We start from the raw sequence: 51,943 nt of genomic DNA on the forward strand, positions 1-51,943 counted from the left end.
CCGTCGGCGCTGATGACCACACCGGGAATCGGTTCTGCCAACTGCGCCCGCAGCCAGCCCATCAGCTCGGTGCCGGTTTCGCCGTGGTCCAAGTGGTAATCCACCAACGCCAGTTGCGGGCGTATGCCCTCGGCCAGGAGCGCCGCGCATTGCGCCTGGTCGGTGGCGGTCCAGACCTCACAGCCCCAGCGGGTCAGCAGGCTGCGCATACCGATCAGGATGCTTTCTTCGTTATCCACGCACAGGACTTGCGCGCCGCTCAATGGCAGGCCACTTTCCTGCGGCACCTTGACCTGCGGGCTGGTCTGGATGCGCGCCAGTGGCACGCGCACACTGAACACGCTGCCCTTGCCCGGCCATGAGCGCACGCTGAGGCGATGGCCCAGCACGCGGCACAGTCCGTCAGCGATCGCCAGGCCCAGGCCCAGGCCTTTTTCCGCGCGGGTCTGGTGGCTGTCCAGGCGCTTGAATTCTTCGAAGATCACCTGCTGTTTATCCAGCGGGATGCCAGGGCCGCGGTCCCAGACTTCCAGGCACAGTTCGCCCTGGCGTCGACGTACGCCCAGCAGCACCGGGCCGTCGGCATAACGGAAGGCATTGGTGAGGAAATTCTGCAGGATCCTGCGCAGCAACTTGATATCACTGTCGACCCGCAAGCGACTGCCGCGCAGGCGGAAGCGCAAGCCTTGTTCCTGCGCCAACGCCTTGAATTCGGCGCCCAGTGTGTCGAACAGCTCGTTGAGTACAAAGGGTTGGCGCTGCGGATTGATCTTGCCGTTTTCCAAGCGCGAAATATCCAACAGGTCGCTGATCAGGTCTTCGGCCGAACGCAGCGAACTGTCCAGGTGCTGCACCAGTTGCCGGGCTTCGTTCGACAGGCCGTCGTTCTGGTGGGAAAGGGCGGCTGAGAACAGGCGTGCGGCATTCAACGGTTGCATCAGGTCATGGCTGACAGCCGCCAGGAAGCGGGTCTTCGACTGGCTGGCGGACTCGGCCGCGCCCTTGGCATCGGTCAGTGCCACATTGAGTTGCGACAGCTCATGGGTGCGCTCGGTGACCCGCCGCTCCAGGCCCTCATTGGCCTCGGTCAATGCCTGCTCGGCTTCGCGGAACGCGGTGATGTCGGTGAAGCTCATGACAAAGCCGCCGCCCGGCATCGGGTTGCCGATCAACTCGATCACTCGCCCATTCGGGAACAGGCGCTCTGAGGTGTGCGCGCGGCCCTGGCGCATCCAGTGCAGGCGGCGGGCCACGTGGACCTCGGCTTCACCTGGCCCGCACAGGCCGCGTTCGGCGTTGTAGCGAATGATGTCGGCAATCGGTCGGCCGACGCTGATCAAGCCTTCGGGGTAGTTGAACAGTTCCAGGTAACGGCGGTTCCAGGCCACCAGCTTGAGTGACTGGTCTACCACGCTGATGCCTTGGGTGATGTTTTCGATCGCGCCTTGCAGCAAGGCCCGGTTGAACTGCAACACCTCGGAGGCTTCGTCGGCGATCCGCACGACGTCTTCCAGCTGCATTTCCCGGCCTTCAATCGCCGCTTTCACCACCGCACGTGTCGAAGACGCACCGAGTACACCGGCCAACAGACGCTCGGTGTGCGCGATCCAATCGTTGTCGGCATTCTGGTTGGGGTTGAAGCCCTTGCCTTGGCGATAGGCAAAGCGGATAAAACTCTGCTGGGCGCGTTCCTCGCCGACAAAGCGTGCCGCGAGGCTGAGCAGGTCGCTGATCTGTACCGACAGCATCGAGCGGGCGCTGGCGCGCTGGCTGGTTTCCTGGCCGATGAAGCGCCCGGCCTGCCAGTGCTCGGAGACGCGTGTACGCGACAGCATCGAAACCCAGACGAACAAGGTGAAATTACCCGCCAGGGAGAACACGGTGCCCAGGGTCAGCGACGTGACCGAGAAGCCCAGTGGGTGCGAATGCAGCCAGGTCAAGCCAGGGAATAGGCTGAAGGACCAGCCGAGACTTTTCGCTGTAACCGGTAGGACCAAGGTGTAGAACCACAGGAACGTACCGGCCGCCAAGCCGGCAAACACCCCCCGCCGGTTGGCCTGCTTCCAATACAGTGCGCCAAGCATGGCGGGTGCCAGTTGGGTCACGGCGGCGAAGGCGATCTGGCCGATGGTCGCCAGGCTCGCCGTGGAGCCGAGCAGGCGATAGCTGACGTAGGCCAGCAACAGGATGATCACAATGCTGACCCGACGTACCGACAGCATCCAGTGGCGGAACACTTCGAAAGGGCGCTCGGCACTGGAGCGGCGCAATAACCAGGGCAGCAGCATGTCGTTGGAGACCATGGTCGACAACGCGATGCTGGCGACAATCACCATGCCGGTGGCGGCCGATGCACCGCCGATAAAGGCGAGTACGGCAAGGGCCGGATGGGCTTCGGCCAAGGGCAGGCTGATCACATAAGAGTCGGGCAGCACCGAACCGGGCAGGAGCATTTTGCCGCCCAGGGCAATCGGCACGACAAACAGCGCGGCAAGGATCAGGTAGGCGGGGAATACCCATTTGGCCAGGCGTAGATCCTGAGGGTCGATGTTTTCCACCACGGTGACGTGAAACTGCCGGGGCAGGCAGATGATTGCCATCATGGCCACGCCGGTCTGCACCACCATCGAAGGCCAGTTGACGGTTTCTTTCCAGTATTCCTCCAGGCGGGGCGCGAGCATCGCCTGGCTGAACAGGTCGCCGAAACCGTCGTACAGGCCGTAAGTGACAAACGCGCCGACGGCGAGAAACGCGAACAGCTTGACCAACGACTCAAAGGCAATCGCCAGCACCATGCCGCGGTGGTGTTCGGTGGCGTCGAGGTTGCGGGTACCGAATACGATAGTGAACAGCGCGAGCACCAGTGACACGATCAACGCGGTGTCCTGGGCGCGGGTGCCGGTGGTGTCGGCGCCCGAGCCGATCAGCAGGTTCACGCCCAGCACAATGCCTTTGAGCTGCAGGGCGATATAGGGCAGTACGCCCACCAGGCAGATCAGCGCGACCACCACGGCCAGCGATTGGGATTTGCCATAGCGAGCGGCGATAAAGTCGGCGATGGAGGTGATGTTTTCCTGCTTGCTGATCAGCACCATCTTTTGCAGGACCCACGGTGCAAACACAAGCAATAGCACCGGCCCCAGGTAGATCGGTAAAAATGCCCACAGTTGTTCGGCGGCCTGGCCTACGGCGCCGAAGAACGTCCAACTGGTGCAATACACGGCCAGCGACAGGCTATAGACCCACGCGCGCATACGCGGTGGCAGCGGCGCGTGGCGGCGGTCACCGTAAAAAGCGATGGCAAACATAATGGCCATATAGGCCAGGGCAACGGCGGCGATCAGCCCGCTGGACAGCGTCATGGTAACTCCGGACAGAAGAACACCCAGGCATTCCGGGCCCGGTTGGACAGTCTCGCATGATGCATGGGGTTAGTCAGTGTCGACCAAGGTCGTGTGGGATCTTATGTCGCATGCCCGCTGATATTGACTGCTGGCACGAGACACGCACTTACCTCGGTGGCAGGGTTTTCTGGCGCAGGATGTAGATCGTCACCAGCACGGCGCTGGTCAGCATGAAGCCGCGAGCCCAGGGCAAGGGTACCAGGTAGCAGGAGAAACCGATGCTCAACCACATCAGGCCAATGGCGTAGACCTTGCCCTTGAGCGGGATGCCATTGCCGTCGAGATAGTCGCGAATCCAAGGGCCCAGGCGCGGGTGCTCCACCAGCCAGCGGTAGAAACGCGGGGAGCTGCGTGCGAAGCAGGCGGCGGCGAGCAGGAGAAAGGGCGTGGTCGGCAAGACCGGCAGGAAAATACCGATGACCCCCAGCGCCACGCTCAACCAGCCGATGGCCAGCAGCACGTAGCGCAGGAGCAACGAGCGGTTGCCCATGGGTGTCACGGGCAAACGACTCAGTGGTGGCGTGGCTTGAGGATCGCCGGTTTTTCGTCAGGGGCGTTGCACAGCAGGTACAGGGCGGTGAGCGCTTCCGGAATCTGTACGATCATGTCGTCCATCAGGTTGGCGTCGGCGGCGATGTCGGAGAACTCCGGCTGGTCGTCGAACAGGCCCGAACCGACCATGATGGGCAGCAGCATTTCGCTGACTTCTTCCTCGGCGGTTTCGAACCAGGCGGCTTCACGCAGGAATACGCCTTCCATGAAGCCGATGCACCAGCCGCGCAGGTCGGAGTCGTCTGGCTCTTCACCCAGGTCGAGGTCACACGGCAGTTCGAACTCTTCATCGGAGGCCAGTTGGCGACCGATGTGGGCCTTCAGGGCCACCAGGGTGGCTTCGATTTCTTCACGCTGGGCGGCGTCGGCGTAGTGCGGCTCTTCGGCGAACAAGGCGTCGATCCACTCACGGTCCGGCACGATGTCGGAGGAGATCGACAAGGCGGTCAGGTAGCCGTGGGCGGCCACATAGTCCAGCGCCTCGTCATGCAGCTCATCGGCGTCGAGGAAGGCTTGCAGGCGGGTTAGTTGCTCAGCGAAGGACATTGAAGGACTACCTTGGGAATAAACGATGCTGAATTCTAGGCTTTCTTGAGCGCCCAGGCCAGCCGCACTGCATATTTGCCAGGTTTTAGAGACGGACGTCTATTCGTCAGTCGCGCCCTTTGCCGGATGACCCTCGGGTATACTGCCGCGTTTTGTGATGCCCCGCAGGCCAGGCACCAGGCCGAGAAAACTTCGTTTACGGATTATTTTCCGTGAAGCCGCGTTTTCTCGGCCAGCCTGTACTGAGGGTTTCGGCACTTTTTTGGAGTTTTACATGCTCGAGCAGGCTCAACGCGTCCTCAAGGACATCTTCGGCTACGACAGTTTTCGTGGCCGCCAGGGTGCGATCATTGAGCGCGTGGCCAGTGGCGGTGATGCCCTGGTCCTGATGCCTACCGGCGGCGGCAAGTCGTTGTGTTTCCAGGTGCCCGCCTTGCTGCGTAACGGCCTGGCCGTGGTGGTGTCGCCGTTGATTGCGTTGATGGACGACCAGGTGGCGACCCTGGAGGAACTCGGTGTGGCGGCCGCGTCATTGAACTCCACCCTCAGCGCCGAACAGCAGCGCGACCTGGCCGCGCGCATCAAGCGCGGCGAAGTGAAAATGCTCTACCTCGCCCCAGAGCGCCTGGTGCAGCCACGCATGCTGGCCTTCCTGCAAAGCCTGGAAATCGCCCTGTTCGCCATCGACGAAGCCCACTGCGTTTCGCAATGGGGGCACGATTTCCGTCGCGAATACCTGCAATTGGGCCAGTTGGCAGAGTTGTTCCCCGACGTCCCGCGCATCGCGCTGACCGCCACCGCCGACAAGCGCACCCGCGAAGAGATTGTCGAGCGCCTGCATTTACAGAATGCCGAGCGCTTCCTGTCGAGCTTCGACCGACCGAATATTTTCTACCGCATCGTGCCCAAGGAGCAGCCACGCAAGCAGTTGCTGGCGTTCCTGTCCGAGCGGCGCAGCGATGCGGGCATTGTCTATTGCCTGTCGCGCAAGAAAGTCGATGAAGTGGCCGCCTTCCTGTGCGAGCAGGGTTACCCGGCGCTGCCGTACCACGCCGGCCTGCCCAATGAAACGCGCTCCGCCCACCAGAAACGCTTCCTCAACGAGGAAGGCCTGATCATGGTGGCAACCATCGCCTTCGGCATGGGGATCGACAAGTCCAACGTGCGCTTCGTGGCGCATATGGACCTGCCCAAGTCCCTCGAGGCTTACTACCAGGAAACCGGGCGTGCCGGCCGTGACGGGCTGCCAGCGGATGCCTGGATGGTCTATGGCCTGCAAGACGTGGTGATGCTCAAGCAGATGCTGCAGAACTCCGAGGGTGACGAACGCCACAAGCGCCTGGAACAGCACAAGCTCGACGCCATGTTGTCGCTGTGCGAAGAGACGCGCTGCCGCCGCCAGACCCTGTTGGCGTACTTCGACGAAGACATGCCCGAGCCGTGCGGTCACTGTGACAATTGCGTCGACGGCGTACAGACCTGGGACGCCACCGAACCGGCACGCCAGGGGTTGTCAGCGATCTACCGTACTGGCCAGCGTTATGGCGTGGGCCATCTGGTGGACGTATTGCTGGGCAAAGACAACGAAAAAGTGCGCAGCTTCGGTCACGAAAAACTCTCGGTCTATGGCGTCGGCAAGGCACGGGCCGAAGGCGAGTGGCGTTCACTGTTCCGACAGATGGTCGCGCGCGGCCTGGTTGATATCGACATCGAGGGCTACGGCGGCCTGCGCCTGAACGACAGTTGCCGGCCGCTGCTCAAGGGCGAAGTGAGCCTGGAACTGCGTCGCGACCTCAAGCCGCAAACCACCGCCAAGAGCAGCACCAGCCAGGCCAGCCAACTGGTGCGTGGCGAAGAACGCGAGCAGTGGGAAGCCTTGCGCACCCTGCGGCGCAAACTGGCACAGGAACACAGCGTGCCGCCTTACGTCATCTTCCCCGACTCGACCCTGTTGGAGATGCTGCGCGAGCAACCCACCACCCTGGCCGAGATGGCCCGGGTCAGCGGCGTGGGTGCGCGCAAGCTGGAGCGTTATGGCCAAGCCTTCCTCGAAGTGCTCGGCGGCCAGGCCGAGGCGCCGAAGGAAGTCGCCGATATTCGCCATGAATTGATCAGCCTGGCACGCGCCGGCATGACCCCGATTCAGATCGCCGGCCAACTGCAATGTTCGGAGAAAAACGTCTACACCCTGTTGGCTGAATCCATCGGCAAGCAACAGCTGTCCCTGGAGCAGGCCCTTGATTTGCCGGAAGATTTGCTCGGCGAAATCCAAGACGCCTTCCTCGATGGAGAAGGCGAATTGCCAGCCGTTTCGGAGATTGCGCCGCTGTTTACCGGGCGTGTGCCTGAGGGTGTTTTGTACTGTGTTCGGGCGGCATTGCAGTCGGAATTCGAAATTTAGTGTGCCAATTACGACAATGTAACGAATCAGTACATAGCAGACCTTGCCTACTGACATGGCTCATGCTTAGCTGACTAATAATTAGCCATACTTTATTTTCAGTCTAACCCATGAGTTTTTTATGCCGTTAACCGATCAACACCGTTTTGGCATGCAGTTGGCGCAAATGTCCCGAGGTTGGCGCGCCGAGCTGGACCGCCGTCTGGCCGGGCTGGGCTTGTCCCAGGCGCGCTGGCTGGTGCTGTTGCACCTGGCTCGTTTCGAAGAAGCACCGACGCAACGCGAGTTGGCGCAAAGCGTCGGCGTGGAAGGCCCGACCCTGGCACGTTTGCTCGATAGCCTGGAAGGCCAGGGCCTGGTGCAGCGCCAGGCCGTGGTGGAAGACCGCCGTGCCAAGCGTATTCTGCTATGCGATAGCGCCCGCCCCTTGATCGAGCAGATCGAGACCATTGCCACTGCCTTGCGCCATGAACTGTTCGTGGGCGTGGATGAAGAAGATATGCGCGTGTGCATGCGGGTGCATGGGCATATCCTGGCGAATCTGGAAAAGTCCTGACACGGCTGGATCCAGGGCGTGTTGTGGCGAGTGAGTGTGTACCCTCGCCACAACACGCCGGCTCCTGCGGTTGATGCGTCAGAACGTCTGCCCCAGGTTCAAGTAAACCGCCTGCTGACTATCATCATTGAACCCATAGCTGAAGTTCAGTGGCCCCAATGGCGTATCAAACCCGAGGAAAATACTCGCGGCATTGATATAGCCGCTGTCGAATTCATTGTCGTTGTTCCACGCCCGGCCCCGTTCCAGGGAGGCGCCCAGGTACAGCGGGAAATCCAGTGGCAGGTATGAGCGCGGCGTCAGGCGGCGGTAGTACACCGCCCGCATCAAGCTGATGTTCTGCCCCGAAATCGCATCCTGGCGAAAGCCCGACAATTGCCGCGCCCCGCCGAGCAGAAAGCTGGAAATCACCACATCCGAGTTATCCAGGGTCCGCCCGTAGCGCCCGCCCAGCACCAGGGTGTCGGGGCCGCTGCTCATGGCCTTGTCCAGCTTGAATTCCCATTGCCGGTACCGCTGGTCCGAGCCCAGCCCCGGCTCGAATTCCCGGAATGCCAGGCCGATGTCTTCACCGCTGTGCGGGAAGTACACGTTGTCGAGGGAGTCGAAGGAGTACTTCAACTCATAGAAGCCTTCGCTGAAGCTCACGCTCGGCAGGTCTCGGTCGCCGATGCGCACATCGGCCTTGCCCCAGGCCTCGCCGACACCGAAGCGGATCTCACCGCTGTTGCCGATCTGCCGCCCGACATTCAACCCGAAACCATAGCGTTCCAGGCGGTATTCGGAGATGGGGTCGTTGTCCAGGATCAGCTCGACGTTCTGCGCCTGGGCACTCAGATAGGGGGCGACGAAGTAACGTGAGCCGGTGTCCATCGGCTGGTAGAACTCGCTGTACAGTTCCTGCCGGTCGCCGATCTGCACTCGCGTCAGCCATTCTGCGCCGAGGCGGTTGATGCCGTTCATACGGTAGCTGGCGCCGAGGTTGAAAGCGCTGTCGCCGCGCATATCGTCCGACAGGTTCAAGCCCAGGCGCAGGTAATCGGTGCCGCTGCGTTTGCCGCGCGCGCTGATCACCAGGGTATTGTCGTGGCCTTTCTTGACCACGCGGTATTGCACCTGCTCGAAGTAGTCCAGGCCGTACAAGGTGCCCATGTCCGTTTGCAGGCGGCCCAGGTTCAGCGGCTCACCCAGGGGTTGGCGGATGTAGTAGCGGATCACGTCATCGCTGACTTTCGAGTCGTTCTCCACCGTGATGGCGGTGATCACCGGCGTGCGTTCGCCCGGAGTGCGCGCAGCGACCAGTTCCGGGTCGATCGGTTCGGCAGGGCGCAGGTGGGCCAGGCGTACGTCGAGGGCGCGGGTGGCGCGGTAGCCGGCGTCGATCATGTCCTTGGCGCGGCCGAAGTCCGTCACGCCGTAGGCGGCCAGTGGTGGTTGGATCAGCACATCCTTGGGGTGCAGGGCCTTGAGTTGTTCTTCGGAGTTACGTCGGGTCATCAGGGTGATGGACTGGTTGAGCACATCCACCACCGTGGCCAGTTGCTTGCGCGAGCGCAGCGGCGTGCCGATGTCGACCACGATGGCGATGTCGACACCCATCTCCCGCGCCACGTCCAGGGGGATGTTGTCGGTCATGCCGCCGTCCACCAGCAGCCGGCCATCCAACTCGACCGGGGCGAACACGGCCGGGATCGACATGCTGGCGCGGATCACCTGGGGCAGGAGGCCCTTGCGGAACACCACTTTTTCGCCAGTGGTGATGTCCGTGGCTACGGCGCGGAACGGGATGGGGAGCTTGTCGAAATTGCGGATGTTACTGGTGTGGGCAAACATGCTTTCTAGCAGCAGCGCCAGGTTCTGTCCCTGGATCACCCCGAGGGGCAGGCCCAGGCTGCCGTCATCGCGGAAACTGAGCTTCTGTTTGACCAGGAAATCCCGGTCATCCTGCTTGCGCCGGAACGGCACGTCCTCGCGAGGCGGCGCGTCGGAGAGGGCTTGCTGCCAGTCGATGCCCAGTGCCAGTTTTTCCAGTTCGTCGATCTTGTAACCCGACGCATACAGCCCACCGATCACCGCCCCCATGCTGGTACCCGCAATCGCATCGATATGAATCCCCTGTTCCTCCAGGGCCTTGAGCACGCCGATATGGGCCAGGCCGCGCGCGGCGCCACCGGACAGTACCAGGCCGATTTTCGGGCGCGGCGCGTCGGCGGCGTGGGCGAGGAGGGGGAGAAGGCACAGGAACAGGCAGGACAGCAGGCGGCGCATCATGAATCTCGAGGCTGGGCGATAAAGGCCGGTATTATAGCCACTCGACCCTCCGAGCCCGTTACGCCAGGAACCTGTCAAGTTATGTCCGTCAGCAAACCCGAAATCGTCATCACCTACTGCACCCAGTGCCAATGGCTGCTTCGCGCCGCATGGCTGGCCCAGGAGCTGCTGAGCACCTTTGCCGATGACCTGGGCAAAGTGTCGCTGGCGCCCGCCACGGGAGGGGCGTTTCGCATCACCTGCGACGGCGTGCAGATCTGGGAGCGCAAGGCCGATGGCGGCTTCCCGGAGGCCAAGGTACTCAAGCAGCGTGTGCGCGACCAGATCGACCCGCAGCGTGACCTGGGGCACAACGATCGTACGCAGTAAAGGTCACCGTCCTGGCAGGATAGTGACCCACTGCCGCGTGCCTACTTGGCAGCCATCTGGTTCTTGATGAAGCCCACGATCCACGTCAGCACCAGGCCACCGATGCCGCCGCCGACAATATTGCTGCCGACCGCCGCCACATCCAGTGCTTCGCCACCGGAGGTGCCCGTCAGTGCGGAGACCACCTGGCCCAGCACCAGGCCGCCGACCCCGCCAAGAAAGGTATTGAGCCCGGTGCCCAGGCTCTGTTTGGTCATGCCGGCCAGATTACCGCCGACGGCACCGCTGATGATCTGAATCAGCAAGCTGATGAGTGTTTCCATGATGCAGCTCCTGCATAGCGTTAATGGCGTGACCACTCGCTTGCAGCAACTTCAAAGGGCATGGCTGTCGTCGAGGAGTCTTTATCCGTTGAACGACGACAGACTGTTGCGGATGGGCCAAGTATAGATCAGGCCGTCGCTGCCGGCTGTTTGGCCTGGCTGGCACTGCCCATCAGGCCGGAGAGGACGATGGCGACAATGATCAGCGCGCCGCCCAGCAGCATGCGCAAGGTCGGGGTTTCGGCGAACAGCAGCCACGCCACCGTGATGCCATAGACCGGTTCCATGGCGAACACCACCGAGGCGGTGCGCGCCTTGATCACCGCGAGGCTGGCGACAAACAGGCTGTGGGCCAACCCGGTACAGAACACTCCAAGCAGCCCGATCCACAGCCAGTCCATGGCCCGCACATCCGCCAGCCCTGGTGCCGCCACGGGCAACAGGCACACGGCGACCACCACGTTCTGGCACAGCGCCGCCTGTACCGCCGGAATCCGTCCGGAGCTGGCGCGGTTGTTCAGCGACAGCAAGGAAAACAGCAGCCCCGAGACAATCCCCCACAGCAGGCCGCCCGTGGCTTCGCTGGCGAGGTTGAAGTCTGGCGTGACCAGCACCAGGCCGACGGTCACCAGCGCGACCAGCAGCACTTCATTGGCGCGGATCCGCTCGCGGAAGATCAAGCCCTCGAGGATCACAGTGAACGCCGGGAATGCGGTAAACCCCAGGGTTGCCACCGCGACGCCAGCAACCTTGACCGCCATGAAGAACGTCACCCAATGTGCGGCCAGCAACACGCCACTGACCAGCAGCCGGCGCCAGTCGCGCATTTGCAACGTCTTCCAGGGGGCGTTGCTGGCGAAGCGCGCGAAGACCGCCAGGGCCAACACCGCAAACGCGGCGCGGCCGAACACGATGATGGCCGGCGAGGCGGCCGCCAGCTTGCCGAATACGCCGGTGAGGCCAAACATCAGTGCGCCGATATGCAGGGCGCCGAGGGCTGAACGGGGAGTCATTGCGATCCTTGAACCAACGGGGTGACAGGATCGCAGTCTAGAGGGTGGACGGTGTGGGTGTCTGTCGTGCGGCTCGCGATTTTTAGCGCAGGACTCGCGTGTGCACCGAACGCCGCAAGGCGCCGGGGGAGGCGCCGAACTCACGCAACATTGCCGCGGCAAACGCACTCTGCGAGGCATAGCCGACGCGTGCGGCGATCTCGCCGATGGGCAGCGGGGTGTCGCGCAGCAGGCCCAGTGCCCTGTGCAGGCGACGGCTGCGGATATAGTCCATGGGCGTCTGCCCGCACTCGGCCATGAATCGCGCATGCAGGCGCGCCACCGAAAGGTCGGCGATGCGCGCCAGGTCAGCGACCTGCAGGGGATGGGCGGCGTGCCGCTCGATATGGGCATTGAACGCGGCGTAGGGCAGGCGCCGGCCCGGCGTGAGGGGCGCCTGCGGATGATTGAGGCTGGCGAGTAACAACACCGCGCCTTGCTGGGCGATCAGCGGGTCACTCACCGGGCTGTGCGCCAGCCATTGCACCAACTGGTGTTGCCGGGTATCCAGGGTCAGGCGGGCCGGTTGATCGAGCAGGCGGCGGCTGGCATCGGCATGCTCGCCCAACGATTGCAGCACCCAGTGTTCGGTGGGCACGTCGAGCACCAGGCAGCGGCTGCCATCGCGGCTACCGCAGGCGTGATGCGCAGAGAAGGGCAGCACCATCACACTGCTCTCATGCACCTGGCTGCCACGGCCATCGACTTCCAGGTCCAAATGGCCGGACAGGCCGAACACCAGCTGCGCGTGGTCATGGCTGTGGGCAATGGGCGCTTCGAGGTAGTGGCGGAGCGTGAGGGACGGTTGCATCGCGGTCTCCTGGGCAGCAGGGCGCCAGTCTACAACGCTTCGCCCTCGGTGGGCGCTGTCATCAGACTGACGCACAGCTGTCATGGGCTATTCACCGCCTGGGCGCAAGCTCGCAAAAACAGCGTCGAGGGATGCCCATGACCAGTGCCGAGTTCACCCCGCCCAGCCGTAAGCAGCGCGTGCGTACCCTGTGGATTTCCGATGTGCACCTGGGCACCCGGGATTGCCAGGCCGAACACCTGTCGCAGTTTCTCAAGGGGTACCACGCCGACAAGGTCTACCTGGTCGGCGATATCATCGACGGCTGGAAGCTGCGTGGCGGCATGTATTGGCCCCAGGCCCACACCAATGTGATCCGCCGCTTGCTGACCATGGCCAAGCGCGGCACCGAGGTGATCTACGTCACCGGCAACCACGATGAGTTCCTGCGTCGCTATTCCACGCTGATCCTGGGCAACATCCAACTGGTGGACGAGGCCGTGCATGTCACCGCCGATGGCCGGCACTTGCTGGTGATCCATGGCGACCAGTTCGATGTGATCACCCGCTATCACCGTTGGCTGGCGTTCCTCGGCGACTCGGCCTACGAGTTCACGCTGACGTTGAACCGTTGGCTCAATCATTGGCGCGCGCGGTATGGCTACGGCTACTGGTCGCTGTCAGCGTACCTGAAGCACAAGGTGAAAACCGCCGTGAGCTTTATCAGCGACTTTGAAGAAGCCATCGCCCATGAAGTGACCAAGCGTGAACTGCACGGCGTGGTGTGCGGGCATATCCATCACGCGGAAATTCGCAAGGTGGGTGAGGTCGATTACCTCAACTGCGGGGATTGGGTGGAGTCGTGCACGGCGTTGATCGAACACTGGGATGGGCATATCGAGTTGTATCGGTTGGCCGATGCGCAGGCCAAAGAGGCACAGCTCAAGGCCGAGATGATCACCAACTGAAGGCCAACCACAGTCCAGATGTGGGAGGGGGCTTGATCCAACTGTAGGAGCGAGCTTGCTCGCGAAAAACGTCAACGATAACGCGTGCAGCCTGAATAGGCGCGGTGCTTATGAGTTCTTCGCGAGCAAGCTCGCTCCTACAATTGGTTTTGTGTTTCTTCAGTTGGACACGTCGGCAATGGCTTCGGCCAGGAGTGTCAGGCGTGTCGCGTCAATACCCGCCACGTTAGCCCGCCCCGAACTGACCATATACACGCTGTGCTTCTCGCGCAGTTGCTTCACCTGCTCGGCACTCAAACCGGTGTAGGAAAACATCCCGCGTTGTGCGCCGATGTGCGCGAACCGCTCCGACAAACCGTGAGGCGCCAACGCCTCCACCAGTCCGCAACGCAACTGCGCGATGCGTGAACGCATGGCTTCGACTTCGCCGCTCCACAGCGTCTTCAGCTCGGCATCGCCGAGGATGGTCGCGACCACCGCCGCCCCATGATCCGGTGGGGTCGACCACAGGTTACGGGCGATGTTCGCTAACTGGCTGCGCACGTCGGTCAGCTTCTCGGCATCCGCCGCACACACAATCAACGCGCCGACACGGTCACTGTACAGGCCGAAGTTCTTCGAACAGGAACTGGTGACCAGCACTTCCGGCAACTCGGCCGCCATTAGCCGTACCGCCCAGGCGTCCTGTTCCAGGCCGTCGCCGAAGCCCTGGTAGGCAAAGTCGATCAACGGCAGCAACCGCCGCTCGCGCACGATCTCCAGCACCTGGCGCCAGTCCGCCTGGGACAGGTCGAAGCCGGTCGGGTTATGGCAGCAGGCGTGCAGCAACACCACATCGCCCTCGGGCACGGTGGACAGGGTGGCGAGCATTGCCGCCACATCCAGCCGGTTGTCCGCCCCCACGTAAGGGTAATGGCTGACCTTGAGCCCGGCCTTGGCGAAGATGGTTTCGTGGATCGGCCAGGTCGGGTTGCTCAGCCATACGCCACGGCCGGGCAGGCTGTGGGCGATAAAGTCGGCGCTCAGGCGCAGGGCGCCGGTGCCGCCTGGGGTCTGGGTGGCGCCGGCACGGCCTTCGCGCAGCAGCGCCGAGTCGGTGCCCAGTACCAGCTCACTGATCAATGTGCCAAAGGCCGCATTGCCGTGGCCGCCGATATAGGTCTTGGTGGTCTGGGTGTCGACCAGGCGCTGTTCCGCGCGTTTCACCGAATGGGGAATCGGCGTCAGGCCCTGGTCGTCCTTGTACACGCCCACGCCGAGGTCGAACTTGTTCGGGTTGGAGTCTTGGGCGTACAGGTCCATCAGCCCGAGAATCGGGTCGCCGGGCACGCGACCAATGGCATCGAAATGCATTACTTGCGGCCCTCGGCGTTCTTGGCCACTTCGTCGGTACGCGCGGCCATGATGAAGTCGTTGCGGTGCAGGCCCTTGATGGAGTGGCTCCACCAGGTCACGGTGACTTTGCCCCATTCGGTGAGCAGGCCTGGGTGATGGCCTTCGGCTTCGGAGATTTCACCCATGGCGTTGGTAAAGGCCAGGGCGAACTTGAAGTTCTTGAACAGGAAGACCTTTTCCAGTTGCATCACGCCATCGCGTACTTCGATATTCCAGTCGGGAATCTGCTTGAGCAGCACCGGCAGTTCTTCATCGCTGACCTGTGGGGCATCGGCGCGGCAGGCTTCGCAGTGGGCTTGGTTCAAGGTAGTCATGGGGGTGTCCTGAATTCGAGTGTCTGGAAACGGTCGTCAGTGGCGTTACCCTAAAGCAACGCGGGGCCAGGGAACAGACTCACCTGGCCGCAAAACCTGAGGTTCACGCTGCTTTGGGTTTTGGCGGAAATTTCGGGGCGTGCAAGCCTAACTGCATACCGCGCTCAACCATGCCCATGATGTCTTCCTGCGCGACTTCGAACAGGCGCTTGAGGTTGGGCAGGACAAAGTACAGCGGTTGCAGGATATCGATACGATACGGCGTGCGCATTGCCTCCAGTGGGTCGAAGGCTTGGTGCTCAGGCTCGGACGACAGGCTGTACACCGTCTCTTTGGGCGACGACAGAATGCCACCACCGTAGATGCGCCGACCTTCAGGGGTGTCCACCAGGCCGAACTCGATGGTCATCCAGTAGAGGCGCGCGAGGTACACCCGTTGCTCCTTGGTGGCTGCCAGGCCGAGCTTGCCGTAGGTGTGGGTGAATTCGGCGAACCAGGGGTTGGTCAGCAGCGGGCAGTGACCAAAGATCTCATGGAAAATATCCGGCTCTTGCAGGTAGTCCAGTTCTTCGCGGGTGCGAATAAAGGTCGCCACGGGAAACTGCTTGTTGGCGAGCAATTCGAAAAAGGTCTGGAAGGGGATCAGCGCCGGCACCCGGGCAACTTGCCAGCCCGTGGTGTCGGCCAGCACCTGGTTGATTTCGCTCAACTGTGGAATGCGGTCCAGGGGCAGGCCGAGCTTGTCGATGCCGTCCAGGTATTCCTGGCAGGCGCGACCCTCGATCACTTTCAATTGACGGGTGATCAGAGTGTTCCACACCGCGTGTTCTTCCGGCGGGTAGTGGATAAAACCTTGCGCATCGGGCTCGCGGGCCACGTAGTGCGTCTGCTTCATACGGCTCTCCTGCTAGGCATTCGTTCTTGTTATGTCCTGCGATGACCCTATTGATACCCCGACTGGGGCGCGATTCCACCTGCCGCTCAGGTGTGTTCGTAGGAAAAATTACCGTTTTTCGTAAAGTTTTCGTTACGACCCTGGGTATTCTGGCGTCACCACGCTGTGAAAAGCGCGGCGACTGTCACATAATCTTGACGACTATCTGCGCCCAGCGACAAAAAGACGCAGCGCCTACCGACCTTTCGAGCCTTTCCATGCGTATCAAAGTGCATTGCCAGAACCGCATCGGCATCCTGCGGGACATCCTCAACCTGCTGGTGGAGTACGGCGTCAACGTCGCCAAGGGCGAGGTCGGTGGCGAGCACGGCAATGCCATCTACCTGTACTGCCCGAACCTGGTGAACATGCAGTTCCAGGCATTGCGTCCGCAGTTCGAGGCGATTGCCGGGGTGTTTGGCGTAAAGAGGGTAGGGCTGATGCCCAGCGAGCGCCGGCATATGGAGCTCAATGCGCTGCTTGGTGCCCTGGAGTTTCCGGTGTTGTCCATCGACATGGGCGGCTCCATCGTTGCCGCCAACCGTGCCGCGGCGCAGTTGCTTGGCGTGCGGGTGGACGAGGTGCCGGGGATTCCGCTGTCGCGCTATGCCGAGGATTTCGATTTGCCGGAACTGGTGCGCGCCAGCAAGTCGCGGATCAATGGCCTGCGGGTCAAGGTCAAGGGTGACGTGTTCCTGGCGGATATCGCGCCGCTGCAATCCTCCGAGCACGATGACAGCGAAGCGATGGCGGGCGCCGTGTTGACCCTGCATCGCGCCGATCGCGTCGGTGAGCGCATCTACAACGTGCGCAAGCAAGAGTTGCGTGGCTTCGACAGTATCTTCCAAAGCTCCAAGGTCATGGCTGCCGTGGTCCGCGAAGCGCGGCGCATGGCACCGCTGGATGCGCCGCTATTAATAGAAGGCGAAACCGGCACGGGTAAAGAGTTGCTGGCGCGTGCCTGTCACTTGGCCAGCCCGCGTGGGCAGTCGCCGTTGATGGCGCTCAACTGCGCCGGCCTGCCTGAATCGATGGCCGAGACCGAGCTGTTTGGCTATGGCCCAGGCGCTTTTGAAGGCGCGCGGGCCGAAGGCAAGCTCGGGCTGCTGGAACTGACAGCGGGCGGTACGCTGTTTCTCGATGGTGTCGGGGAAATGAGCGCGCGCTTGCAGGTGAAATTGCTGCGCTTTTTGCAGGACGGCTGCTTTCGGCGTGTCGGCAGCGATGAAGAGGTGTACCTGGATGTGCGGGTGATCTGCGCCACCCAGGTGGATTTGTCCGAGCTGTGCGCCCGTGGTGAATTCCGCCAGGATCTCTACCATCGCCTCAACGTGCTGTCCCTGCATATCCCGCCGTTGCGTGAATGCCTTGATGGCCTGGCGCCGTTGGTGGAGCACTTTCTCGACCAGGCCAGCCGCCAGATCGGCTGCCCGCTGCCCAAGCTGGCGCCCGCCGCGATGGAGCGCCTGAGCCACTACCACTGGCCAGGTAACGTGCGGCAGTTGGAAAACGTGTTGTTCCAGGCGGTGTCGTTGTGCGACGGCGGCACGGTCAAGGCCGAGCATATCCGGCTGCCGGACTATGGCGTGCGTCAGCCGCTTGGCGATTTCTCGCTGGAGGGTGGTTTGGAGGCGATCGTCGGACGCTTCGAGAAGGCAGTGCTGGAAAGCCTGTACGCCGAGCACCCTAGCAGTCGACTGCTGGGTAAGCGCTTGGGCGTGTCTCACACCACCATCGCCAATAAATTGCGCGATTACGAAATCCTCAAGGTCGACAAATAACCCGTGTGGGAGGGGGCAACCCCTCCCACATTTAATCCGTGGCGTTGCCGTAAGCGGCATAAGTCCGCCGTTTTTTCGACTCCCATCGGGACGTCATTTATTCACGCCCGCCGCCAAACCCCCGCCCCGCCTGCACTTCTCCCGCTTTTCAAAAGTTGGTTCGCAAATTGCTTAAGCCTCATCAGTACAGCGGTGGGCGGCAAGCGTCCGTCAGAAAGAGGATAGAGCGTGGACAAGTACCTTTATGTGGCAATGACCGGCGCCAGCCAGAATGCTCTGGCGCAGAAGGCCCATGCCAACAATCTGGCGAACATTTCCACCAACGGCTTCCAGCGTGACCTGGAGCAGGCCCGTTCGATGCCGGTGTTCGGTGACAGCTTTCCGGCGCGGGCCTTTGCCATGACCGAGCGGCCAGCCACCGACTTCTCGCCGGGCGCCATGATCGAAACCGGTCGTGACCTGGATGTGGCGGTCAGCGGTGACGGCTGGATGGCGGTGCAAACGCCGGACGGTGGCGAAGCCTACGTGCGCAGCGCCAGCATGAATGTGGATGCGCTGGGCGTGCTGCGGGCCGGCAACGGTATGCCGATCATGGGCAACGGTGGCCCGATTGCCGTGCCGCCCCAGCAGAAAATCGAAGTGGGCGCCGACGGCACCGTCAGCATCCGCGCCATGGGCGAAGGCCCACGGGTGATGGCGGAAGTGGACCGCATCAAGCTGGTCCAGCCGGACCTCAAGAACATGACCAAAGGCCTCGACGGCACCATCCACACCAAGGATGGCCAGCCGGCCCAGGCCGATGCGAGCGTCAAGCTGACCTCGGGCTTCCTGCAAGCGAGCAACGTCAACGCGGTGGAAGAAATGACTGCGGTGCTGGCGCTTTCCAAGCAATTCGAGCTGCACATCAAGATGATGAACAGCGCCAAAGAAGACGACCAGGCCATGACCCGCGTTCTGGCGATGAGCTGATAGCGGCATCACCCACACTAATTTTGCAGCACAGCGCCAACAAACAGGCGCACGAAGGAGAACAGCATGCTTCCGGCTCTATGGGTTGCCAAAACAGGCCTGTCCGCCCAGGACACCAACCTGACCACCATTTCCAACAACCTGGCAAACGTGTCGACCACGGGCTTCAAGCGTGATCGCGCCGAGTTCCAGGACCTGCTCTACCAGATCAAGAAGCAGCCTGGCGCCCAGTCGACCCAGGACAGCGAACTGCCGTCGGGCCTGCAACTGGGTACCGGTGTGCAGATCGTCGGCACCCAAAAGAACTTCAGCGCCGGTAACTTGCAGCAAACTGGCCAGCCGCTGGACATGGCGATCAACGGCAAAGGGTTTTTCCAGATCCTGCAGCCGGACGGCACCACCACCTACACCCGCGACGGCACGTTCCACCTGGACGCCAACGGCCAGGTCGTCACCGCCAACGGTTTTGCCCTGGAACCGGCGATTGTCGTGCCCGCCAACGCCCAAACGTTCACCGTCGGTAACGACGGCACCGTGTCCATTACGGTGGCGGGTAACCCGGCGTCGCAAGTGATCGGCAACCTGCAAACCGCCGACTTCATCAACCCGGCCGGCCTGCAAGCCATTGGTAACAACCTGTTCCTGGAAACCGCCTCCAGCGGCGCGCCGCAAATCGGCACCCCTGGCCTGAACGGTTTCGGCACCACGCTGCAAAGCACCCTGGAAACCTCCAACGTCAGCACGGTTGAAGAGATGGTCAACATGATCACCACTCAGCGCGCCTACGAGATGAACTCCAAGGTGATTTCCACCGCTGACCAGATGCTTTCGTTCGTTACGCAGAATCTGTAATCAAGTCTATGGGGCGCTCCTGAGAGCGCCTGCAACACCGTGAGGTTAGGGTCATGAATCGCTATGTTTCCGTTCTGGCATTGAGTGGGATTGCCGTGCTCGCGGGCTGTGTCGCCCCGACGCCAAAACCCAATGACCCGTACTACGCGCCGGTGTTGCCACGCACGCCGCTGCCGGCTGCGGCCAATAACGGCTCGATCTACCAGGCCGGTTTCGAACAGAACCTGTACAGCGACCGCAAGGCGTTCCGGGTCGGTGACATCATCACCATCACCCTCAACGAGAAGACCACGGCCAGCAAGAATGCCAACTCGCAGGTGGGCAAGACCAGCAAGACCGGCATTGGCCTGACTTCGTTGTTTGGTGCTGTACCGAACACCAATAACCCCCTGGGCAGCGGTGACTTGAGCCTGAGCGCAGGCTACAGCGGTGACCGCGCCACCAACGGCAAGAGTTCGGCGGGGCAGGGCAACAGCCTGACCGGTTCGATCACCGTGACCGTGGCCGATGTATTGCCCAACGGCATCATCGCAGTACGCGGTGAAAAGTGGATGACCCTCAACACCGGCGACGAGCTGGTGCGCATTGCCGGCATGGTCCGCGCCGATGATATTTCCACCGACAACACCGTGCCGTCGACACGGATTGCCGATGCGCGCATTACCTACTCGGGTACGGGTTCGTTTGCTGATGCGAGTCAGCCGGGCTGGTTCGACCGTTTCTTCCTTAGCCCGCTGTTCCCTTTCTAGGTGGCCACTTTGAACGTCAAACAGCTGATGGCAGCGGCACTGTTGTTATGCCTGAGCGCAGTCGCCCAGGCCGAGCGCCTGAAAGACATCGCCAGCATTTCCGGCGTGCGTTCCAACCAGTTGATCGGCTACGGCCTGGTGGTGGGGCTCAATGGTACGGGTGACCAGACCACCCAGACCCCATTCACCTTGCAGACCTTCAACAACATGCTCTCGCAGTTCGGCATCAAGGTGCCGGCGGGTTCGGGCAACGTGCAGTTGAAAAACGTCGCGGCGGTGTCGATCAGCGCCGACTTGCCAGCGTTCTCCAAGCCAGGCCAGGTGGTGGACATTACCGTGTCGTCCATTGGTAACTCGAAAAGCCTGCGGGGCGGCACCTTGCTGATGACCCCCCTCAAGGGTATCGACGGCAACGTCTACGCCATCGCCCAGGGCAACCTGGTGGTTGGCGGTTTCGACGCCGAGGGGCGTGATGGTTCGAAGATTACGGTGAACGTGCCATCGGCCGGTCGCATCCCCGGCGGCGCCACGGTTGAGCGCACCGTGCCCAGTGGTTTCAACCAAGGCAACAGCCTGACCTTGAACCTCAACCGCTCCGACTTCACCACCGCCAAGCGCGTGGTCGACAAGATCAACGACATGCTTGGCCCTGGCGTCGCCCAGGCGATCGATGGCGGTTCGATTCGTGTCACTGCGCCGCTCGATCCGAGCCAGCGCGTCGACTACCTGTCGATCCTGGAAAACCTTGAGGTCGACCCCGGCCAGGCCGTGGCCAAGGTCATCATCAACTCGCGTACCGGTACGATTGTGATCGGCCAGAACGTCAAGGTTTCGCCAGCGGCCGTGACCCACGGCAGCCTGACCGTGACCATCACCGAAGACCCGATCGTCAGCCAGCCTGGGCCGCTGTCCAACGGCCAGACCGCCGTGGTGCCGCGCTCCCGTGTCAACGCTCAGCAAGAAGCCAAGCCGATGTTCAAGTTCGGCCCTGGTACGACCCTGGATGAGATTGTCCGCGCGGTGAACCAGGTGGGCGCAGCGCCCGGCGACTTGATGGCGATCCTCGAAGCTTTGAAACAGGCCGGCGCCTTGCAAGCCGACCTGATCGTGATCTGAGGCCATGGCCATGGATATGCGCAAAAGCGGGCTGACCAGCACGGCGGACTCGGGCTCTTACTCCGACCTGAACCGGCTTAACCAGCTCAAGGTCGGTGCTGACAAGAACAGCGAAGGCAACATGCGCAAGGTGGCGCAGGAGTTCGAGTCGTTGTTCTTGAGCGAGATGCTCAAGTCCATGCGCTCGGCCACCGAGGCCCTGGGCAAGGACAACCCGCTGAACACTCCGGCCGCCAAGCAATACCAGGAAATGTACGACCAGCAGTTGGCGGTCTCCATGTCCCGCGAAGGTGGCGGTATCGGCCTGGCCGACGTGCTGATGCGCCAGATGCAGAAGAACAAACCGGTGGACGCCCAGGCGGCCACCTTGCAGGGGCCGGCGGCGGCAGACGCGGCGAAGAAGGTCGATGTGCCGACGGAAATCGCCGCTGGCACCAAGGCCGATGGCCCGCTGGGTCGCTCCAATGGCCAGCGCCCGCTGTGGGCGTACCGCGTGGCGGTGCCCGAGGGCGCCAGCGCCCACGCCAACGATATGGCGCTGATGAACCAGCGTCGTATTGCCCTGCCAAGCAAGCTGACCGACCGCCTGCTCGCTGGCATCGTGCCGACCGCGCCGGTCGCGATCGATGCTAAAAACGCACCGCTGCGTAACAGTGCCGCCGACGACAGCGTGGTCAACAGCACCGCGCGCACGTTTGCCGTACCGAGCGGACGCATGCAGGTCTACGGTCGCGCCGTGGCCCAGCCACCGTTGGCGCCGGCGAAGAAAGCCTTCAGTTCCCAGGATGAATTCGTCGCCACCATGTTGCCGATGGCCAAGGCCGCGGCAGCACGTATCGGCGTCGATCCAAAGTACTTGGTGGCCCAGGCCGCCCTGGAAACTGGCTGGGGCAAATCGGTGATGCGTGCCGAGGACGGCAGCAGCAGCCACAACCTGTTCGGCATCAAGGCCGGCAAGAGTTGGCAGGGCGGCCAGGCCCGCGCGATCACCAGCGAGTTTCGTGATGGGGCGATGGTCAAGGAGACGGCGCAGTTCCGTTCCTACGACTCCTACCAGGACAGCTTCCATGACCTCGTGACGTTGCTGCAAAGCAATGATCGCTATAAAGAAGTTGTGAAATCGGCCGATAACCCCGAACAGTTTGTACGCGAGTTGCAAAAAGCCGGATACGCAACCGACCCGGCCTATGCCAGCAAGATTTCGCAGATCGCCAAAACGATGGACAGTTACCAGAATTACGCTGCCGCGGGCGCGACCACTCATTTATAAGGTCTGAACCACCATGAGTTTGCTCAATATCGGGATGTCGGGGCTTAACGCCGCTCAAGGATCGTTGTCGGTCTTGAGTAACAACATCGCCAACGCCAACACCTCGGGCTATTCGCGTCAGCAGACCACCCAGAACGCGAACGCGTCGAACCCCTACGGCGGCGTATACATCGGTAGCGGCACCACCCTGGCCGATGTGCGCCGGGTATATAACGAATTCCTGGACGCGGCTTACCAGAACAGCACGGCACTCAATAACGATGCCAAGGCCTATTCGAGCCAGGCGAGCGCCATCGACAAGACCTTGTCGGACAAGACCACCGGCATGTCCTCGGTACTGGGGGCGTTCTTCTCCGCCGTGCAGACCGCCGCTTCCAACCCCAGCGACGTTTCTGCCCGACAAGTGCTGTTGACCAGCGCCCAGACCCTGAGCAACCGTTTCAACGCGATCTCCGGCCAGCTCAACCAGCAGAAAGAATCGATCAACGGCCAGTTGGGCACCATGAGCGATCAGGTCAACCAATTGACCTCGTCGATCGCCTCGCTCAACAAGCAGATCACCCAGGCCCAAGGCTCAACCACCACGGCGCCGGCCAACCTGCTGGATGCGCGTAACGAAGCGGTACGTTCGCTCAATGAGTTGGTGGGGGTCACCGCCAGCGAAAAGAACGGGATATTCAGCGTCAGTACCGGCACCGGGCAGTCCCTGGTGTTGGGCGACCAGTCCAGCACCATTTCGGCAGTGCCGAGCCAAAACGACCCGAGCCAGTACACCATCCAGCTCAATGCGGGTGGCGGAACCTCGATCGACCTGGGCAATGTGCTCAGTGGCGGTAGCATCGGTGGCCTGTTGCGTTATCGCAGTGACGCCTTGATGCCGGCCATCAATGATTTGGGGCGTATCGCCATCGCCACCGCCGATACCGTCAACAGCCAGCTCGGCCAAGGCCTGGATTTGAACGGCGACTTCGGCGTGTCCCTGTTCAAGGACGTCAACAGCGCTGTCGCCATCTCGCAGCGCAGCCAAGGCGCGGCGGGCAACAGCGCCGGTTCCGGTAACCTGAATGTCAGCATCAGCGACACCAGCAAGCTGTCGACCTACGACTATAAAGTCACCTTCAGCAGTGGCAATAACTACACGGTGACGCGTTCCGACGGCAAGGCCATGGGCGCGTTTGACACCACCACCACGCCGCCGCCGGTGATTGATGGTTTTACCCTGGCCCTGGACGGCAAAGGCCCAGTGGCCGCGGGTGACACTTTCAAGGTCAGCCCGACCGCCAACGGTGCCACCGGTATCGGTACCCAACTGACCGACGCCAATAAAATTGCATTCGCCGGGCCTTTGCTGGGCGAGGGCAGCAAGACCAACCAGGGCACTGGCACCTTTACCCCGCCGAGCCTGACGGTGCCGATCGACATCGATGGCGGCGCGGCGACCGCTCAGCTGCGTACCGGGATTGAACACTCGATGCCGGTCAAGATGGTATTCGGCAAGCCGGCCACCGACGGCACTCAGCCGTACACGCTCAACGATGCCCAGGGTAACCCGATTGGTACCGGCACCATCGTTCCAGGCCAAGGCAACAAGATTACGGTCGCCGTACCGATGCGGGATGCCAGCGGGACCTTGCTCACCCCGGCACAGAGCTTCAGTTTCGATACTACGGTCGGCGGCTCGCCTGCCGACGGTGACAGCACCTCGTTCTCGTTCAACGCCGCGGGCCGCTCGGATAACCGCAATGCCCTGGCATTGCTGGACCTGCAAACCAAGGCCTCGGTCGGCCTGGCCGATGGCAGTGGCGGTGGTGTGAGCCTGGTGACGGCCAACAGCCGCCTGGTCTCGACCGTGGGTGCCAAGGCCGCTTCGGCCATTACCGACACCACGGCAACCGGCGCATTGCTCAAGGCCAACCAGGACGCGCGCAACTCGGTGTCTCAGGTCAACCTGGATGAAGAAGCGGGCGACATGATCAAGTTCCAGCAGTACTACACGGCGTCGTCGCAGATCATCAAGGCTGCGCAAGAAACCTTCAGTACATTGATCAATAGTCTTTAAGGGAGTCTGGGACGATGCGTATTTCTACTGCTCAATATTTCGAAACCAGTTCCGCCAAGTATTCGGACAACTATTCCAGCGTGGTGAAGGCTCAGGACCAGGCCAGTTCCGGTGTGCGTGTGCAAACCGCCGGGGATGATCCGGTCGCCGCCGCGCGCTTGCTGTTGCTGCAACAGCAGAAAGACATGCTGGGCCAGTTCAACGGCAATATCACCAGCCTGAAAAACTCCCTGACCAACGAAGAAAGCGTGCTCGGCGCGATCAACGATGCCTTGCAGCGCGCCACTCAGTTGGCCCTGCGTGCCGGTGGTTCGTTGAGCGACGCCGACCGTCGCTCGGTTGCCAGTGAAGTGGGGGCGATCGAGGATCAGGTCCTGGGCTTGCTCAACAGCAAGGACTCTTCCGGCAACTACCTGTTTTCCGGTTCCAAGACCCAGACCCCGCCCTACAGCCGTAACAATGATGGCACCTACAGCTATCAGGGCGACGAAACGCCGCTGAGCCTGCAAGTGTCGAATACGTTGACGGTCAACGCTGGCGATACCGGCAAGACGGTTCTGGAGGGCGCTGCCAACTCCAGTCGCACCCAGGCCACGTGGCTTGCACCTGTGCCCCAGACGGTGCCGCCGACGGTCAATGACAACAAGGTTGCGCTGTCGGCCGGGCTGGTGACGTCGAGCTCCGACTACGCCAGTAAGTTCGCCGACGGCGAGCCGTACAAGCTGACCTTTACCAGCAGTACTCAATACAAGGTGTCCGATAAGAACGGCACTGACGTGACTTCGGAGATTGCCGGCAACGGTACCTTCGACGCCACCAAGGAAGGCAGCACCAGCGTGGCGCTGCGTGGGGTGAAGTTCGACATCACCATGAACCTCGGCGACGTTGCTCCGGGCGCCAACTCCGATGCGCTGGTCAAGGATCGTTCGTTCAGCCTGGAAGCCAAGCCGGATACCTTCAGTATCTCGCGCACGCCGAGCAACGCGTCCACGGCACAATTGAACAATGCCACCGTGTCCAGCCAGGCGGGCTATGCCAGCACGTTCCCGACCAACAGCGGGGCGCTGATCAAGTTCACCAGCGCCACCGCCTATGAGATGTATACCCAGCCCTACACCGCCAATAGCAGGCCCATTGCCACCGGTGATACCGGCGGCGGGACAACCTTGACCGCGGCCGGGGTGACCTTTGACATCAGCGGCGGGACGCCGCAAGCGGGCGATCAGTTTTCCGTGGGGGCCAATACCCAGAAAACCCAGAATGCGCTGGACACCCTTGGCCAATTGCGCAAGGCGCTGGAGCTGCCCGCCGACGGCAATCCGGCGGCGACCGTCAAGCTCAAGGACGTGTTGGATGCTTCCATCGCCAACCTGGCCAATTCAATGTCGCAGATCACCAACGTGCGGGGTTCCATCGGTGCGCGGGGCAACGCCCTGGACATCCAGTCTGACGAAAACACCAGTATCGGCCTGGCCAACACCAGCACCATGAGTGACCTGGCCAACATCGATATGGGCGAGGCGGCGATCAATCTGACGCTGCAGCAAACCATGTTGCAGGCCTCGCAATTGGCGTTCGTCAAAATCTCCCAGTTGAGCCTGTTCAACAAGATGTAAGCGGCGTCTAGCCAAGCGGCCCGCTCTGGAAACAGGGCGGGCCGTTTTCGTTTCTGGGGTTTAATTGTTTGAAGGTTTTGCACAAAGCACACACAATTGAGTGACCTGTGAGTCATAAAGCGCATCTTCACTGTATCGTGTGAAAAGGATAAGTCGTCACAGGGTCCTTGCGGGGCGGCTTTCAGCGAGATTTTTATGGGGTTATCCCCTTTATTGTCCAGCACTCCAGGCGTCGTCCGAGGGGTGTTCTCCAGCTATTTAGTATTGGGAAGCCACAATGATTGGCATAAAAAGCATCGCCAGTTACGTGCCGGCAGACGGGATCGATAACTACGCCCAGGGTGCCAAATTCGCCAAGGATGAAGAGTTCATCATTGGCAAGATCGGGTCGGCGTTTCTGCCGCGCAAGGAAGCTGCGCAGGAAACCTCCGACCTGTGTGTCGAGGCGGTCAACGCTTTGTTTGCCAACAACCCGGATTTGAAGCGCGAGTCCATCGACGCACTGATCGTCGTCACCCAGAACGGCGACGAAGAGGGTTTGCCCCACACCGCCGCCATCGTCCAGGACAAGCTGGGCCTGCCGACCCACGTGGCGGCCTTCGATATTTCCCTGGGCTGCTCGGGCTACGTCTACGGTATCTACGCAATGAAAGGCTTCATGGAAGCCACCGGCCTGAAAAACGGCCTGCTGGTCACGGCCGATCCGTACTCCAAGATTGTCGACCCGGAAGATCGCAACACCACCATGCTGTTCGGCGATGCCGCCACTGCCACGTGGATGGGCGAAGACGCGTCGTGGTTGCTGGGCAAGGCGAAGTTCGGCACCGACGGTTCCGGCGCGCCGCACCTGAAGGTCAGTGATGGCGTGTTCTTCATGAACGGCCGCCAGGTGTTCAACTTCGCATTGCTCAAGGTGCCGGCACACCTGCATGAGCTGCTCGATGAGTCGCAGCTCAAGGCCGACGACATCGATGCGTTCTGCATTCACCAGGGCAGTGCGGCGATTGTCGATGCCGTGGCGCGGCGTTTCGAGGATGCCCCGGTGGACAAGTTCATCAAGGATATGGTCGAGACCGGTAACACCGTGTCGTCGAGTATTCCATTGCTGCTGGAGAAGCACGTGATGGACGCTACCTGGAAGCGCGTGGCCATCAGCGGTTTTGGCGTGGGCCTGTCGTGGGGCTCGGCGATTCTGCATCGTCCGTGACGCGTCGGTAGACTGAGTTCGCCGCAAAAGCAAACGCCGATGATCGAAAGATCATCGGCGTTTTTTATTTGGCGCCAAAAAAACCAGAAAATCCGGTGGGAAAAGTCAGCCTAAAGCCTTGAATTACAAGGGATGGCACGAGGCCAGTAAAAAAAATAAAAAAAAGGCTCAAGCAACCGCCTACCACGACGATAACTATTACGTAGGTTCTCAGGCCACACCCGGCGGTTGCCAGGGCCGGAAGCCGCAGTATCCATCCAACGAGGATTTCGTCATGGCTTTAACAGTAAACACCAACATTGCTTCGATCACTACCCAGGGCAACCTGAACAAAGCTGGCGGCGCCCTGGCCACTTCCATGCAGCGCCTGTCTTCCGGCCTGCGTATCAACAGCGCTAAAGACGACGCTGCCGGCTTGGGTATTGCTACTCGCATGACTAGCCAAATCAATGGCCTGGGTCAAGCAGTGAAGAACGCTAACGATGGTATCTCCATCGCGCAAACCGCTGAAGGCGCAATGCAGGCTTCGACCGACATTCTGCAAAAAATGCGTACCCTGGCTCTGTCTTCGGCTACTGGCTCCCTGAGCACCGACGACCGTAAGTCGAACAACGACGAATACCAGGCTCTGACTTCGGAACTGACCCGTATCTCGCAAACCACTACTTTCGGTGGCCAGAAACTGCTGGACGGCTCTTACGGTACCAAAGCTATCCAGGTTGGCGCCAACGCTAACGAAACCATCAACGTAAGCCTGGACAACGTTGCTGCCAACAACATCGGTTCGCAGCAGATCAACAGCCTGGGCATCACCCCTGGTGCTGGTGTTGCTGGTGGCGCAATCGCTGTGACTGGTAACGGTCAGACTACCAACGTAACCGTAGCTGCCGCTGCTTCCGCTAAAACCATCGCTGCCCAACTGAATGGCGCCGTCGGTGGCCTGAGCGCTACTGCCAGCACTGAAGCTCAGTTCGTTGTCGGCGCGGGTGCTGCTGCTGCTCCGGCTTCGTTCACCATGACCGTTGGCGGCCAAGCCACCACGTTCATCGGCGTAACCGATACCGGCAGCTTGGCTGAGCAACTGAAGTCCAACTCCGCCAAACTGGGTATCAGCGTTAACTACGATGAATCCAAAGGCACTCTGTCGGTTAAATCCGACACCGGTGAAAACCTGGCCTTCAGCGCTTCGACCGCTGCCGGTACCATCACTGTTGCGACCAAAGACGGTTCCGGTGCCTACGGTACTGCCACTGCCCTGGCTGACGGCATCATCGCTACCGGTGCTGTGAACATGAACTCCTCCAAGGGTTACTCCCTGGAAGGTGCTGGTGTGACCGGTCTCTTCGGCGCCGCTACTTCGGCTGCTTCGGCCAAGGTTACGGTTTCGCAGACTGACGTGACTGACGCCACCAAGGCCCAGAACGCAGTGTCCGTAATCGACCAGGCTATCGCTACCATCTCCAGCTCCCGTTCGGGCCTGGGTGCGGTTCAGAACCGTCTGACCAGCACTGTGGATAACCTGACCAACATTCAGAAAAACACCACGTCTGCCCGTAGTACTGTTCAGGACGTCGACTTCGCTTCCGAAGCCGCTGAACTGACCAAGCAGCAAACCCTGCAGTCGGCTTCCACTGCGATCCTGTCGCAGGCTAACCAACTGCCATCCGCTGTACTGAAGCTGCTTCAGTAATCACAGCGCTGGGTAAATGACGGGAGGGCGCGTTTACGTGCCCTTTCGTCTTTTCCAATCAGAGGAGATTGGGCATGGACATGAATGTAAAACTGAACTTGTCTTATCCGCTACAGGCCCCTCAAGGCACTGTGGCACCTGTGGTTGCTGACAAAGATAAGACTAAGGTTGAGCCGGCCGCGCCAGCCACCGGTAAGTCTCAAAAGGACGATCTGGAAAAAGCGGTCACCGATATTAAAGAATTCGTACAAGCGGCCCAGCGCAATCTGGATTTTTCCATTGACGCTTCCACCCATAGGGTTGTGGTCAAGGTCATTGCCACCGACACCGGTGAAGTGATCCGCCAGATCCCCTCGGAAACGGCCTTGAAGCTGGCACAAAGTCTGTCCAGCGCCAGTCACGTGTTGTTTGACGACAAGGCTTGAGCTGGCATGAAACTTGTTGCTGTTACGGCTTGAAGTGTTGTTCGTCAAGATAACGGCAGCCACCGTAAAAGGAGAAAGATGATGGCGGGTACAACGATTACTGGCGTGGGGTCGGGCTTCGATACCCAGGCAATTGTAAAGTCCCTGGTAGATGCCGAGCGAGCGCCGAAACAGTCGCAGATCAATACCCAATCGCAAAAGGCAACTACCCAGCTGTCGTCGATCGGCAAGATCCAGGCTGCCCTGGACGCCTTCCGTGGTGCGCTGACCAGCATGGGCACCGACAACAGCTTCAGTGGCTTGACCGGTACCTCTTCGGATGAAAAAGTCGCCACCATGACGGCCAACCAAGGTGCAGCGAACGGCAGCTTCTCGCTGATCGTCAACCAGCTGGCCATGCCTTCGAAGCTATCGACCAAAACGTTTGCCGGTGGCCAGTCGACAGTCGTCAACGCCGGCACCACGGCGACAACGCTGACAATCACGCAGTCGGGCAAGAACTTTGATTTGAGTGTGCCGGCAGGCGCGACACTGCAACAGGTGCGTGATTCGATCAACTCCACGTTCGGCACCGCCGGCCTGAGTGCCAACATCCTCACCGACTCCACCGGTTCGCGTCTGATCCTGACCTCCACCAATAGCGGGGTCGGTTCGGACCTGACGATGTCGGGCAACTCTGGGATTGATACTGGCTACACGGTAGTCAGCGCGCCTCAGAACGCCAAGTACACCATCGATGGCATTGCGGCGGAGTCCAAGTCCAACAGCATCACGGATGCGGTGAGTGGGGTAAGCATCAAGTTGCTGTCGCTGTCGCCTACGGTCACGGCCAACGATCCGAATACAACCAACCCGCTTCGTACCGCCATGACCATCTCGGTCACTACCAGCGCCACCGCGCTGAAGTCCGGGGTCAAGGGCTTTGTCGACAGCTATAACGCCCTGCTCAAGGCCATGAACGCCGAGACCAAGGTCACCAAGGACGCCGCGGGTAACTCCATCGCCGCGACCCTGACCGGCGACTCGACCATGCGCACCTTGCAGTCGGCGATCCGCAACGAGTTCAACGCGCTTTCGGGGAACGGCACCTTGAAGTCCCTGGCGCAGTTCGGTGTCACAACCGATCAGGATACCGGCGCGCTGAGCATCGATAGCAAGCAGTGGGATAAGGCGGTGCTGACCAATGCCGCTGACATCAACAGTATCTTCAGCGGCAAGACTGGCTTGCTGGCGCGCCTGACGGCCGCTACCGACGCGTATGCCAAGCCGAGCACCGGGATTCTGGCCACGCGTACCACCTCGTTGGCCGACAGCCTGAAAGACCTGACCAAGCAGCAGACCGATCTGGATGACCGTCTCACCACCATGCAGGACGCCTTGACCCGCAAGTACACCGCCATGGATACGCTGGTAGCGCAGTTGCGTCAGCAGAGCACCAGTATTCTCGGTACGCTCAATGCAATCAGTGGCTCAAAAAGCAGCAGCAGTTGATTGACTGCGCCTGAAAAAGCCCGGGTCCGTTGACCTGGGCTTTGTTCTTTGTAGAGCCGCTGGGTTAAAGTTTTTTGCGACCCGGTCGACATAATGGTTACTGCAATCCTTCCAGCTGTTGCCTGTCACGAGGTAGAAAATGAATCCCATGAGAGCCCTTCGCCAATACCAGAAGGTCAATTCCCATGCCCAGATCTCCGAAGCCAGCCCGCATCGCCTGGTGCAGATGCTGATGGAAGGCGGCCTGGACCGCATGGCGCAAGCCAAGGGGGCGCTGGCGCGTGGCGATATCGCTCAGAAGGGCCTGATGCTGGGTAAGGCCACCGACATCCTGATCGGCCTGCGTGATGGCCTCGATGCGGAAAAAAGCGACAACAAGGAATACGTCCAGCAACTGGAAGGTCTGTATGTGTACATGACCAACCGCTTGATGCAGGCCAACCTGCACAACGATGCCGAGATGATCGACGAAGTCGCTCGTCTGCTGATTACCGTAAAAGAAGGCTGGGATGCCATTGCCGCACCGCAGGGTGCCGCACAATAAGGCCATCGGCCTTGAGGAACTCGTCATGAGCCAAGCACTGCAACGCATTGATGAAACCCGCGACGCCTTGATCGACGCGCTGGCCGAACGTAACTGGGACGCCATCGGCGAACTGGATATGGGCTGTCGCAGTGTGATCGAGGAGGTGCTGAGCGAAGCGCCGGTGGACGAGGATGCGTTGCGAGAGAAACTGGAGAGCCTGCTCGCGGTTTATCAGAAGTTGCTGGAAGTGACGACCGGCGAACGCCAGGCGATTTTCGAAGAGATGTCGCAGATCAACCAAGCGAAAAAGGCGTCAAAGGTTTACCATCTGTTCGGTTGAACGGGCGCAGTTAATCCGAACGGCGCGTCATATATTTGACTGTGCCAGCATTTTTGACTTAACTAGTGCTGTTTTCAGATTTCAGACGTCTAGTAAGTAAGAAGTCTTACAAGCGTCTAGATTGCCCTCACTCTGGGGCAGAGCGTTTACTAGGGAAGTTGCTATTGCATGTGGCGTGAAACCAAAATTCTGCTGATTGATGACGATAGCGTCCGTCGCCGCGACCTGGCGGTGATTTTGAATTTTCTTGGCGAAGAAAATCTGCCCTGCGGTAGCCACGATTGGCAGCAGGTGGTCAGCTCATTGTCATCGAGCCGTGAAGTCATTTGTGTGCTGATCGGGACGGTAAACGCTCCTGGTGCAGTTCTGGGCTTGTTAAAGACACTGTCAACCTGGGATGAGTTCCTTCCGGTGTTGCTAATGGGCGATATTTCTTCTGTCGACCTGCCGGAAGACCAGCGCCGCCGTGTACTTTCCACCCTGGAAATGCCGCCCAGCTATAGCAAATTGCTCGATTCCCTGCACCGCGCCCAGGTCTATCGCGAGATGTACGACCAGGCCCGCGAACGCGGTCGACACCGTGAGCCCAACCTGTTCCGCAGCCTCGTCGGCACCAGCCGTGCGATCCAGCACGTGCGCCAGATGATGCAGCAAGTGGCCGATACCGACGCCAGCGTGCTGATCCTCGGCGAGTCCGGCACCGGCAAGGAAGTGGTCGCGCGCAACCTGCACTATCACTCCAAGCGCCGCGACGGGCCCTTTGTGCCGGTCAACTGCGGGGCAATTCCTGCAGAGCTGCTCGAAAGCGAACTGTTCGGCCATGAGAAGGGCGCCTTTACCGGAGCCATCACCAGCCGTGCCGGGCGTTTCGAACTGGCCAACGGCGGCACCCTGTTCCTTGACGAAATCGGCGACATGCCACTGCCGATGCAGGTCAAGCTGCTGCGCGTGCTGCAAGAACGCACCTTCGAGCGCGTTGGCAGCAACAAGACCCAGAGCGTGGACGTGCGCATCATCGCGGCCACCCACAAGAACCTCGAAAGCATGATCGAGGTCGGCAGCTTCCGCGAAGACTTGTACTACCGCCTCAACGTCTTCCCGATCGAGATGGCCCCGTTGCGTGAGCGCGTGGAAGACATCCCGTTGCTGATGAACGAGCTGATCTCGCGCATGGAGCACGAAAAGCGCGGCTCGATTCGCTTCAACTCCGCCGCGATCATGTCGCTGTGCCGCCACGGCTGGCCGGGCAACGTCCGCGAACTGGCCAACCTGGTGGAGCGCATGGCGATCATGCACCCCTACGGTGTGATCGGCGTGGTCGAGCTGCCGAAAAAATTCCGTTACGTCGACGATGAAGACGAGCAGTTGGTGGACAGCCTGCGCAGTGACCTGGAAGAACGGGTCGCCATCAACGGGCATACCCCGGACTTCGGTGCTACCGCCATGTTGCCGCCGGAAGGCCTGGACCTGAAGGACTACCTGGGCAACCTGGAACAAGGGTTGATCCAGCAGGCCCTCGACGACGCCAACGGCATCGTCGCCCGTGCCGCCGAGCGCCTGCGCATCCGCCGAACCACCCTGGTGGAGAAGATGCGCAAGTACGGTATGAGTCGTCGAGAAGGTGATGAACAGGCAGATGATTGACGCCTGTTTTTCAAGCCACTGTTTTATAGGTGGTTTTTTTTAGGCACGGGTATTGCTACAGCCCTCGCAACGTTCCGTTTAACTGACGGTCAGCCAAGCGAGAGAGCATGATGCCCCACGCCGCCCAACTAACTTCGGTCCCTGATCTCCAGAGACTTGTCCCGTCTGTAGAGCAACAGAGCCGCCAGGGCCTGGAGCAGGCGTTTTCGCTGTTCAACCAGATGTCCAGCCAACTGACTGATTCCTACAGCCTGCTGGAGGCTCGGGTCTCCGAGCTCAAGGGTGAGCTGGCCGTGGTCAGTGCCCAGCGCATGGAAGAGCTGGCCGAGAAAGAGCGCCTGGCCAACCGTCTGCAAAACCTGCTCGACCTGTTGCCCGGCGGCGTGATCGTCATTGACGACCAGGGTCGCGTGCGCGAAGCCAACCCGGCCGCCTGCGACATGCTCGGCCTGCCGCTGGAGGGCGAGTTGTGGCGTGAAGTGATCACCCGCTGCTTCGCGCCGCGCGAAGACGACGGTCATGAAATCTCCCTCAAGGACGGGCGCCGCCTGTCCATTGCCACCCGCTCCCTGGACGCCGAGCCCGGCCAGCTGGTGCTGCTCAACGACCTGACTGAAACCCGTCACCTGCAAGACCAGTTGGCGCGGCATGAGCGGTTGTCGTCCCTGGGGCGGATGGTCGCTTCTTTGGCGCATCAGATCCGTACGCCGTTGTCGGCCGCGTTGATCTACGCCAGCCATTTGACTGATGAGCAATTGCCCGCGGCCACCCAGCAGCGTTTTGCCGGGCGCCTCAAGGAACGCTTGCATGAACTGGAGCACCAGGTGCGCGACATGCTGGTGTTTGCCCGCGGCGAATTGCCGCTGACCGACCGCATCACGCCGTCGGGGTTGATGCAGTCGTTGCAGGCGGCGGCAGCCACCCATATCCAGGAAGCCAATGTGCGCTGGCAGTGCGACAGCCACCTCGGCGAGTTGCTGTGCAATCGCGACACCCTGGTGGGCGCCTTGCTCAACTTGATCGAAAACGCCACCCAGGCCAGCGGCCCCGGCGCACGGCTCAAGGTGCACTTGTATACGCGCGAGCAAACCCTGCGCCTGTGTATCAGCGACAGCGGCAGTGGCATCGAGCCGGCGGTGCTGCGGCGCCTGGGTGAACCTTTTTTCACCACCAAGACCAACGGCACGGGCCTCGGCCTGACCGTGGTCAAGGCAGTGGCGCGGGCTCATCAGGGAGAATTGCAGCTGCGTTCCCACCTGGGGCGCGGCACCTGTGCATTGATGACCTTGCCGCTGTTTGTCAGCGCGGCAAGCGCGGAGTAAAGAGCAATGGCTATCAAGGTTTTATTGGTGGAAGACGATCGCGCCCTGCGTGAGGCATTGGCTGACACGCTGCTGTTGGCGGGCCATGACTACCGGGCGGTCGGTTCTGCCGAGGACGCCTTGGAGGCCGTCGAGCAGGAGTCCTTCAGCCTGGTGGTCAGCGACGTGAACATGCCTGGCATGGATGGCCACCAGTTGCTCGGCCTGCTGCGTGCGCGTCAGCCGCAGTTGCCGGTGTTGCTGATGACCGCCCATGGCGCGGTGGAGCGGGCGGTGGACGCCATGCGCCAAGGGGCGGCGGACTACCTGGTCAAACCATTCGAACCCAAGGCGCTGATCGAACTGGTCGCCCGGCATGCCCTGGGTGTGATCCCGGCCACCGACGGCGAAGGTCCGATTGCCTTCGAGCCGGCCAGTGCCCAATTGCTGGAGCTGGCGGCCCGCGTGGCGCGCAGTGACTCCACGGTGTTGATTTCCGGCGAGTCCGGCACCGGCAAGGAGGTACTGGCGCGCTATATCCACCAGCAATCCAGCCGCGCCAAGCAACCGTTTATCGCCATCAACTGCGCCGCGATCCCCGACAACATGCTCGAAGCGACGCTGTTCGGCCATGAAAAAGGCTCGTTCACCGGCGCCATCGCGGCCCAGCCCGGCAAGTTCGAGCAAGCCGACGGCGGCACCCTCCTGCTCGACGAAATTTCCGAAATGCCCCTGGGCCTGCAAGCCAAGTTGCTGCGGGTGTTGCAGGAGCGTGAAGTGGAGCGGGTCGGCGCACGCAAGCCGATCCAGCTGGATATCCGTGTGATCGCCACGACCAACCGCGACCTCGCGGGCGAAGTGGCGGCAGGGCGTTTCCGTGAGGACTTGTTCTATCGGCTTTCGGTGTTCCCCCTGGCCTGGCGCCCGTTGCGCGAACGCCCGGCAGACATCCTCCCGCTGGCCGAGCGGCTGCTGAACAACCACGTCAAAAAAATGAAGCACGCCCAGGCGCGGCTGTCGGCCGATGCCCAGGCCTGCTTGATCAGCTACCCATGGCCCGGCAACGTGCGGGAATTGGACAACGCAATCCAGCGCGCGCTGATTTTGCAGCAGGGCGGCTTGATCCAGCCTCAGGATTTCTGCCTGGCCATGGGCAGTGGCGCCGCGCCGCTGCCGAGCCTGGCGCCCGCTCCGGTCGTCGCCGAAGCCGAGTCTGCCGGTGCCCTGGGTGACGACCTGCGGCGCCGCGAATTCCAGATGATCATCGACACCCTGCGTGCCGAGCGCGGCCGGCGCAAGGAGGCTGCCGAACGCCTGGGCATCAGCCCGCGCACCCTGCGCTACAAGCTGGCGCAGATGCGCGATGCTGGTATGGACGTGGAAGCGTATCTTTTTGCCACCTGATCCGTAACGAGACTGACAAGGTTTGTCGCCTTTTCTTACGAGTTGCTACAGAGCTGGCACCCTTGTTGCTACCTCCCCAGTAATCGCTGCGTAGTGTCAAAAAATTGCGGGTTGTCGGAGAGAAGGTCATGAGCCAGGGTATTGAGTTCAATCGGTTGATGTTGGATATGCGCTCCATGCAAATGGATGCCATGGCTCAGCCGAAATCCGTCGCGCCAGCGCCGGAATTGGGCCAAAGCAGTTTCGCCGATATGCTCGGCAAGGCAATCAATAAAGTCAGCGATACCCAGCAAGCCTCCAACCAGTTGGCCACCGCGTTCGAGATCGGCAAGAGCGGCGTGGACCTCACCGATGTGATGGTCGCCTCGCAAAAGGCCAGCGTTTCGTTCCAGGCGTTGACCCAGGTCCGTAACAAGCTGGTGCAAGCCTATCAAGACATCATGCAGATGCCGGTTTAAGGACGAGATTTAAGTCATGGCAGAAGCAGTCGTGGACAACGTACCCGCCAAGGCAGACGGCAAACCGCCGCTGTTTGGCCTGTCGTTCCTGGAAAACCTCTCCGAAATGACCATGTTGCGTCAGGTGGGCCTGATGGTCGGCCTGGCAGCCAGCGTGGCGATTGGTTTTGCCGTGGTGTTGTGGTCGCAGCAACCTGATTACCGTCCGCTGTATGGCAGCCTGGCCGGCATGGATTCCAAGCAGATCATGGAAACCCTGGCCGCCGCCGACATCGCCTACACCGTCGAGCCCAACTCCGGCGCCTTGCTGGTCAAGTCCGATGACGTGGCCCGTGCGCGCATGAAGCTGGCCGCCGCCGGCGTGACCCCGTCCGACAGCAATATCGGTTTTGAAATCCTCGACAAGGACCAGGGCCTGGGGACCAGCCAGTTCATGGAGGCCACCCGCTACCGTCGTGGCCTGGAAGGCGAGCTGGCGCGTACCATCTCCAGCCTGAATAACGTCAAGGGTGCCCGCGTGCACCTGGCGATCCCGAAGAGCTCGGTGTTCGTGCGTGACGAACGCAAGCCCAGTGCCTCGGTGTTGGTCGAGCTGTTCTCCGGCCGCTCCCTGGAGCCTGGCCAGGTGCTGGCGATCATCAACCTGGTGGCCACCAGCGTTCCCGAATTGAGCAAGTCGCAGATCACCGTGGTGGACCAGAAGGGCAACCTGCTGTCCGACATGGCGGAAAACTCCGCGCTGACCCAGGCCGGCAAGCAGTTTGACTACAGCCGCCGCATGGAGAGCATGCTCACCCAGCGCGTGCACAATATTCTGCAGCCGGTGCTGGGCAACGACCGCTACAAGGCTGAAGTGTCGGCCGATGTGGACTTCAGTGCCGTCGAGTCGACCTCCGAGCAGTTCAACCCGGACCAGCCGGCCCTGCGCAGTGAGCAGTCCACCAGCGAACAACGCACCGCCAGCAATGGCCCGCAAGGTGTGCCGGGGGCCCTGAGCAACCAACCGCCGTCGCCGGCCTCGGCGCCGCAAACCACGGGCGGCGCTGCGGCGACCGCGGGCGCCATCGCCCCAGGCCAGCCACTGCTGGACGCCAATGGCCAACAGATCATGGACCCGGCCACCGGCCAGCCAATGCTCGCGCCTTACCCGGCGGACAAGCGTAACCAGTCCACCAAGAACTTCGAACTCGACCGCTCCATCAGCCACACCAAGCAACAGCAGGGCCGGATCAATCGCCTGTCGGTGTCGGTGGTTGTGGATGACCAGGTCAAGGTCAACGCTGCTGACGGTGCTGTGACTCGCGCGCCGTGGAGCGCCGACGAATTGGCGCGCTTCACTCGCCTGGTGCAGGACGCTGTCGGTTTCGACGCCAGCCGGGGTGACAGCGTCAGCGTGATCAACATGCCGTTCTCTGCCGAGCGCGGCGAAGTCATCGCCGACCCGGCGTTCTACACCCAGCCGTGGTTCTGGGACATCGTCAAGCAAGTGTTGGGTGTGCTGTTCATCCTGGTGCTGGTGTTCGGTGTGCTGCGTCCGGTGCTCAACAACATCACCGGCCATGGCAAGAAACAACTGGCCGCCTTCGGTGGCAGCGACGTCGAGTTGGGTGGCATGGGCGGCCTGGACGGTGAACTGGCCAACGACCGTGTCAGCCTCGGCGGCCCGCAAAGCATCCTGTTGCCTAGCCCGAGCGAAGGCTATGACGCTCAGTTGAACGCAATCAAGAGTCTGGTGGCAGAAGACCCGGGCCGTGTGGCCCAGGTCGTGAAAGAGTGGATTAACGCAGATGAGTGATAATCGAGCCGCCGTTGCCAAGCTCACCAAGGTCGACAAAGCCGCAGTCCTGCTGCTGTCCCTGGGTGAAACCGACGCCGCCCAAGTGCTGCGTCACATGGGGCCCAAAGAGGTTCAGCGCGTGGGCGTGGCCATGGCGCAGATGCGCAATGTGCACCGTGAGCAAGTCGAACAGGTGATGAGCGAGTTTGTCGAGATCGTCGGCGACCAGACCAGCCTGGGCGTCGGTTCCGACAGCTACATCCGCAAGATGCTCACCTCGGCCCTGGGCGAAGACAAGGCCAACGGCCTGATCGACCGCATCCTGCTGGGCGGCAACACCAGCGGCCTCGACAGCCTCAAGTGGATGGAACCGCGCGCCGTGGCTGACGTGATCCGCTACGAGCACCCGCAGATCCAGGCGATCGTGGTGGCGTACCTCGACCCGGACCAGGCCGGTGAAGTGCTTGGCCATTTTGACCACAAGGTCCGGCTGGACATCATCCTGCGCGTGTCGTCGTTGAATACCGTGCAGCCAGCGGCGCTGAAAGAACTCAACACGATTCTCGAGAAGCAGTTCTCGGGCAACTCCAATGCCTCGCGCACTACCCTGGGTGGTATCAAGCGCGCGGCCGACATCATGAACTTCCTCGATAGCTCGGTCGAAGGCCAGTTGATGGACTCGATCCGCGAGATCGACGACACCCTGTCCGGCCAGATCGAAGACCTCATGTTTGTGTTCAACAACCTCTCCGATGTCGACGACCGTGGCATCCAGGCGTTGCTGCGTGAAGTCTCCTCCGACGTGCTGGTGCTGGCCCTCAAGGGCTCGGACGAAGGCGTCAAGGAGAAGATTTTCAAGAACATGTCCAAGCGCGCCTCCGAACTGTTGCGCGACGACCTGGAAGCCAAGGGCCCGGTGCGCGTCAGCGACGTGGAAACCGCCCAGAAGGAAATCCTCACGATTGCCCGCCGTATGGCCGAAGCCGGAGAAATTGTTCTCGGCGGGAAGGGCGGCGAAGAAATGATCTAAGGCGCCCCACATGTCGAGCAAAGATGAGACGCCCAGCGATCTGATTCGCGCGCGGGACGTGGGCGGGTTCGACATCTGGTCGTTGCCCAGCTTCGACCCGCACGTGCCGGAACCCGAGCCTGAACCGGTCGAGGAACTGCCGGCGGAAATGGAAGAAGTGCCGCTGGAGGAAGTCCAGCCGCTGACCCTGGAAGAGTTGGAAAGCATCCGCCAGGAAGCCTACAACGAAGGCTTTGCCGCCGGCGAAAAAGACGGCTTTCGCAGCACCACCCTCAAGGTGCGCCAGGAAGCCGAGGCCGCGTTGAGCGTCAAGTTGACCAGCCTGGAACGCCTGATGGGCAGCCTGTTCGACCCCATCGCCGAGCAGGATTCGCAGATCGAAAAAGCCATGGTCGGCCTGGTGCAGCACATCGCCCGCCAGGTGATCCAGCGCGAACTGGCGCTGGACTCCAGCCAGATCGAGGGTGTGATGCGCGAAGCCCTCAAGCTGCTGCCCCTGGGCGTCGGCAATGTGCGGCTGTACATCAACCCGCAGGATTTCGAGCAGGTCAAAGCCCTGCGCGAGCGCCACGAAGAAACCTGGCGCATCGTCGAAGATGCGGCGTTGCTGCCCGGTGGTTGCCGTGTCGAGACCGAGCACAGCCGCATCGATGCCACGGTGGAAACCCGCATCAGCCAGATCATGGCCAAGCTCTTCGATCAACTCCACGAACAAGCCCTGCACCCGGCCGAGCCTGACCTGAGTGTTGAGCTGGACGCCTCCGATGCGCCTTGATCGCACCAGCTTCGCCAAGCGCCTCGGCGGTTATGCCGAGGCCACCGAGTTGCCCGGCCAACCGATCCTTGAAGGGCGCCTGTTGCGCATGGTCGGCCTGACCCTCGAAGCCGAGGGCCTGCGGGCCGCCATGGGTAGCCGCTGCCTGGTGATCAACGACGACAGCTACCACCCGGTGCAGGTCGAAGCTGAAGTGATGGGCTTCTCCGGCAACAAGATTTTCCTCATGCCTGTCGGCAGCCTGGCGGGCATTGCCCCCGGCGCCCGCGTGGTGCCGCTGGCCGATACCGGTCGCCTGCCCATGGGCATGAGCATGCTCGGCCGCGTGCTCGACGGTGCCGGTCGCGCGCTGGACGGCAAGGGCGGCATGAAAGCCGAGGACTGGGTGCCGATGGATGGCCCCACCATCAACCCGCTCAACCGCAACCCCATCAGCCAGCCGCTTGACGTGGGCATTCGCAGCATCAACGGTTTATTGACGGTCGGTCGCGGCCAGCGCCTGGGTCTGTTCGCCGGTACCGGCGTGGGTAAATCGGTGTTGCTCGGCATGATGACCCGCTTTACCGAGGCCGACATCATCGTGGTGGGGTTGATCGGCGAGCGGGGCCGGGAAGTGAAGGAGTTCATCGAGCACAGCCTCGGTGAAGAGGGCCTCAAGCGCTCAGTGGTGGTCGCCTCGCCTGCGGACGATGCGCCGCTGATGCGTTTGCGCGCCGCCATGTACTGCACGCGCATCGCCGAGTATTTTCGCGACAAAGGCAAGAATGTCCTGTTGCTGATGGATTCGCTGACACGTTTCGCCCAGGCCCAGCGGGAAATCGCCCTGGCCATCGGCGAGCCGCCGGCCACCAAGGGGTATCCGCCGTCGGTGTTCGCCAAGCTGCCCAAGCTGGTGGAGCGCGCCGGTAACGCCGAAGCGGGCGGGGGCTCAATCACCGCGTTCTACACCGTATTGTCCGAAGGCGATGACCAGCAGGACCCGATTGCCGACTCGGCGCGGGGCGTGCTTGACGGCCACATCGTGCTGTCGCGGCGCCTGGCGGAAGAGGGGCACTACCCGGCCATCGATATCGAAGCGTCGATCAGCCGGGTGATGCCGTCGGTGGTCACGCCGGAGCATATGGCGCGCGCCCAGCAGTTCAAGCAACTGTGGTCGCGCTATCAACAGAGCCGTGATTTGATCAGCGTCGGCGCCTACGTGGCCGGCGGCGATCGTGAGACCGACCTGGCGATCGCCCTGCAGCCGCAGTTGGTGACCTACCTGCGCCAGGGCCTCAACGACAACATCAGCATGGGTGAAAGCGAAGCGCACCTGCAATCCATCTTCGCCCCCGCGCCAGGCGGCTAAGCCATGGCCAGTAGTCGCTCGTCACGTCTGGCCCCGGTGGTGGAGATGGCTGAAAAAGCCGAGAAAACCGCCGTGCAGCGCCTGGGTTACTTCCAGGGCCAGGTGCGCCTGGCGGAAAGCAAACTGGGCGACTTGGAGCGCTTTCGCGGCGAGTACCAGCAGCAGTGGATCGAGCGCGGCACCAAGGGCGTGTCCGGGCAGTGGCTGATGGGCTACCAGGGCTTTCTCAACCAGCTTGAAACCGCCGTCGGCCAGCAGCGCCAGAGCCTGGCCTGGCACCAGAACAACCTCGACAAGGCCCGCGAGAGCTGGCAAGCGGCCTATGCCCGGGTAGAAGGGTTGCGCAAGCTGGTGCAGCGCTATATCGATGAAGCGCGGGCCATTGAAGACAAGCGCGAGCAGAAGCTGCTCGATGAGTTGTCCCAGCGTCTTCCCCGCCAATCACCATTCTGACGGTCGCCATCGGGCGCAAGCCCCCTCCTACATTTGATTGGCAATGTTGCCCACATCCGGTTCACCTGCTACACCTTGTGTCTATGCCAATGACAAGGAAGCAGTCGTATGTCAGTCATGTCAGAAGTATCCCTGGATGGGAAGAAGTTGACGATCGCTATCAAGGGCCGGTTCGATTTCGGCAGCCATCAGGTGTTTCGTGACGCCTATGAGCGTTTCTACAAGGTGCCTGAGCTGTATGTGGTCGACCTGAAAGACACCACCTACATGGACAGCTCGGCACTGGGCATGCTCCTGCTGCTCAGGGACCATGCCGGCGGCGACGACGCGGAAGTCCAGGTGATCAACATCAACTCCGACGTGCGCAAGATCCTCGCCATTTCCAATTTCGACAAACTGTTCGATATCAGTTGAGCGTCCTGGCCCCCGTCCTCGAGGCGCTGACCATCCTGATCGCCGAGGACAGCGCCGCCGACCTGCTGCTGCTGTCGACCATCATTCGGCGCCAGGGCCATCAAGTCCTCACGGCCAGCAATGGTGAGGAAGCGGTCGCGGTGTTTAACCGCGACCGCCCGCAGTTGGTGTTGATGGATGCACTGATGCCGGTGATGGATGGCTTTGAAGCGGCGCGCCGGATCAAGCAGCTGGCCGGCGAAGCACTGGTGCCCATCATCTTCCTCACTTCCCTGCGCCAGAGCGAAGCCCTGGCCCAGTGCCTGGATGCGGGCGGCGACGACTTCCTGCCCAAGCCTTACAACCCGTTGATCCTGTCGGCCAAGATCAACGCCATGGACCGCCTGCGCCGCCTGCAAGCCACGGTGTTGCAGCAGCGCGACTTGATCGCCAGGCACCACGAGTACCTGTTGCACGAGCAGCGGGTGGCCAAGGCGGTGTTCGATAAAGTCGCCCATTCCGGCTGCATCAATGCCGCCCCGAATATTCGCTACCTGCAATCGCCTTACGCGCTGTTCAACGGTGACCTGCTGCTGGCGGCGTATACGCCGTCGGGTGATATGCATGTGCTGCTCGGCGACTTTACCGGCCATGGCTTGCCGGCGGCGGTGGGCGCCATGCCGTTGGCCGAGGTGTTTTATGGCATGACCGCCAAGGGCTACGGCCTGGCGCAGATCCTGCGCGAGATGAACGCCAAGCTCAAACGCATCCTGCCGGTGGACATGTTCTGCTGCGCCACCCTGTTGTGCCTGAGCACGCAGCGGCGGGCGGTGGAGGTGTGGAACGGCGGCATGCCCGAAGGCTATGTGCACGACATCGCCACTGGGCGGCGCACGCCACTGCTGTCCCGGCATTTGCCGCTGGGGGTGCTGTCAGCGCAGGCGTTTGATGATCGCACCGAAGTCTGGCCCATGGCCCTGGGCGACCGCGTGTTTCTGCTGTCGGATGGCGTGCTGGATACCGCCGATGCCAATGAACAGTTGTTCGGTGTCGAGCGATTGCAGCAGGTGTTCGCGTCCAATCGCGAGCCCGAGCGGCTGTTCGAAGACATCGAGCAGGCGTTGGCGGCGTTTCGCGGAGAGGCGCGGGACGACGTCAGCCTGGTGGAAATTACCCTGCAAGCGGATCCGCCGTTGCGTGCGACGGGGCTGTTATATGCCGACAGCGGCCAATCGTGCCCGTTGGACTGGTCGGTGAGTTTTGAATTTCGCGCCGAGACCCTCAAGCGCTACAACCCCTTGCCCTATCTGCTGCAACTGTTGCTGGAGATCCACGGCCTGCGGGAGCGGAGCGGGGCGCTTTACACGGTGATGGCCGAGCTGTATTCCAACGCCCTGGAGCACGGCGTGCTGGGCCTGGACTCGCGGCTCAAGCGCGATGCCCAGGGGTTTGCGCAGTATTATCGCCAGCGCAATGAGCGCTTGGCGCACCTCAACAGCGGCTACGTGCGTGTGCACGTGCAAGTGTCGCCCACCGCCGCGGGGGGCAAGATGACCCTGCGCGTCGAAGACAGTGGCCCTGGGTTCGATGTGGAGCAGGTGCTGGCGCGGCCGCTGGATTTCGACCGTCTGTCTGGCCGTGGCCTGAGCCTGGTGCGCCAGTTGAGCAGCGCGATAGGCTGGTCCGATGGCGGGCGCAGTGTCTGCGTGGAGTTTTCCTGGGAGGCTCTGGCATAATCCGCCGATTCTTGATCAAGGAGCGAACAAGTGGTTGAGGTTCATCTGGACCCAGACGTGTTGTCGGGTTTGCAGGAAATCATGGAAGGCGACTATCCCAAGCTGCTCGATACCTTTCTTGACGATTCGCAAAAGCGCGTCGAAGCGTTGCGCAAGGCACGCGATGATGCCAAGGCATTGGGCCGCATTGCCCACAGCTTCAAGGGCAGCAGCGGCAACCTGGGGGCGGTACGCTTGGCGCAGTTGTGCCAGCGGCTGGAGGCCGAGTCCGTCGAGGCCGCGGCGGACCTGGGGGCCTTGGTCGACCAGATCGATCATGAGTTTGCGCTGGTCAAGCCGCTGTATGAGTCGGAGCGCCAGCGTTTTCAGATGTGATGAGCGTTGTTGCCCAGGGTGAGGGGAACGATCAAGGCGTCCTTTGCAAACCTGGCCCGACTCTTGCTGTATGTCTTTTACTGCATCTCCGATCCCCATGCAGTGGAGACCTTTACCTATGCCAGTCGCCCCTAATTCGCTCCTACAGGCTGCCCCTGCGGCCAAGGCTCAAGCGCCCGCCGCCAATCCACCGGCAGTGGCTGCGGACCCACGGGACAAGGGCCCTGGCTTCGCTCAAGTGTTCGCCAGCCAGGCGTCGAAACCGACGGTCAAGGCCGACGATAACGCGCCAAAACCCACGCGGGACAAGCCTTCCGACAACAGCGCCAAACCGGTCGCGAACAACGATAAGCCTGCCGCCAGCAACGACAAACCTGCCGCCAGCACGCCAGCGGTTGCCGATAGCGGCAATTCCTTGCCTGCCACCGTACCGGCCAAGTCCAGTGACAGCACGAGCAGTGACGGCGACAAGCCCACTGATCCGACACTGGCGCAGCAGCCTCCAGTCGACCCGGTGGTCGACCCGGCCTTGATTGCCACGGTCACCCCGGTTGTGGTGCCGGTACCGGTACTGGCGCCGGTGGAAACGCCGGCGCCGGCGCCTGTTGCCGCTGCCAAGGATGACAAGGCCCAGCCCGTGGTCGCCGCACCCGTCGCCGCCACCGATCAGCCCCAGCCACCGGCTTTCGACCCCGAAGCCGACCCCCTCGACGCCATGCCGGCCGTGCGCCTGGCGATGGAGCAGGGCGGTCATGTGTCGGCCAGCAGCCAGACACCGGCGAAAACCGCACCGACTACGACTCAGGATCAACCGACCGCTGCACAGAGCTTTGCCGCTGGCATGGCCAATATGGTCGACCAGCAAGCCACCAAGGACAGCACCGACCAGGGGGGCGACAAAGCCTTCAGCGGGCTCATCGAAGGCGGCCTCAAGGACCTGAAGAACGCCAGCAGCGATACGCGTGTCGATGATTTTGCCAACCGCCTGGCCGCACTGACCCAGGCCGCCACGCCGAAAACCGCCAACGCCTTGCCGCCGGTGGCCAACGCACCGTTGGCCATGCATCAGAGCGGCTGGACAGAAGAAGTGGTCAACCGCGTGATGTACCTGTCCAGCGCCAACCTCAAGTCGGCGGAAATCCAGTTGCAGCCGGCTGAGCTGGGGCGCCTGGATATCAAGGTCAACATGACGGCGGACCAGCAGGCCCAGGTGACGTTCATGAGTGGTCACGCCGTGGTGCGTGAGGCGCTGGAAAGCCAGTCCGGCCGTCTGCGGGAGATGTTTGCCCAGCAGGGCATGGGCCAGGTGGACGTCAACGTGTCCGACCAGTCCCGTGGCTGGCAGGGCCAGGGCCAGGAACAACAGCAGCAGAACCAGGCGCGCGGCGTGAGCGGCGGCGGCGGCCGGGGTGACGGCAGCGACTTGACGGATCACGCCGAGGTGGCCGCGGCCGTCGCGCCGGTGACCCAGACCGTGGTCGGCTCCAGCGCCGTCGATTACTACGCCTGATGTAAGTCTGGCATAGGACAAAATGTGGGAGGGGGCTTACCCCCGATGAGGGTGTGTCAGTTCATCCATCAGTTGACTGATACACCGCTATCGGGGGCAAGCCCCCTCCCACACTTGATTTGTGGTGTTCCCTCGTCTGCGTCCAGCCAGACAACTCTGGCATAACACTTGCTCTTGCCTTTCCGAAGATCTATGAATCCCCGAATAGTGACGGATTATTGGCATGGCGAAGAGCGACGACGCAGCAACAGCACCCGCAGGCAAGGGTAAGGGCAAGCTCAAGCTTATCCTGGTGATTGTCCTGGGCCTGCTCCTGGCCATTGGCGCCTCTGTGGGCGGCACCTGGTACATCATGCACAGCAGTGCAAGCAAACCGGCACCCGCCGCCGAAACCGCCAGTAACGTCAAGCAACCGGCAATCTTCGAGCCGATGCTTCCGGCCTTTGTCGCCAACTTCAACCAGAACGGCCGTCAACGCTACCTGCAGGTGAGCATCACCTTGCTGGCGCGCAACCAGGCCGACCTGGATGCCCTCAAGGTGCACATGCCCGTGATCCGCAACAACCTGGTCATGCTGTTCTCCGGGCAGAGCTTCGACGCCCTGGCCACCCCGGTGGGCCAGGAAATGCTGCGCCAGAAGGTCACCGCCAGCGTGCAGGAAGTGGCCCAGAAGGAGCTCGGCAAAGTGGTGATCGAGCAGGCGCTCTTTACTAATTTCGTATTGCAGTAGGATCACGACATGGCCGTGCAAGACCTGCTGTCCCAGGATGAAATCGATGCGCTGTTGCATGGCGTGGACGATGGTCTGGTACAGACCGAAACGGCTGCCGAGCCCGGCAGCGTCAAAAGTTATGACCTGACCAGCCAGGATCGCATCGTCCGTGGACGCATGCCGACCCTGGAGATGATCAACGAACGTTTTGCCCGCTACACACGTATCAGCATGTTCAACATGCTGCGCCGCTCGGCGGACGTGGCGGTAGGTGGCGTGCAGGTGATGAAGTTCGGTGAATACGTGCATTCGCTGTACGTGCCCACCAGCCTCAACCTGGTCAAGATCAAGCCGTTGCGCGGCACCGCGCTGTTCATCCTCGACGCCAAGCTGGTGTTCAAGCTGGTGGACAACTTCTTCGGCGGCGACGGCCGTCACGCCAAGATCGAAGGCCGTGAATTCACCCCGACCGAACTGCGGGTGGTGCGCATGGTGCTGGAGCAAGCCTTCATCGACTTGAAGGAAGCCTGGCAGGCGATCATGGAAGTCAATTTCGAGTACATCAACTCGGAAGTGAACCCAGCCATGGCCAACATCGTCGGCCCCAGCGAAGCCATTGTGGTGTCCACCTTCCACATCGAACTCGATGGCGGCGGCGGCGACCTACACGTGACCATGCCGTACTCGATGATCGAGCCGGTGCGCGAAATGCTCGACGCCGGTTTCCAGTCCGACCTGGACGACCAGGACGAACGCTGGGTCAAGGCCCTGCGCGAAGACCTGCTCGACGTCGACGTTCCCCTGAGCGCCACCGTGGCCCGTCGCCAGTTGCGCTTGCGCGATATTTTGCACATGCAGCCAGGCGATGTGATTCCAGTGGAATTGCCGGAAGAAATGATCATGCGCGCCAATGGCGTGCCGTCGTTCAAGGTCAAGCTCGGTTCCCACAAGGGCAACCTGGCGCTGCAAGTGGTCGAGGCGATCAACCGTCGCTGAGCCACCCCGATTGATGCACCCCCATTTATGAATGTTTGCTCCGCCGAGGACATGTAATGGCTACCGAACACGAAAGCACTTCCGCCGAAGACCAGGCCCTGGCCGACGAATGGGCTGCGGCCCTGGAAGAAACCGGTGATGTCGGCCAGGACGATATCGACGCATTGCTGGCCGCTGACGCCGCCACCGCGCCGGCCGGCAAGCGCCTGCCGATGGAAGAGTTCGGCAGCGTGCCGAAGAACAACGAGCCGGTGACCCTCGATGGCCCGAACCTGGATGTGATTCTCGATATCCCGGTGTCGATCTCCATGGAAGTGGGCAGCACCGACATCAACATCCGCAACCTGCTGCAACTCAACCAGGGCTCGGTGATCGAGCTGGACCGCCTGGCCGGCGAGCCGCTGGACGTGCTGGTCAACGGCACCCTGATCGCCCATGGCGAAGTGGTGGTGGTCAACGAAAAGTTCGGCATCCGCCTGACCGACGTGATCAGCCCGAGCGAACGCATCAAGAAGTTGCGCTGATATGAAACGGCTGATGGTGGGACTGTTAGTCGCGCTGCCATTGGCGACCTGGGCCGCCGAGCCGGTGGCCCAGGCCGCCGTTGCGCCGGTGGGCGGTGGCGTCGGCGGGCAACTGACCCAGCTGGTGCTGGGCCTGTTGCTGGTGGTCGGCTTGATCTTCGTGCTGGCCTGGCTGATGCGCCGTGTGCAGAACATCGGCCCGGGCAATGCCCAGGTCATCGAGATGATCGGCTCGCGCGCCCTTGGCCCACGTGATCGGCTGGTGCTGGTGCAGGTGGGCGAGGAGCAGATTCTGCTGGGCATTACCCCCGGCCGCATCACCCCGCTGCATGTGCTCAAGACCCCGGTGAACGTGGACGCGTCCCAGCCCGCCACGCCAGAATTCGCCCAGCGCTTGATGGAGTTGCTGGGCAAGGATCAGAAGGATAAGAAGTAATGCGCGTTTTATTGACGCTCATGCTGTGGCTGGTCGCGCCACTGGCGTTGGCCGCCGACCCGTTGTCGATCCCGGCGATCACCCTGGGTACCAACGCGGCCGGAGCCCAGGAGTATTCGGTCAGCCTGCAGATCCTGCTGATCATGACCGCGCTGAGCTTTATCCCGGCGTTTGTCATGCTGATGACCAGCTTTACGCGGATCATCATCGTCTTCTCGATCCTGCGCCAGGCCCTGGGCCTGCAGCAGACCCCTTCGAACCAGATCCTCACCGGCATGGCGTTGTTCCTCACGCTGTTCATCATGGCCCCGGTGTTCGACAAGGTGAACCAGCAAGCCCTGCAGCCCTACCTGGCGGAGAAAATGACCGCCCAGGACGCGATCGACAAGGCTCAGGGCCCGATCAAGGACTTCATGTTGTCGCAGACCCGCTCCAGCGACCTGGAGTTGTTCATGCGCCTGTCCAAGCGGACCGACATCGCCACCCCGGACCAGGCGCCGCTGACCATCCTGGTGCCGGCGTTCGTCACCTCTGAACTGAAGACTGCGTTCCAGATCGGCTTCATGATCTTTATCCCGTTCCTGATCATCGACCTGGTGGTGGCGAGCGTGCTGATGGCCATGGGTATGATGATGCTGTCGCCGCTGATTATTTCGTTGCCGTTCAAGATCATGCTGTTTGTGCTGGTGGACGGCTGGGCGCTGATTATCGGCACGTTGGCCAGCAGTTTCGGCGGAGTGTAGCGACATGACTCCAGAAGTAGCGGTCGACCTGTTCCGTGAAGCGCTGTGGCTGACCACCATGATGGTGGCGGTGCTGGTCGTGCCGAGCCTGTTGGTTGGCCTGCTGGTGGCGATGTTCCAGGCCGCGACCCAGATCAACGAACAAACCTTGAGCTTCCTGCCGCGCCTGCTGGTGATGCTGATCACGCTGATCGTCGCCGGCCCGTGGCTGGTGCAAACCTTCATGGAATACATCCTGCAGCTGTATGGCAGTATTCCGCAGTTGATCGGCTGAGCCCATGCAATCGCTGCTGGCCTTGACCGATACCCAGATCAGTACCTGGGTGGCGTCCTTCATCCTGCCGCTGTTTCGCGTCACGGCGGTGCTGATGAGCATGCCGGTGTTCGGGACTACCCTGGTGCCACGCCGCATCCGCCTGTATTTCGCCGTGGCGATTACCGTGGTGCTGGTACCCGGCCTGCCGCCGATGCCGCCGGTCAATGCGTTGGACCTCAGTGCGCTGATGCTGATTGCCGAACAGATCCTGATCGGCTCGCTGCTTGGCTTCTCCCTGCAACTGTTCTTCCAGGCGTTCGTGATTGCCGGGCAAATCATCTCGATCCAGATGGGCATGGGCTTCGCCTCCATGGTCGACCCCACCAACGGCGTGTCGGCGGCGGTGATCGGACAGTTCCTGACCATGCTGGTGACCTTGCTGTTCCTGGCCATGAACGGCCACCTGGTGGTGTTCGAGGTGCTGACCGAAAGCTTCACCACCTTGCCGGTGGGCTCGGGGTTGGTGGTCAATCATTTCTGGGAACTGGTGGGGCGCCTGAGCTGGGTGTTGGGCGCATCGCTGCTGCTGGTGTTGCCGGCCATCACCGCGCTGCTGGTGGTCAACATCGCGTTCGGCGTGATGACCCGCGCGGCGCCGCAACTGAACATCTTTTCGATTGGTTTCCCGTTGACCCTGGTGCTGGGCATGGGGATTTTCTGGGTCGGCATGGCTGACATTCTCAATCAGTATCAACCGCTGGCGACCGACGCCCTGCAGTTCTTACGTGATCTGGCACGGGCGCGCTGAGCCATGGCCGAGAGCGAGAGTGGCCAGGACAAAACAGAAGACCCCACGGAGAAGCGCAAAAAGGACTCCAGGGAGAAGGGCGAGATTGCCCGTTCCAAGGAGCTCAACACCGTTGCGACCATGATGGCCGGGTCCGGCGCCTTGCTGATCTATGGCGGCGGCCTGGCGCTGGACCTGATGGAGCTGATGAAACTCAACTTCACCTTGCCCCGTGAAGTACTCCTTAGCCCCGGCGCCATGGGGCAATACCTGCTGCATTCAGGGAAGATCGCGATCCTGGCGGTGCAACCGATCCTGATCACGTTGCTGCTGGCTGCGCTGATCGGTCCGGTCGCCCTGGGCGGCTGGCTGTTCGCCGCGAGCAGCATGGCGCCCAAGTTCAGCCGGATGAACCCGGCAGCCGGGCTCAAGCGCATGTTTTCCAGCAAGGCCCTGGTGGAACTGCTCAAGGCCCTGGCCAAGTTCATCCTGATCCTGTTCGTGGCGCTGGTGGTATTGTCCTCCGACATCGACGACCTGCTGCGCATTGCTCATGAACCGCTGGAGTCCGCGATCATTCACAGCGTGCAAGTGGTGGGCTGGAGCGCGCTGTGGATGGCCGCAGGGTTGATCCTGATCGCCGCGGTGGATGCGCCGATCCAGTTGTGGGAAAGCCACAAGAAACTGCTGATGACCAAGCAGGAAGTGCGCGACGAGCACAAGGACCAGGAGGGCCGTCCTGAGGTCAAGCAACGTATTCGCCAGCTGCAACGCGAAATGTCCCAGCGCAAGATGATGGCCGCGGTGCCCGACGCCGACGTGGTCATCACCAACCCGACCCACTACGCCGTCGCGCTCAAGTACGACCCGGAGAAAGGCGGCGCGCCGATGCTGCTGGCCAAGGGCAGCGACTTTACCGCGCTGAAAATCCGCGAAATCGCCGTGGCCAACGACATCCTGCTGCTGGAGTCGCCGGAGCTGGCGCGGTCGATCTTCTACTCCACCGACCTCGACCAGGAAATCCCCGCCGGGTTGTACCTGGCCGTTGCGCAGGTGTTGGCGTATGTCTACCAGATCCGCCAATACCGCGCAGGCAAGGGCAAGCGCCCTGATCCGCTCAAGGACCTGCCGATCCCGCCAGACCTGCGCCGGGATTCTTGATCACATTCTCTGTGGCAAGCCGGCCTATTGTGGCAAGCAGGCTGACTGTGGCAAGCAGGTTGACTGTGGCAAGCAGGTTGGCTGTGGCGAGCGGGCTTGCCCTAATGCCGTTCAGTTAAGCGTACATCGCCTTCTGTAGGAGCGAGCTTGCTCGCGAA

The 51,943-nt window shown here is 61.6% G+C and carries 49 protein-coding genes (1 of these 49 cut by a window edge); 39 read left to right on the forward strand and 10 right to left on the reverse strand.

What is annotated here, in order from left to right; genetic code table 11:
* The 3 genes from AC1Q6I_RS03775 to AC1Q6I_RS03785 all read right to left on the reverse strand — a co-directional run.
* Positions 1-3,362, reverse strand: partial view of a hybrid sensor histidine kinase/response regulator gene (locus AC1Q6I_RS03775; RefSeq protein ID WP_024076747.1) — the 5' portion only. 109 nt of this gene lie to the left of the window's left edge; the window shows 3,362 of its 3,471 coding nt (coding positions 1-3,362); its start codon is at positions 3,360-3,362; the stop codon falls past the left edge of the window.
* 148 nt (positions 3,363-3,510) lie between these two features.
* On the reverse strand, positions 3,511-3,894 hold the full coding sequence (locus AC1Q6I_RS03780) for a YbaN family protein (RefSeq protein ID WP_041160992.1): 384 nt from the start codon (positions 3,892-3,894) through the stop codon (positions 3,511-3,513).
* Positions 3,895-3,914: 20 nt separating this feature from the next.
* Positions 3,915-4,502 (reverse strand): UPF0149 family protein, encoded by a 588-nt coding sequence (locus AC1Q6I_RS03785; protein ID WP_024076745.1) that lies wholly within the window; start codon positions 4,500-4,502, stop codon positions 3,915-3,917.
* Positions 4,503-4,776: 274 nt separating this feature from the next.
* Here AC1Q6I_RS03785 and recQ point away from each other — a divergent pair, with 274 nt between their 5' ends.
* The gene (gene recQ / locus AC1Q6I_RS03790; RefSeq protein ID WP_024076744.1) at positions 4,777-6,903 is read left to right on the forward strand and encodes a DNA helicase RecQ; all 2,127 of its coding nucleotides are present in this window, start codon (positions 4,777-4,779) and stop codon (positions 6,901-6,903) included.
* Between the two features lie 121 nt (positions 6,904-7,024).
* Positions 7,025-7,459, forward strand: coding sequence for a MarR family transcriptional regulator (locus tag AC1Q6I_RS03795; RefSeq protein WP_024076743.1), 435 nt, complete (start codon positions 7,025-7,027; stop codon positions 7,457-7,459).
* 78 nt (positions 7,460-7,537) lie between these two features.
* Here the strand turns inward: AC1Q6I_RS03795 and AC1Q6I_RS03800 are convergent, their stop codons facing one another.
* A complete protein-coding gene (locus AC1Q6I_RS03800) occupies positions 7,538-9,727 on the reverse strand; it encodes a patatin-like phospholipase family protein (protein ID WP_102624212.1) in 2,190 nt (729 codons plus the stop codon).
* Positions 9,728-9,811: 84 nt separating this feature from the next.
* On the opposite strand from AC1Q6I_RS03800, the gene AC1Q6I_RS03805 reads away from it, so the two are divergent.
* A complete protein-coding gene (locus AC1Q6I_RS03805; RefSeq protein WP_024076741.1) occupies positions 9,812-10,099 on the forward strand; it encodes an Rdx family protein in 288 nt (95 codons plus the stop codon).
* Between the two features lie 41 nt (positions 10,100-10,140).
* On the opposite strand, the gene AC1Q6I_RS03810 is transcribed toward AC1Q6I_RS03805, so the two are convergent.
* The 3 genes from AC1Q6I_RS03810 to AC1Q6I_RS03820 all read right to left on the reverse strand — a co-directional run bounded on the left by AC1Q6I_RS03810 (position 10,141) and on the right by AC1Q6I_RS03820 (position 12,285).
* Entirely contained in the window at positions 10,141-10,422 is a 282-nt protein-coding gene (locus AC1Q6I_RS03810) for a hypothetical protein (RefSeq protein ID WP_102624213.1), read from the reverse strand.
* Between the two features lie 128 nt (positions 10,423-10,550).
* Complete coding sequence (locus AC1Q6I_RS03815) at positions 10,551-11,435, reverse strand: DMT family transporter (RefSeq protein WP_024076738.1); 885 nt, start codon at positions 11,433-11,435, stop codon at positions 10,551-10,553.
* Between the two features lie 82 nt (positions 11,436-11,517).
* Positions 11,518-12,285 carry an AraC family transcriptional regulator gene (locus tag AC1Q6I_RS03820; protein ID WP_069076749.1) on the reverse strand — a complete coding sequence of 256 codons (768 nt, stop codon included), beginning with the start codon at positions 12,283-12,285 and terminating at the stop codon, positions 11,518-11,520.
* Between the two features lie 137 nt (positions 12,286-12,422).
* On the opposite strand from AC1Q6I_RS03820, the gene AC1Q6I_RS03825 reads away from it, so the two are divergent.
* On the forward strand, positions 12,423-13,232 hold the full coding sequence (locus AC1Q6I_RS03825) for a UDP-2,3-diacylglucosamine diphosphatase (protein WP_024076736.1): 810 nt from the start codon (positions 12,423-12,425) through the stop codon (positions 13,230-13,232).
* 159 nt (positions 13,233-13,391) lie between these two features.
* Here the strand turns inward: AC1Q6I_RS03825 and AC1Q6I_RS03830 are convergent, their stop codons facing one another.
* The 3 genes from AC1Q6I_RS03830 to phhA form a co-directional block, all read right to left on the reverse strand.
* Positions 13,392-14,585: an amino acid aminotransferase gene (locus AC1Q6I_RS03830; protein WP_102624214.1), complete on the reverse strand. Its 1,194-nt coding sequence runs from the start codon at positions 14,583-14,585 to the stop codon at positions 13,392-13,394.
* Positions 14,585-14,941 carry a 4a-hydroxytetrahydrobiopterin dehydratase gene (locus tag AC1Q6I_RS03835; RefSeq protein ID WP_024076734.1) on the reverse strand — a complete coding sequence of 119 codons (357 nt, stop codon included), beginning with the start codon at positions 14,939-14,941 and terminating at the stop codon, positions 14,585-14,587. The genes AC1Q6I_RS03830 and AC1Q6I_RS03835 overlap by 1 nt, the downstream gene beginning before the upstream one ends.
* A 103-nt stretch (positions 14,942-15,044) precedes the next feature.
* Positions 15,045-15,836, reverse strand: a complete 792-nt coding sequence (gene phhA, locus AC1Q6I_RS03840) for a phenylalanine 4-monooxygenase (protein ID WP_024076733.1) — start codon at positions 15,834-15,836, stop codon at positions 15,045-15,047.
* Positions 15,837-16,093: 257 nt separating this feature from the next.
* On the opposite strand from phhA, the gene AC1Q6I_RS03845 reads away from it, so the two are divergent.
* From AC1Q6I_RS03845 to flhB, 35 genes are all read left to right on the forward strand, one after another.
* Positions 16,094-17,656 carry a sigma-54-dependent transcriptional regulator gene (locus AC1Q6I_RS03845; protein ID WP_069076747.1) on the forward strand — a complete coding sequence of 521 codons (1,563 nt, stop codon included), beginning with the start codon at positions 16,094-16,096 and terminating at the stop codon, positions 17,654-17,656.
* 228 nt (positions 17,657-17,884) lie between these two features.
* Positions 17,885-18,625, forward strand: a complete 741-nt coding sequence (locus AC1Q6I_RS03850; protein WP_024076731.1) for a flagellar basal body rod protein FlgF — start codon at positions 17,885-17,887, stop codon at positions 18,623-18,625.
* Positions 18,626-18,691: 66 nt separating this feature from the next.
* Positions 18,692-19,477 carry a flagellar basal-body rod protein FlgG gene (gene flgG / locus AC1Q6I_RS03855; RefSeq protein ID WP_024076730.1) on the forward strand — a complete coding sequence of 262 codons (786 nt, stop codon included), beginning with the start codon at positions 18,692-18,694 and terminating at the stop codon, positions 19,475-19,477.
* A gap of 53 nt (positions 19,478-19,530) precedes the next feature.
* Positions 19,531-20,226 carry a flagellar basal body L-ring protein FlgH gene (gene flgH / locus AC1Q6I_RS03860; protein WP_024076729.1) on the forward strand — a complete coding sequence of 232 codons (696 nt, stop codon included), beginning with the start codon at positions 19,531-19,533 and terminating at the stop codon, positions 20,224-20,226.
* 27 nt (positions 20,227-20,253) lie between these two features.
* Entirely contained in the window at positions 20,254-21,342 is a 1,089-nt protein-coding gene (locus AC1Q6I_RS03865) for a flagellar basal body P-ring protein FlgI (protein WP_162163609.1), read from the forward strand.
* Between the two features lie 4 nt (positions 21,343-21,346).
* Positions 21,347-22,612 (forward strand): flagellar assembly peptidoglycan hydrolase FlgJ, encoded by a 1,266-nt coding sequence (gene flgJ, locus AC1Q6I_RS03870; RefSeq protein WP_024076727.1) that lies wholly within the window; start codon positions 21,347-21,349, stop codon positions 22,610-22,612.
* A gap of 13 nt (positions 22,613-22,625) precedes the next feature.
* On the forward strand, positions 22,626-24,671 hold the full coding sequence (gene flgK, locus AC1Q6I_RS03875) for a flagellar hook-associated protein FlgK (protein ID WP_024076726.1): 2,046 nt from the start codon (positions 22,626-22,628) through the stop codon (positions 24,669-24,671).
* A 14-nt stretch (positions 24,672-24,685) separates the two neighbouring features.
* Entirely contained in the window at positions 24,686-26,287 is a 1,602-nt protein-coding gene (locus AC1Q6I_RS03880; protein WP_024076725.1) for a flagellar hook-associated protein 3, read from the forward strand.
* 277 nt (positions 26,288-26,564) lie between these two features.
* Positions 26,565-27,494, forward strand: a complete 930-nt coding sequence (locus tag AC1Q6I_RS03885; protein WP_024076724.1) for a ketoacyl-ACP synthase III — start codon at positions 26,565-26,567, stop codon at positions 27,492-27,494.
* Between the two features lie 274 nt (positions 27,495-27,768).
* A complete protein-coding gene (locus AC1Q6I_RS03890) occupies positions 27,769-29,184 on the forward strand; it encodes a flagellin N-terminal helical domain-containing protein (RefSeq protein WP_024076723.1) in 1,416 nt (471 codons plus the stop codon).
* 74 nt (positions 29,185-29,258) lie between these two features.
* Positions 29,259-29,609 (forward strand): flagellar protein FlaG, encoded by a 351-nt coding sequence (locus AC1Q6I_RS03895; RefSeq protein ID WP_024076722.1) that lies wholly within the window; start codon positions 29,259-29,261, stop codon positions 29,607-29,609.
* Between the two features lie 81 nt (positions 29,610-29,690).
* Complete coding sequence (gene fliD, locus AC1Q6I_RS03900; RefSeq protein WP_024076721.1) at positions 29,691-31,100, forward strand: flagellar filament capping protein FliD; 1,410 nt, start codon at positions 29,691-29,693, stop codon at positions 31,098-31,100.
* Positions 31,101-31,239: 139 nt separating this feature from the next.
* On the forward strand, positions 31,240-31,644 hold the full coding sequence (fliS, locus tag AC1Q6I_RS03905) for a flagellar export chaperone FliS (protein WP_024076720.1): 405 nt from the start codon (positions 31,240-31,242) through the stop codon (positions 31,642-31,644).
* Positions 31,645-31,669: 25 nt separating this feature from the next.
* Positions 31,670-31,966, forward strand: a complete 297-nt coding sequence (gene fliT / locus AC1Q6I_RS03910; protein ID WP_102624215.1) for a flagellar protein FliT — start codon at positions 31,670-31,672, stop codon at positions 31,964-31,966.
* 168 nt (positions 31,967-32,134) lie between these two features.
* Positions 32,135-33,610, forward strand: coding sequence for a sigma-54 dependent transcriptional regulator (locus AC1Q6I_RS03915; protein WP_024076718.1), 1,476 nt, complete (start codon positions 32,135-32,137; stop codon positions 33,608-33,610).
* 110 nt (positions 33,611-33,720) lie between these two features.
* Complete coding sequence (locus tag AC1Q6I_RS03920) at positions 33,721-34,932, forward strand: sensor histidine kinase (protein WP_102624218.1); 1,212 nt, start codon at positions 33,721-33,723, stop codon at positions 34,930-34,932.
* 6 nt (positions 34,933-34,938) lie between these two features.
* Entirely contained in the window at positions 34,939-36,315 is a 1,377-nt protein-coding gene (locus tag AC1Q6I_RS03925; protein WP_024076716.1) for a sigma-54-dependent transcriptional regulator, read from the forward strand.
* A 128-nt stretch (positions 36,316-36,443) separates the two neighbouring features.
* Complete coding sequence (fliE, locus tag AC1Q6I_RS03930) at positions 36,444-36,773, forward strand: flagellar hook-basal body complex protein FliE (protein WP_024076715.1); 330 nt, start codon at positions 36,444-36,446, stop codon at positions 36,771-36,773.
* Between the two features lie 16 nt (positions 36,774-36,789).
* Positions 36,790-38,568: a flagellar basal-body MS-ring/collar protein FliF gene (fliF, locus tag AC1Q6I_RS03935; RefSeq protein WP_024076714.1), complete on the forward strand. Its 1,779-nt coding sequence runs from the start codon at positions 36,790-36,792 to the stop codon at positions 38,566-38,568.
* The gene (fliG, locus tag AC1Q6I_RS03940; RefSeq protein ID WP_010563975.1) at positions 38,561-39,580 is read left to right on the forward strand and encodes a flagellar motor switch protein FliG; all 1,020 of its coding nucleotides are present in this window, start codon (positions 38,561-38,563) and stop codon (positions 39,578-39,580) included. Before fliF ends, fliG begins: the two co-directional genes overlap by 8 nt.
* A gap of 10 nt (positions 39,581-39,590) precedes the next feature.
* On the forward strand, positions 39,591-40,355 hold the full coding sequence (gene fliH, locus AC1Q6I_RS03945; protein ID WP_024076713.1) for a flagellar assembly protein FliH: 765 nt from the start codon (positions 39,591-39,593) through the stop codon (positions 40,353-40,355).
* On the forward strand, positions 40,345-41,703 hold the full coding sequence (fliI, locus tag AC1Q6I_RS03950; protein ID WP_024076712.1) for a flagellar protein export ATPase FliI: 1,359 nt from the start codon (positions 40,345-40,347) through the stop codon (positions 41,701-41,703). The genes fliH and fliI overlap by 11 nt, the downstream gene beginning before the upstream one ends.
* Positions 41,704-41,706: 3 nt before the next feature.
* Positions 41,707-42,156 carry a flagellar export protein FliJ gene (fliJ, locus tag AC1Q6I_RS03955; RefSeq protein ID WP_024076711.1) on the forward strand — a complete coding sequence of 150 codons (450 nt, stop codon included), beginning with the start codon at positions 41,707-41,709 and terminating at the stop codon, positions 42,154-42,156.
* Between the two features lie 108 nt (positions 42,157-42,264).
* The gene (locus tag AC1Q6I_RS03960) at positions 42,265-42,570 is read left to right on the forward strand and encodes an STAS domain-containing protein (RefSeq protein WP_024076710.1); all 306 of its coding nucleotides are present in this window, start codon (positions 42,265-42,267) and stop codon (positions 42,568-42,570) included.
* Positions 42,567-44,285: an ATP-binding SpoIIE family protein phosphatase gene (locus tag AC1Q6I_RS03965; protein WP_024076709.1), complete on the forward strand. Its 1,719-nt coding sequence runs from the start codon at positions 42,567-42,569 to the stop codon at positions 44,283-44,285. The genes AC1Q6I_RS03960 and AC1Q6I_RS03965 overlap by 4 nt, the downstream gene beginning before the upstream one ends.
* A 30-nt stretch (positions 44,286-44,315) precedes the next feature.
* Positions 44,316-44,660, forward strand: a complete 345-nt coding sequence (locus AC1Q6I_RS03970; RefSeq protein ID WP_024076708.1) for an Hpt domain-containing protein — start codon at positions 44,316-44,318, stop codon at positions 44,658-44,660.
* 118 nt (positions 44,661-44,778) lie between these two features.
* Positions 44,779-46,170: a flagellar hook-length control protein FliK gene (locus AC1Q6I_RS03975; protein WP_102624216.1), complete on the forward strand. Its 1,392-nt coding sequence runs from the start codon at positions 44,779-44,781 to the stop codon at positions 46,168-46,170.
* 223 nt (positions 46,171-46,393) lie between these two features.
* A complete protein-coding gene (fliL, locus tag AC1Q6I_RS03980; protein ID WP_024076706.1) occupies positions 46,394-46,900 on the forward strand; it encodes a flagellar basal body-associated protein FliL in 507 nt (168 codons plus the stop codon).
* 9 nt (positions 46,901-46,909) lie between these two features.
* On the forward strand, positions 46,910-47,878 hold the full coding sequence (gene fliM / locus AC1Q6I_RS03985) for a flagellar motor switch protein FliM (RefSeq protein ID WP_024076705.1): 969 nt from the start codon (positions 46,910-46,912) through the stop codon (positions 47,876-47,878).
* A 56-nt stretch (positions 47,879-47,934) separates the two neighbouring features.
* Positions 47,935-48,402, forward strand: coding sequence for a flagellar motor switch protein FliN (fliN, locus tag AC1Q6I_RS03990; RefSeq protein WP_024076704.1), 468 nt, complete (start codon positions 47,935-47,937; stop codon positions 48,400-48,402).
* 1 nt (position 48,403) lies between these two features.
* On the forward strand, positions 48,404-48,838 hold the full coding sequence (gene fliO, locus AC1Q6I_RS03995) for a flagellar biosynthetic protein FliO (RefSeq protein WP_102624217.1): 435 nt from the start codon (positions 48,404-48,406) through the stop codon (positions 48,836-48,838).
* A complete protein-coding gene (fliP, locus tag AC1Q6I_RS04000) occupies positions 48,838-49,581 on the forward strand; it encodes a flagellar type III secretion system pore protein FliP (protein ID WP_024076702.1) in 744 nt (247 codons plus the stop codon). Before fliO ends, fliP begins: the two co-directional genes overlap by 1 nt.
* A gap of 4 nt (positions 49,582-49,585) precedes the next feature.
* Positions 49,586-49,855 (forward strand): flagellar biosynthesis protein FliQ, encoded by a 270-nt coding sequence (gene fliQ / locus AC1Q6I_RS04005; RefSeq protein ID WP_003214552.1) that lies wholly within the window; start codon positions 49,586-49,588, stop codon positions 49,853-49,855.
* 4 nt (positions 49,856-49,859) lie between these two features.
* Positions 49,860-50,645 (forward strand): flagellar biosynthetic protein FliR, encoded by a 786-nt coding sequence (fliR, locus tag AC1Q6I_RS04010; protein ID WP_024076701.1) that lies wholly within the window; start codon positions 49,860-49,862, stop codon positions 50,643-50,645.
* Positions 50,646-50,648: 3 nt separating this feature from the next.
* Positions 50,649-51,785 (forward strand): flagellar biosynthesis protein FlhB, encoded by a 1,137-nt coding sequence (gene flhB, locus AC1Q6I_RS04015; protein ID WP_024076700.1) that lies wholly within the window; start codon positions 50,649-50,651, stop codon positions 51,783-51,785.
* Positions 51,786-51,943: the final 158 nt, after the last annotated feature.

The sequence above is a fragment of the Pseudomonas sp. MPR-R2A5 genome (genome assembly GCF_058793055.1).

What these genes read in the sequence shown, in the direction of transcription:
- fliI (WP_024076712.1), top strand. Translation starts at nt 40,345, where the DNA reads ATGCGCCTTGATCGCACCAGCTTCGCCAAGCGCCTCGGCGGTTATGCC.
- flhB (WP_024076700.1), top strand. Translation starts at nt 50,649, where the DNA reads ATGGCCGAGAGCGAGAGTGGCCAGGACAAAACAGAAGACCCCACGGAG.
- fliG (WP_010563975.1), top strand. Translation starts at nt 38,561, where the DNA reads ATGAGTGATAATCGAGCCGCCGTTGCCAAGCTCACCAAGGTCGACAAA.
- AC1Q6I_RS03835 (WP_024076734.1), bottom strand. Translation starts at nt 14,941, where the DNA reads ATGACTACCTTGAACCAAGCCCACTGCGAAGCCTGCCGCGCCGATGCC.
- fliS (WP_024076720.1), top strand. Translation starts at nt 31,240, where the DNA reads ATGAATCCCATGAGAGCCCTTCGCCAATACCAGAAGGTCAATTCCCAT.
- fliO (WP_102624217.1), top strand. Translation starts at nt 48,404, where the DNA reads ATGAAACGGCTGATGGTGGGACTGTTAGTCGCGCTGCCATTGGCGACC.
- AC1Q6I_RS03805 (WP_024076741.1), top strand. Translation starts at nt 9,812, where the DNA reads ATGTCCGTCAGCAAACCCGAAATCGTCATCACCTACTGCACCCAGTGC.
- AC1Q6I_RS03925 (WP_024076716.1), top strand. Translation starts at nt 34,939, where the DNA reads ATGGCTATCAAGGTTTTATTGGTGGAAGACGATCGCGCCCTGCGTGAG.
- AC1Q6I_RS03830 (WP_102624214.1), bottom strand. Translation starts at nt 14,585, where the DNA reads ATGCATTTCGATGCCATTGGTCGCGTGCCCGGCGACCCGATTCTCGGG.
- AC1Q6I_RS03785 (WP_024076745.1), bottom strand. Translation starts at nt 4,502, where the DNA reads ATGTCCTTCGCTGAGCAACTAACCCGCCTGCAAGCCTTCCTCGACGCC.
- fliL (WP_024076706.1), top strand. Translation starts at nt 46,394, where the DNA reads ATGGCGAAGAGCGACGACGCAGCAACAGCACCCGCAGGCAAGGGTAAG.
- AC1Q6I_RS03800 (WP_102624212.1), bottom strand. Translation starts at nt 9,727, where the DNA reads ATGCGCCGCCTGCTGTCCTGCCTGTTCCTGTGCCTTCTCCCCCTCCTC.
- AC1Q6I_RS03880 (WP_024076725.1), top strand. Translation starts at nt 24,686, where the DNA reads ATGCGTATTTCTACTGCTCAATATTTCGAAACCAGTTCCGCCAAGTAT.
- AC1Q6I_RS03960 (WP_024076710.1), top strand. Translation starts at nt 42,265, where the DNA reads ATGTCAGTCATGTCAGAAGTATCCCTGGATGGGAAGAAGTTGACGATC.
- flgK (WP_024076726.1), top strand. Translation starts at nt 22,626, where the DNA reads ATGAGTTTGCTCAATATCGGGATGTCGGGGCTTAACGCCGCTCAAGGA.
- AC1Q6I_RS03915 (WP_024076718.1), top strand. Translation starts at nt 32,135, where the DNA reads ATGTGGCGTGAAACCAAAATTCTGCTGATTGATGACGATAGCGTCCGT.
- fliF (WP_024076714.1), top strand. Translation starts at nt 36,790, where the DNA reads ATGGCAGAAGCAGTCGTGGACAACGTACCCGCCAAGGCAGACGGCAAA.
- fliH (WP_024076713.1), top strand. Translation starts at nt 39,591, where the DNA reads ATGTCGAGCAAAGATGAGACGCCCAGCGATCTGATTCGCGCGCGGGAC.
- AC1Q6I_RS03975 (WP_102624216.1), top strand. Translation starts at nt 44,779, where the DNA reads ATGCCAGTCGCCCCTAATTCGCTCCTACAGGCTGCCCCTGCGGCCAAG.
- fliJ (WP_024076711.1), top strand. Translation starts at nt 41,707, where the DNA reads ATGGCCAGTAGTCGCTCGTCACGTCTGGCCCCGGTGGTGGAGATGGCT.
- AC1Q6I_RS03815 (WP_024076738.1), bottom strand. Translation starts at nt 11,435, where the DNA reads ATGACTCCCCGTTCAGCCCTCGGCGCCCTGCATATCGGCGCACTGATG.
- fliE (WP_024076715.1), top strand. Translation starts at nt 36,444, where the DNA reads ATGAGCCAGGGTATTGAGTTCAATCGGTTGATGTTGGATATGCGCTCC.
- fliD (WP_024076721.1), top strand. Translation starts at nt 29,691, where the DNA reads ATGGCGGGTACAACGATTACTGGCGTGGGGTCGGGCTTCGATACCCAG.
- AC1Q6I_RS03820 (WP_069076749.1), bottom strand. Translation starts at nt 12,285, where the DNA reads ATGCAACCGTCCCTCACGCTCCGCCACTACCTCGAAGCGCCCATTGCC.
- AC1Q6I_RS03780 (WP_041160992.1), bottom strand. Translation starts at nt 3,894, where the DNA reads ATGGGCAACCGCTCGTTGCTCCTGCGCTACGTGCTGCTGGCCATCGGC.
- fliP (WP_024076702.1), top strand. Translation starts at nt 48,838, where the DNA reads ATGCGCGTTTTATTGACGCTCATGCTGTGGCTGGTCGCGCCACTGGCG.
- AC1Q6I_RS03825 (WP_024076736.1), top strand. Translation starts at nt 12,423, where the DNA reads ATGACCAGTGCCGAGTTCACCCCGCCCAGCCGTAAGCAGCGCGTGCGT.
- flgG (WP_024076730.1), top strand. Translation starts at nt 18,692, where the DNA reads ATGCTTCCGGCTCTATGGGTTGCCAAAACAGGCCTGTCCGCCCAGGAC.
- flgJ (WP_024076727.1), top strand. Translation starts at nt 21,347, where the DNA reads ATGGCCATGGATATGCGCAAAAGCGGGCTGACCAGCACGGCGGACTCG.
- AC1Q6I_RS03845 (WP_069076747.1), top strand. Translation starts at nt 16,094, where the DNA reads ATGCGTATCAAAGTGCATTGCCAGAACCGCATCGGCATCCTGCGGGAC.
- AC1Q6I_RS03865 (WP_162163609.1), top strand. Translation starts at nt 20,254, where the DNA reads ATGGCAGCGGCACTGTTGTTATGCCTGAGCGCAGTCGCCCAGGCCGAG.
- recQ (WP_024076744.1), top strand. Translation starts at nt 4,777, where the DNA reads ATGCTCGAGCAGGCTCAACGCGTCCTCAAGGACATCTTCGGCTACGAC.
- fliQ (WP_003214552.1), top strand. Translation starts at nt 49,586, where the DNA reads ATGACTCCAGAAGTAGCGGTCGACCTGTTCCGTGAAGCGCTGTGGCTG.
- fliT (WP_102624215.1), top strand. Translation starts at nt 31,670, where the DNA reads ATGAGCCAAGCACTGCAACGCATTGATGAAACCCGCGACGCCTTGATC.
- AC1Q6I_RS03895 (WP_024076722.1), top strand. Translation starts at nt 29,259, where the DNA reads ATGGACATGAATGTAAAACTGAACTTGTCTTATCCGCTACAGGCCCCT.
- fliN (WP_024076704.1), top strand. Translation starts at nt 47,935, where the DNA reads ATGGCTACCGAACACGAAAGCACTTCCGCCGAAGACCAGGCCCTGGCC.
- AC1Q6I_RS03890 (WP_024076723.1), top strand. Translation starts at nt 27,769, where the DNA reads ATGGCTTTAACAGTAAACACCAACATTGCTTCGATCACTACCCAGGGC.
- AC1Q6I_RS03795 (WP_024076743.1), top strand. Translation starts at nt 7,025, where the DNA reads ATGCCGTTAACCGATCAACACCGTTTTGGCATGCAGTTGGCGCAAATG.
- AC1Q6I_RS03885 (WP_024076724.1), top strand. Translation starts at nt 26,565, where the DNA reads ATGATTGGCATAAAAAGCATCGCCAGTTACGTGCCGGCAGACGGGATC.
- fliM (WP_024076705.1), top strand. Translation starts at nt 46,910, where the DNA reads ATGGCCGTGCAAGACCTGCTGTCCCAGGATGAAATCGATGCGCTGTTG.
- AC1Q6I_RS03920 (WP_102624218.1), top strand. Translation starts at nt 33,721, where the DNA reads ATGCCCCACGCCGCCCAACTAACTTCGGTCCCTGATCTCCAGAGACTT.
- phhA (WP_024076733.1), bottom strand. Translation starts at nt 15,836, where the DNA reads ATGAAGCAGACGCACTACGTGGCCCGCGAGCCCGATGCGCAAGGTTTT.
- fliR (WP_024076701.1), top strand. Translation starts at nt 49,860, where the DNA reads ATGCAATCGCTGCTGGCCTTGACCGATACCCAGATCAGTACCTGGGTG.
- AC1Q6I_RS03810 (WP_102624213.1), bottom strand. Translation starts at nt 10,422, where the DNA reads ATGGAAACACTCATCAGCTTGCTGATTCAGATCATCAGCGGTGCCGTC.
- flgH (WP_024076729.1), top strand. Translation starts at nt 19,531, where the DNA reads ATGAATCGCTATGTTTCCGTTCTGGCATTGAGTGGGATTGCCGTGCTC.